The organism is Pseudomonas sp. IT-P218 (genome assembly GCF_949767605.1).
GTDB classification, from domain to species: Bacteria; Pseudomonadota; Gammaproteobacteria; order Pseudomonadales; family Pseudomonadaceae; genus Aquipseudomonas; species Aquipseudomonas putida_AE.
In genome coordinates this window covers 342316-398214 of record NZ_CATKQQ010000044.1, presented here as the reverse complement: position 1 = coordinate 398214, position 55899 = coordinate 342316, and the positions used below count along the sequence as shown (strand labels likewise).

At 59.7% G+C, this 55899-nt stretch carries 52 protein-coding genes and 2 tRNA genes (2 of these 54 cut by a window edge); 25 read left to right on the top strand and 29 right to left on the bottom strand.

Going from position 1 to position 55899, the window contains the following annotated elements:
* The 4 genes from ACM6I6_RS22190 to ACM6I6_RS22175 form a co-directional block, all read left to right on the top strand.
* Positions 1-473, top strand: the end of a protein-coding gene (locus tag ACM6I6_RS22190) for an OprD family porin (protein WP_274075114.1). The gene continues 814 nt to the left of window position 1, outside the view; the window shows 473 of its 1287 coding nt (coding positions 815-1287); its start codon lies off the left edge, out of view; the stop codon is at positions 471-473.
* Between the two features lie 323 nt (positions 474-796).
* A complete protein-coding gene (locus ACM6I6_RS22185; RefSeq protein ID WP_175376510.1) occupies positions 797-1015 on the top strand; it encodes a tautomerase family protein in 219 nt (72 codons plus the stop codon).
* A complete protein-coding gene (locus ACM6I6_RS22180) occupies positions 1012-1656 on the top strand; it encodes a DsbA family oxidoreductase (RefSeq protein ID WP_414920711.1) in 645 nt (214 codons plus the stop codon). The genes ACM6I6_RS22185 and ACM6I6_RS22180 overlap by 4 nt, the downstream gene beginning before the upstream one ends.
* A gap of 42 nt (positions 1657-1698) precedes the next feature.
* The gene (locus ACM6I6_RS22175) at positions 1699-2409 is read left to right on the top strand and encodes an SDR family oxidoreductase (protein WP_323606531.1); all 711 of its coding nucleotides are present in this window, start codon (positions 1699-1701) and stop codon (positions 2407-2409) included.
* A gap of 89 nt (positions 2410-2498) precedes the next feature.
* Here ACM6I6_RS22175 and ACM6I6_RS22170 read toward each other — a convergent pair whose 3' ends face one another.
* From ACM6I6_RS22170 to ACM6I6_RS22140, 7 genes are all read right to left on the bottom strand, one after another.
* On the bottom strand, positions 2499-3503 hold the full coding sequence (locus ACM6I6_RS22170; protein WP_414920710.1) for an Abi family protein: 1005 nt from the start codon (positions 3501-3503) through the stop codon (positions 2499-2501).
* A gap of 229 nt (positions 3504-3732) precedes the next feature.
* Positions 3733-3808: transfer RNA gene (locus ACM6I6_RS22165), tRNA-Thr, on the bottom strand.
* Positions 3809-4203: 395 nt separating this feature from the next.
* Positions 4204-5433, bottom strand: coding sequence for a methyltransferase (locus ACM6I6_RS22160; RefSeq protein WP_414920709.1), 1230 nt, complete (start codon positions 5431-5433; stop codon positions 4204-4206).
* A complete protein-coding gene (locus ACM6I6_RS22155; RefSeq protein ID WP_274075128.1) occupies positions 5414-6103 on the bottom strand; it encodes an ABC transporter permease in 690 nt (229 codons plus the stop codon). The genes ACM6I6_RS22160 and ACM6I6_RS22155 overlap by 20 nt, the downstream gene beginning before the upstream one ends.
* On the bottom strand, positions 6100-6795 hold the full coding sequence (locus ACM6I6_RS22150) for an ABC transporter permease (RefSeq protein ID WP_046815302.1): 696 nt from the start codon (positions 6793-6795) through the stop codon (positions 6100-6102). The genes ACM6I6_RS22155 and ACM6I6_RS22150 overlap by 4 nt, the downstream gene beginning before the upstream one ends.
* 72 nt (positions 6796-6867) lie before the next feature.
* Positions 6868-7614 carry an ABC transporter substrate-binding protein gene (locus ACM6I6_RS22145; protein ID WP_274075129.1) on the bottom strand — a complete coding sequence of 249 codons (747 nt, stop codon included), beginning with the start codon at positions 7612-7614 and terminating at the stop codon, positions 6868-6870.
* A gap of 13 nt (positions 7615-7627) precedes the next feature.
* Complete coding sequence (locus tag ACM6I6_RS22140; RefSeq protein WP_007972784.1) at positions 7628-8401, bottom strand: ABC transporter ATP-binding protein; 774 nt, start codon at positions 8399-8401, stop codon at positions 7628-7630.
* 563 nt (positions 8402-8964) lie between these two features.
* Here ACM6I6_RS22140 and gabP point away from each other — a divergent pair.
* Positions 8965-10356 (top strand): GABA permease, encoded by a 1392-nt coding sequence (gabP, locus tag ACM6I6_RS22135; protein ID WP_414920708.1) that lies wholly within the window; start codon positions 8965-8967, stop codon positions 10354-10356.
* A 77-nt stretch (positions 10357-10433) separates the two neighbouring features.
* Here gabP and vapC read toward each other — a convergent pair whose 3' ends face one another.
* From vapC to ACM6I6_RS22105, 6 genes are all read right to left on the bottom strand, one after another.
* The gene (gene vapC, locus ACM6I6_RS22130; RefSeq protein ID WP_274075131.1) at positions 10434-10841 is read right to left on the bottom strand and encodes a type II toxin-antitoxin system tRNA(fMet)-specific endonuclease VapC; all 408 of its coding nucleotides are present in this window, start codon (positions 10839-10841) and stop codon (positions 10434-10436) included.
* Positions 10841-11071 carry a type II toxin-antitoxin system VapB family antitoxin gene (gene vapB, locus ACM6I6_RS22125; RefSeq protein ID WP_274075132.1) on the bottom strand — a complete coding sequence of 77 codons (231 nt, stop codon included), beginning with the start codon at positions 11069-11071 and terminating at the stop codon, positions 10841-10843. The genes vapC and vapB overlap by 1 nt, the downstream gene beginning before the upstream one ends.
* A gap of 169 nt (positions 11072-11240) precedes the next feature.
* Complete coding sequence (locus tag ACM6I6_RS22120) at positions 11241-11693, bottom strand: hypothetical protein (protein WP_274075133.1); 453 nt, start codon at positions 11691-11693, stop codon at positions 11241-11243.
* Between the two features lie 6 nt (positions 11694-11699).
* Positions 11700-12116, bottom strand: coding sequence for a hypothetical protein (locus ACM6I6_RS22115; protein WP_274075134.1), 417 nt, complete (start codon positions 12114-12116; stop codon positions 11700-11702).
* 38 nt (positions 12117-12154) lie between these two features.
* Complete coding sequence (locus ACM6I6_RS22110) at positions 12155-13117, bottom strand: alpha/beta fold hydrolase (protein ID WP_414920707.1); 963 nt, start codon at positions 13115-13117, stop codon at positions 12155-12157.
* 62 nt (positions 13118-13179) lie between these two features.
* Positions 13180-14232 (bottom strand): PDDEXK nuclease domain-containing protein, encoded by a 1053-nt coding sequence (locus tag ACM6I6_RS22105; RefSeq protein WP_323606520.1) that lies wholly within the window; start codon positions 14230-14232, stop codon positions 13180-13182.
* Positions 14233-14471: 239 nt separating this feature from the next.
* Between ACM6I6_RS22105 and ACM6I6_RS22100 the strand changes: the two genes are divergently transcribed.
* Positions 14472-14921: a carboxypeptidase regulatory-like domain-containing protein gene (locus ACM6I6_RS22100; RefSeq protein ID WP_323606519.1), complete on the top strand. Its 450-nt coding sequence runs from the start codon at positions 14472-14474 to the stop codon at positions 14919-14921.
* 146 nt (positions 14922-15067) lie between these two features.
* Here ACM6I6_RS22100 and ACM6I6_RS22095 read toward each other — a convergent pair whose 3' ends face one another.
* Both ACM6I6_RS22095 and ACM6I6_RS22090 read right to left on the bottom strand, forming a co-directional pair.
* Complete coding sequence (locus ACM6I6_RS22095) at positions 15068-15538, bottom strand: hypothetical protein (protein ID WP_274075138.1); 471 nt, start codon at positions 15536-15538, stop codon at positions 15068-15070.
* A gap of 217 nt (positions 15539-15755) precedes the next feature.
* The gene (locus ACM6I6_RS22090; RefSeq protein ID WP_323606518.1) at positions 15756-16547 is read right to left on the bottom strand and encodes a TSUP family transporter; all 792 of its coding nucleotides are present in this window, start codon (positions 16545-16547) and stop codon (positions 15756-15758) included.
* Between the two features lie 422 nt (positions 16548-16969).
* Between ACM6I6_RS22090 and ACM6I6_RS22085 the strand changes: the two genes are divergently transcribed.
* From ACM6I6_RS22085 to ACM6I6_RS22070, 4 genes are all read left to right on the top strand, one after another.
* Positions 16970-18460 (top strand): aldehyde dehydrogenase, encoded by a 1491-nt coding sequence (locus tag ACM6I6_RS22085; RefSeq protein WP_323606517.1) that lies wholly within the window; start codon positions 16970-16972, stop codon positions 18458-18460.
* A gap of 268 nt (positions 18461-18728) precedes the next feature.
* The gene (locus ACM6I6_RS22080) at positions 18729-19526 is read left to right on the top strand and encodes a helix-turn-helix transcriptional regulator (RefSeq protein WP_274075141.1); all 798 of its coding nucleotides are present in this window, start codon (positions 18729-18731) and stop codon (positions 19524-19526) included.
* A gap of 48 nt (positions 19527-19574) precedes the next feature.
* Positions 19575-20957 (top strand): aspartate aminotransferase family protein, encoded by a 1383-nt coding sequence (locus tag ACM6I6_RS22075; RefSeq protein ID WP_414920706.1) that lies wholly within the window; start codon positions 19575-19577, stop codon positions 20955-20957.
* Positions 20958-21129: 172 nt separating this feature from the next.
* On the top strand, positions 21130-22509 hold the full coding sequence (locus ACM6I6_RS22070; RefSeq protein ID WP_414920705.1) for an APC family permease: 1380 nt from the start codon (positions 21130-21132) through the stop codon (positions 22507-22509).
* A gap of 162 nt (positions 22510-22671) precedes the next feature.
* On the opposite strand, the gene ACM6I6_RS22065 is transcribed toward ACM6I6_RS22070, so the two are convergent.
* The 4 genes from ACM6I6_RS22065 to ACM6I6_RS22050 form a co-directional block, all read right to left on the bottom strand.
* A tRNA-Phe gene (locus ACM6I6_RS22065) sits at positions 22672-22747 on the bottom strand.
* Positions 22748-22850: 103 nt separating this feature from the next.
* Positions 22851-23123, bottom strand: coding sequence for an oxidative damage protection protein (locus ACM6I6_RS22060; protein ID WP_008024947.1), 273 nt, complete (start codon positions 23121-23123; stop codon positions 22851-22853).
* A complete protein-coding gene (gene mutY, locus ACM6I6_RS22055) occupies positions 23120-24187 on the bottom strand; it encodes an A/G-specific adenine glycosylase (RefSeq protein WP_274075144.1) in 1068 nt (355 codons plus the stop codon). The genes ACM6I6_RS22060 and mutY overlap by 4 nt, the downstream gene beginning before the upstream one ends.
* On the bottom strand, positions 24184-26409 hold the full coding sequence (locus ACM6I6_RS22050) for an AsmA family protein (protein ID WP_323606515.1): 2226 nt from the start codon (positions 26407-26409) through the stop codon (positions 24184-24186). Before ACM6I6_RS22050 ends, mutY begins: the two co-directional genes overlap by 4 nt.
* Positions 26410-26812: 403 nt before the next feature.
* Between ACM6I6_RS22050 and ACM6I6_RS22045 the strand changes: the two genes are divergently transcribed.
* From ACM6I6_RS22045 to ACM6I6_RS22015, 7 genes are all read left to right on the top strand, one after another.
* Positions 26813-28477: an OFA family MFS transporter gene (locus ACM6I6_RS22045; protein ID WP_414920704.1), complete on the top strand. Its 1665-nt coding sequence runs from the start codon at positions 26813-26815 to the stop codon at positions 28475-28477.
* A gap of 269 nt (positions 28478-28746) precedes the next feature.
* Positions 28747-29340, top strand: a complete 594-nt coding sequence (gene hisB / locus ACM6I6_RS22040; protein ID WP_007939452.1) for an imidazoleglycerol-phosphate dehydratase HisB — start codon at positions 28747-28749, stop codon at positions 29338-29340.
* Positions 29340-29978: an imidazole glycerol phosphate synthase subunit HisH gene (gene hisH, locus ACM6I6_RS22035; protein WP_077186145.1), complete on the top strand. Its 639-nt coding sequence runs from the start codon at positions 29340-29342 to the stop codon at positions 29976-29978. The genes hisB and hisH overlap by 1 nt, the downstream gene beginning before the upstream one ends.
* Positions 29979-30236, top strand: coding sequence for a DUF2164 domain-containing protein (locus ACM6I6_RS22030; protein WP_095077943.1), 258 nt, complete (start codon positions 29979-29981; stop codon positions 30234-30236).
* 42 nt (positions 30237-30278) lie between these two features.
* A complete protein-coding gene (hisA, locus tag ACM6I6_RS22025; RefSeq protein ID WP_027617356.1) occupies positions 30279-31016 on the top strand; it encodes a 1-(5-phosphoribosyl)-5-[(5-phosphoribosylamino)methylideneamino]imidazole-4-carboxamide isomerase in 738 nt (245 codons plus the stop codon).
* A 9-nt stretch (positions 31017-31025) separates the two neighbouring features.
* Positions 31026-31796, top strand: coding sequence for an imidazole glycerol phosphate synthase subunit HisF (gene hisF / locus ACM6I6_RS22020; protein ID WP_007897430.1), 771 nt, complete (start codon positions 31026-31028; stop codon positions 31794-31796).
* A gap of 78 nt (positions 31797-31874) precedes the next feature.
* Positions 31875-32630: a substrate-binding periplasmic protein gene (locus ACM6I6_RS22015; RefSeq protein ID WP_274075149.1), complete on the top strand. Its 756-nt coding sequence runs from the start codon at positions 31875-31877 to the stop codon at positions 32628-32630.
* 51 nt (positions 32631-32681) lie between these two features.
* Here ACM6I6_RS22015 and ACM6I6_RS22010 read toward each other — a convergent pair whose 3' ends face one another.
* From ACM6I6_RS22010 to gpmI, 4 genes are all read right to left on the bottom strand, one after another.
* A complete protein-coding gene (locus ACM6I6_RS22010) occupies positions 32682-33449 on the bottom strand; it encodes a divergent polysaccharide deacetylase family protein (protein ID WP_323606513.1) in 768 nt (255 codons plus the stop codon).
* A 1-nt stretch (position 33450) separates the two neighbouring features.
* The gene (locus ACM6I6_RS22005) at positions 33451-34770 is read right to left on the bottom strand and encodes a S41 family peptidase (RefSeq protein ID WP_323606512.1); all 1320 of its coding nucleotides are present in this window, start codon (positions 34768-34770) and stop codon (positions 33451-33453) included.
* A gap of 34 nt (positions 34771-34804) precedes the next feature.
* Positions 34805-36100, bottom strand: a complete 1296-nt coding sequence (locus ACM6I6_RS22000) for a murein hydrolase activator EnvC (RefSeq protein WP_323606511.1) — start codon at positions 36098-36100, stop codon at positions 34805-34807.
* A gap of 231 nt (positions 36101-36331) precedes the next feature.
* Complete coding sequence (gene gpmI / locus ACM6I6_RS21995) at positions 36332-37861, bottom strand: 2,3-bisphosphoglycerate-independent phosphoglycerate mutase (protein WP_323626197.1); 1530 nt, start codon at positions 37859-37861, stop codon at positions 36332-36334.
* 153 nt (positions 37862-38014) lie between these two features.
* Here gpmI and ACM6I6_RS21990 point away from each other — a divergent pair, with 153 nt between their 5' ends.
* From ACM6I6_RS21990 to secB, 3 genes are read left to right on the top strand one after another with little or no spacing between them, the layout of a single operon-like run.
* Positions 38015-38428, top strand: coding sequence for a rhodanese-like domain-containing protein (locus ACM6I6_RS21990; protein ID WP_274075154.1), 414 nt, complete (start codon positions 38015-38017; stop codon positions 38426-38428).
* Between the two features lies 1 nt (position 38429).
* The gene (gene grxC, locus ACM6I6_RS21985; protein WP_008058538.1) at positions 38430-38684 is read left to right on the top strand and encodes a glutaredoxin 3; all 255 of its coding nucleotides are present in this window, start codon (positions 38430-38432) and stop codon (positions 38682-38684) included.
* A 43-nt stretch (positions 38685-38727) separates the two neighbouring features.
* The gene (gene secB, locus ACM6I6_RS21980; protein WP_274075155.1) at positions 38728-39213 is read left to right on the top strand and encodes a protein-export chaperone SecB; all 486 of its coding nucleotides are present in this window, start codon (positions 38728-38730) and stop codon (positions 39211-39213) included.
* 131 nt (positions 39214-39344) lie between these two features.
* Here the strand turns inward: secB and trmL are convergent, their stop codons facing one another.
* Entirely contained in the window at positions 39345-39800 is a 456-nt protein-coding gene (gene trmL, locus ACM6I6_RS21975) for a tRNA (uridine(34)/cytosine(34)/5-carboxymethylaminomethyluridine(34)-2'-O)-methyltransferase TrmL (protein WP_274075156.1), read from the bottom strand.
* Here trmL and ACM6I6_RS21970 point away from each other — a divergent pair.
* Entirely contained in the window at positions 39799-40239 is a 441-nt protein-coding gene (locus ACM6I6_RS21970) for a hypothetical protein (protein ID WP_406592344.1), read from the top strand. The genes trmL and ACM6I6_RS21970 overlap by 2 nt on opposite strands.
* Positions 40240-40778: 539 nt before the next feature.
* Here the strand turns inward: ACM6I6_RS21970 and ntrC are convergent.
* The 4 genes from ntrC to glnA form a co-directional block, all read right to left on the bottom strand.
* Entirely contained in the window at positions 40779-42215 is a 1437-nt protein-coding gene (ntrC, locus tag ACM6I6_RS21965) for a nitrogen regulation protein NR(I) (protein WP_274075158.1), read from the bottom strand.
* Positions 42212-43297 (bottom strand): nitrogen regulation protein NR(II), encoded by a 1086-nt coding sequence (gene glnL, locus ACM6I6_RS21960; RefSeq protein WP_274075159.1) that lies wholly within the window; start codon positions 43295-43297, stop codon positions 42212-42214. Before glnL ends, ntrC begins: the two co-directional genes overlap by 4 nt.
* Before the next feature lie 242 nt (positions 43298-43539).
* Complete coding sequence (locus tag ACM6I6_RS21955; protein WP_323606508.1) at positions 43540-44049, bottom strand: DUF4124 domain-containing protein; 510 nt, start codon at positions 44047-44049, stop codon at positions 43540-43542.
* Positions 44050-44270: 221 nt separating this feature from the next.
* Positions 44271-45677, bottom strand: a complete 1407-nt coding sequence (gene glnA, locus ACM6I6_RS21950; protein ID WP_274075161.1) for a glutamate--ammonia ligase — start codon at positions 45675-45677, stop codon at positions 44271-44273.
* 328 nt (positions 45678-46005) lie between these two features.
* Here glnA and thiI point away from each other — a divergent pair, with 328 nt between their 5' ends.
* Together thiI and typA are read left to right on the top strand one after the other, a co-directional pair.
* On the top strand, positions 46006-47460 hold the full coding sequence (gene thiI, locus ACM6I6_RS21945; protein WP_274075162.1) for a tRNA uracil 4-sulfurtransferase ThiI: 1455 nt from the start codon (positions 46006-46008) through the stop codon (positions 47458-47460).
* Between the two features lie 139 nt (positions 47461-47599).
* Positions 47600-49420, top strand: a complete 1821-nt coding sequence (typA, locus tag ACM6I6_RS21940; RefSeq protein WP_274075163.1) for a translational GTPase TypA — start codon at positions 47600-47602, stop codon at positions 49418-49420.
* A 195-nt stretch (positions 49421-49615) separates the two neighbouring features.
* Here typA and ACM6I6_RS21935 read toward each other — a convergent pair whose 3' ends face one another.
* Positions 49616-50053: a YkgJ family cysteine cluster protein gene (locus tag ACM6I6_RS21935; RefSeq protein WP_323606506.1), complete on the bottom strand. Its 438-nt coding sequence runs from the start codon at positions 50051-50053 to the stop codon at positions 49616-49618.
* A 257-nt stretch (positions 50054-50310) separates the two neighbouring features.
* Between ACM6I6_RS21935 and ACM6I6_RS21930 the strand changes: the two genes are divergently transcribed.
* Both ACM6I6_RS21930 and ACM6I6_RS21925 read left to right on the top strand, forming a co-directional pair.
* The gene (locus ACM6I6_RS21930; RefSeq protein WP_274075165.1) at positions 50311-52761 is read left to right on the top strand and encodes a glycogen/starch/alpha-glucan phosphorylase; all 2451 of its coding nucleotides are present in this window, start codon (positions 50311-50313) and stop codon (positions 52759-52761) included.
* 142 nt (positions 52762-52903) lie between these two features.
* Positions 52904-55899, top strand: partial view of a DUF2339 domain-containing protein gene (locus tag ACM6I6_RS21925; protein ID WP_414920703.1) — the 5' portion only. Its footprint extends 166 nt past the window's final position; the window shows 2996 of its 3162 coding nt (coding positions 1-2996); the start codon lies at positions 52904-52906; the stop codon falls past the right edge of the window.

Here is a 55899-nt window from a genome sequence, read left to right as displayed (position 1 = left end):
TGGCAGCCACCTTCGCCACCGGCCCGCACTCGTTCACCCTCGCTCACCAGCGCAGCACCGGCGACAGCAACCTGGGCTACGCCTACGGCGGCTACCAGAAAGATCAAAACCGCGTCGGCGACGGTGGCAACACCATCTACCTGGCCAACTCCTACTGGTCCGACTTCAACGCCGAAGACGAACGCAGCTGGCAACTGGGCTACGGCCTGGACTTCAGCACCTTCGGTGTGCCGGGCCTGAGCTACAACTTCGCCTATGTACGCGGTGACAACATCACCACCTCCACCAGCGAAGGCGGCACCGAGCGCGAGATCTTCAACCAGTTCAAATACGTCGTACAAAGCGGCCCGGCCAAAGACCTGAGCGTGAAGCTGCGCAGCTCGATCCTGCGCGTGTCGCAGAAGTCGAGCGAGTACAACGTCAGCGGTAACGAAGTGCGTGTGTTCGTGGACTACCCGATCAACATTTTCTGATGATGGGTTGCGGTATCGAGGCCTGATGCAAGGCTGAGAAAAAGAAGAAGCCCCGACTGGTTCGGGGTTTTTTTGTGAGTGCTTGTTGGCTCATGTCGTCAAAAGGCGATATCGGGAACACGTCTTGAGAACGTCGTCCGCGGCGACATGTTCCGAGACTGGATAAACACCGCATCTCGATACGCTGAAGTTTGACTTGGCTTATTACCTCACGTAACTAATGATGTTCCCGCCCCCACCTTTATCCCCTCCAGCTAACTCCATACATTGAGCTCCAACGCCTCTCCCATCATTCCGACGGGAAGGTCACTGGAGTTTCGATCATGCCTTTTGTAAGCGTACGCATCACCCGCGATGGCGTTACCACCGAGCAGAAAGCTCAGGTGATTGCCGAGATCACTGAAACACTGGAACGCGTCCTCAACAAACGCCCTGACCTGACCCACATCGTGATCGAGGAAGTCGACACCGATAACTGGGGCTATGCCGGTATCACCACCACCCAGTACCGCAAACAACTGGCGGAGGAGGGGAAGTCATGACGGCGTCGGTGACCATCGATTTCGTTTCCGACGTGGTGTGCCCATGGTGTGCTCTGGGGGCGACGGCGCTGGAGCAGGCGATCGAGAACGTGGCGGGTGAGGTGGCGGTCGAGCTGACCTACAAGCCTTTCGAGCTGAACCCGGACATGCCGGTTGAAGGCGAGAAAGCCGTCGAGCACTTGATGCGCAAATACGGGCGCACCGCCGAGGACGTCGCCTCTGGCAAGGCGATGCAGATCGCTCGCGGCGAGGCCATCGGCTTCAAGTTCGATCTGGAAAAGCGCACGCACTTCTACAACACCTTCGACGCTCACCGGTTGTTGTTCTGGGCGCTGGAAGAAGGCCGCCAGGTGGCGCTGAAGAAGATCCTGCTGCGCGCTTACTTCAGCGAAGGCCAGAACCCGAGTGATCAGCAGACGCTGGTGCGCCTGGCGGGTGAAGCCGGGTTGGACGAGGCCCGTGCACACAAGGTGCTGGCGTCAGGCGCCTTTGCCGAAGAGGTGCGTGAGCTTGAAGCGTTTTATCGGCAGCACGGCATCAATTCGGTCCCGGCCCTGGTGCTCAACGGTCGTCACCTGGTGTCCGGCTCGCAATCGGTCGAGTACTACGAACAGATGTTGAGACAAATGGCACAAGCCTGATTACCAAATTTTTAAATCATCATTTATCAGTAGAGGTTCATCATGAGCAATTCGAAAAAAGTCGTTGTCATCACTGGCGCATCCCAAGGTCTCGGCGACGGCATGGTCAAGGCCTTCCGCGAGCTCGGTTACCAGATCGTCGCCACCTCGCGCTCGATCAAGCCATCCACCGATCCGGACATCCTCACCGTGGCCGGTGACATCGGCGAGCCAGAAACTGCACAGCGCGTGATTCGTGAAGCGATCGCCCGTTTCGGCCGTGTCGATACCCTGGTCAACAACGCCGGGATCTTCATCGCCAAGCCGTTCACCGCGTACACCGCTGAAGATTACGCCAATGTTTTGTCGGTGAACGTCAACGGTTTCTTCTACATCACCCAACTGGCCATCGCCGAGATGGAAAAACAGGGCAGCGGCCACGTGGTCAACATCACCACCAGCCTGGTCGACCACGCCATCGACGGCGTGCCATCGGTACTGGCCTCGCTGACCAAAGGCGGCCTGAACGCGGCAACCCGTTCCCTGGCCATCGAATACGCCAAGCGCGGCATTCGGGTAAACGCGGTATCGCCTGGCATCATCAAGACCCCGATGCACGGCGAAGAAACCCACGCCGCATTGGGCGCACTGCACCCGGTCGGGCACATGGGCGAGATCGATGATATTGCGCAGGCAGTGGTGTATCTGGACGGCGCCAAGTTTGTTACTGGCGAGATCCTCCATGTAGATGGTGGGCAGAGCGCGGGTCACTGAGTCCTGGGTTTCCAGACGGCAGAAACAACAAAGCCCTCGTATTTCTACGAGGGCTTTGTTTTGTATGGTGCCGCAGACGAACGATGTGTTTAGTCTTGGCCCCTTACTCCAGGCCACCATTGCGGCTGACGTTTCCAATCATTAGGAAATCCCATTAGTCTCAAATAACCTGGTTCCTGCTGATCAATGATTTCGGCGAGGCGAAGTTTCCAATGGCTGTCTGGACTGATCAAATCGGTTAGATGGGCTAGCATCGTCAATACGATGTATAGCCGCTGCTTAGGCTGTGCTTGGTCGCCAGGTGCATTCGGAACGACCCATTCTTTTGGTAAGGATGGCCGAATCGAGAGCTCTCGGTTCCATAACCGTGAATGGTGGGCGCAACAGTTTCGGATGAAAGTCAGGGTATGGAGCCAGGAGGCCAATACTTCGAAGGGCAGACTGAATCTGCTAGCGATCGCTTTCTTGTCGGCGCTTTTGCCGATGGCATTGAAGAGGGTGGATACCGTTCCAAGGCTGAGCTCTTCCAGAACAGCCCAGGCGGGCGGGAATTCAGGACGGGTGTAAGTTGACCCGTAGAATCGGAAATAGTTATCGCGCATGCGATTTTCAATCCGTTTTTGCTGGACGTCGGCAGCCTGACGACTCTTCTTTATGCGATCAATTTCACGTCCAAGCTTGTTTCGCTCCTTGTTCAACTGATCTCGCAGGGGGCGCAATAGATCAGAATGCGAATATGACGAGGAGAAGACTGACGCGTCAGCTATCCAGTCAGGCCCATACTTAGGGCACATGTGATTGCTGATAGCCGCTCGTATGGCGACTTCGACACGTTCGATGGCATCCATGGTTATGCGTCGCAACGAACCATCGAAGCGGTAGATTTCGACCACTGCTCCCAGAGTGCTACCGGGCTTGAAGGTGTGTTCGGGATCCGACTCCTGGAAGGGGCGCATGTAGGGGCTCAGGCGAAACAGCGTGACCACTTCGAGAAAACGCACGGCCCGATCGTCGTTGGCGACACGCAGGCCTCGTTGTTTAAGCAGTTCCAATTGCTGTTCTACGCTGAGGGCCGGCTTGTCGAAGGGCCTCATGTAGTTTTCTCCGGGCAAAAAAAACCCGCGCGATTTGAGCTTGCTGACTGGGTCAACCTAGGCTTGGCGGGTGTGTTGGGGTGCATTATAGGTAGGTGTTCGACCCCGTCAACGTTGCGTTGACGTGAAATTGTAACGGGCAGGCGCACGGGCAACGTTTTGGTCAGTGGAGTTGCCAAACCCCAGAAACAACAAAGCCCTCGTATTTCTACGAGGGCTTTGTTTTGTATGGTGCCGGCACCAGGAATCGAACCCGGGACCTACTGATTACAAGTCAGTTGCTCTACCATCTGAGCTATACCGGCATGTCAGGGCGACGATTATAGCGATTGGGAAGGTTCTGTAAACCCCTGAATTCAGACTATTTTTGCGCGGTGCTTGATCGAGTGTTTCCAATGCTTGCCGAGCGTCATCACGGGGTGCAAAACGATGTGCCAGAGCCGCTGTTTCATGCGTGTGCTGTTGCCTATCCGTCGATGAGTTATGTCTTTTGTTCGAATGCTTATGCACAACGGGATTTGCGCTTCACCCGGTTAACAGTGTTTTTGTGGATCCGTTCTCATTAGCTCGCAAATGCCTGTTTTTCTGGTTTTTTATTCTTTGTATGAAATCTGAACAGTGCCGTATCAGGGCTGAAACAGCTGTAAAGATTGGATCCATGAATATTTCATCAACAGAGTTATCCACAGGCTGTGTGGCGTTAAGAACGTTCCGCCAGCAGAAGAATGTTGCGCGGTGTGAGCGAGGTTTCGCAGAAGGTGCCGAGGCGAACGGTGTAATCTTGCTCTTGTAGGAATAATGCCCGATCCAGCACCAGCCAAAGCTCCAGCGGGCGTCGGAAAAGCCCGCGCACAAGCTCTAGATTGCGGACCTGGGCCAGGCGCTGCCAACCGGCGGCTTCGAGTGCGGGCCAATCCTGGGCGCCGATTGTGGATAACTCCTTGTGATCGCCCAGGTGTTGGCAGTATTCGGCAAAGGGTTTTTCCAGCCAGGCGCTGGCCAGGGATGGGGTCGGCAGGTACTCGTCAACGCCTCGCAGCTGTCTTTGCAGCAAGTCGAAACCCAGGCGTCGGGCCATCGAGGTGTCGCGTTGGCGTCTTACGCGAGCGCCGGCGGTGACGGTTTCACTCATCGGCAGCCCCAGATCGTCGAGGGACAGCTGTAGGTCAGAGCGTTCGGCGGCTGAGGACATCGGTGAGTACCGGCCAAGGCTGGTCCGGTTGTAGCAACAAGGGGCGATGGCGAGTTGCTTGCAACCGGCTGCGCTGGCAAGCCGGATCAGTCGCACATGCAAATCGCCGCAGGCGTGCAGAGCGACGGGTGTGTGCTGATCTTCCAACAGCAACGCCGCATCGGCCGCCAGTACGTCCTGTTCGACATGCAACGCGTGCAGGCGATGCCGCAGGCTGAGCGCCTGGCCGCTGGTTACCAGCGCCGGATCGTATTCCAGGCAGGTCAGTTGCTGCCCAGTTTGCAGAAGGCGTCGACCCAGGTGTCCCTTGCCCGAGCACCAGTCCAGCCAGTGCGTGGCGGTATCGTCAAAGTGCAGTCGGCTGGCAAAGGCTTCGATTTGCTGCCACTTGCGCCCCGGCACATCCACATTCAGTCGATGAGCTGGCGCTTCGAGCGCATAAGCAGGCAATTCATCCACCACACACAGCGCCAGTGACATGGCCGCCAGCGAAGCAAAAGGCTGCGGCGCATCCACAAGGGCAGGGTGGTTGTGAGCGCCTTCCGCCTCGTCCAGCGACCGCCCGCGTAGCCAGGTGGCCAGTTCGGGGTAGGAGGTTTCCCATGGCAGCTGCAGATGAGTGAACGGCCGTGGTTTCCACAGCGCCTGATGCGCTGTCAGAAAAGTATCCAGCGCAGTGAAACGGGCGAGCAGTTCCTCGCCCGTCAGCACTTGGGGATCAACGCCCTTGGCAGGCATCGACGCGCAACCAGCGCTCCAGCAGCTTGAAGCCGCGTACCAGCACGTAGGCCATCAACAGATAGAACATGCCGGCGGCGAAGAAGATCTCCACCGGCAGGTAGGTCCGGGCGATGATGGTGCGGGCCATGCCCGTCAGTTCCAGCAGGGTCACGGTGCTGGCCAGGGCGCTGGCCTTGAGCATCAGGATCACTTCGTTGCTGTAGGCCGGCAGGCCGATGCGCGCGGCACGGGGCAGCATGATGAAGATCAGCGCCTTGGTTTTGGACATGCCCAGGGCGCGCGCCGCTTCGATCTCGCCCGGTGGAATCGCCTGGATGGCCCCGCGCAGGATCTCGGCGATGTAGGCCGCGGTGTGCAGGGTCATGGTCGCCGTGGCGCACCAGAACGGATCGCGCAAGTAAGGCCACATGGCGCTGGTACGGATCGCGTCGAACTGCGCCAGCCCGTAATAGACCAGGAACAGTTGCACCAGCAACGGCGTACCACGGAAAAAGAAGATGTAGCCGTAGGGAAACGCCCGCACCCACCACAGGCGCGAGGAACGCGCGATACCCAGGGGAATCGCCAGCAGCAGGCCGGCGATGACGGCAATGGCCACCAGTTCCAGGGTCAGGGTTGCGCCCTGGGCCAGTTTCGGCAGCCACTTGATGATGACTTCCCAGTTCATTGAGTGCTCCTCGCGAAGCCGCGAGCGGCGCGTTTTTCCAGGAAGTGCATGCCGGTCATGGCCAGGATGGTCAGGCTCAGGTACATGAACGCAGCAACCATATAGAAGGTGAACGGTTGCTTGGACACGGTCACGCCGATTTGCGCGTGACGCATGATTTCTTCCAGGCCGATCACCGAGACCAGCGCGGTGTCCTTCATCAGGATCATGAACAGGTTGCCCAGGCCCGGCAGGGCGATGCGCCACATCTGCGGCATGATCAATTTGGTGAAGATGCGAAATTTCGACAGGCCCAGGGCCACACCGGCTTCACGGTGGCCTTTGGGGATGGCAAGGATCGCGCCGCGAAACACTTCCGTGGCGTAGGCGCCAAAGCACAGGCCCAGTGCGATCACACCGGCAGCGAAGGCATTGAGCTCAAGGTCAGGGTTGCCGAAAAACTCGCCCAGGGCGCGCATCAGGTTGACCGTGCCGAAGTAGATCAACAGTACCCAGAGCAGTTCCGGGATGCCGCGAACCAGTGTCGAATAGGTGCCGCCAAGCCATTGCAACGGCTTGTACGGGGAAGTCTTGGCCAAGGCGCCGAGCAGACCGAGCACCAGCCCCAGGCACAGGGCCGAGAGTGCCAGTTTCACAGTCATCAGCGCGCCAGCGGCGAGCGCCGGGCCGAATCCGTAGAGGTCGATAATCATGGATTTCTTTTCAAATCGCGGCAGGCAATACCGTGAACCGGCGCCATCAGGCGCCGGTCAGGCAGGTCAGGATCAATAGATGCTGAACGGGAAGTACTTGTCGTTGATCTTCTTGTAGGTGCCGTCAGCAACGATTTCTTTCAGTGCGAGGTTCAGCTTCGCGCGGATCGGGTCGTTCTTGCGGACAGCAATACCGATCTTGTCGCTTTCTTCCACCGGGTCGCCTTTGAACTCGTAGGATTTGCCGGCGTCGCTCTTGAGCCACTCGTAGTTGACGTACTTGTCGGCCAGGATGCCGTCCAAACGACCGGAAGTCAGGTCCAGGTAAGCGTTTTCCTGGGTGTCGTAGAGTTTGACTTCAACGCCTTCCATGTTGTCTTCCAGCCAGGTACCCGCCAGCGTCGCGCGCTGTGCGCCGATCACTTTGCCTTTCAGCGAGTCCTTGTCGGTCTTGAAGTCGACGCTTTTAGGCGCGATGAATTGCAGTTTGTTGGAGTAGTACGGGTCGGTGAAGTCCACCGCTTGCTTGCGCTCGTCGGTGATCGACATCGAGGAGATCAGGAAGTCGAACTTCTTGGCGTTCAGGGCCGGGATGATGCCGTCCCAGTCGGAGGTCACGACGGTGCACTCGACTTTCATCTTGGCGCACAGGGCGTCGCCGATTTCCTTGTCGAAGCCGACGACGTTGCCGCTGGCATCTTTGTTGTTGAACGGCGGGTAGGCCGCTTCGATGCCCATCTTCAGGGTTTCAGCCATGGCACCGGCGCTGAACGCCAGGGTAACGGCGGCGGCCAGGAAGACCTTCTTGAAATTCTGCATGCGGTTAGCTCCGTTAGCGGTTGCTGGACATGAATTGTTTGCAGCGCGCCGAAAGCGGGTTTTCAAATACCTGCTGTGGCGATCCTTGCTCTTCTACCAGGCCCTGGTGGAGGAACACCACTTCGCTGGAGACCTGACGGGCAAAGCCCATCTCATGGGTGACCAGCAGCATGGTGCGGCCTTCTTCGGCCAGTGCGCGGATGACATTAAGTACTTCCTGGACCATTTCCGGGTCAAGCGCGGAGGTGGGCTCGTCGAACAGGATGACCTTGGGCTGCATGGCCAGGGTGCGGGCGATAGCCGCGCGCTGTTGCTGGCCGCCGGACAACTGCGCCGGGTAGGCGTGGCGCTTGTCGGCGATGCCGACCTTGGCCAGCAGGGCTTCGGCGACTTCGATGGCTTCGGCCTTGCTCTGGCCGAGCACGCGGCGCGGGGCCTCGATGATGTTGTCGAGCACGCTCATGTGCGGCCACAGGTTAAAGTTTTGAAACACAAAACCTATTTCGCTGCGCAGGCGGTTGATCTGCTTGCCGTCGGCAGCGACCAGTTCGCCGTTCTTCGCGGCCTTGAGCTTGAGTTCTTCGCCGGCCACCAGGATCTGGCCCTGGTGCGGGTTTTCCAGCAGGTTGATGCAGCGCAGGAACGTGGACTTGCCGGAGCCGGAGGAGCCGAGGATCGAGATCACGTCGCCGTCGCGGGCGGTCAGCGAGATGCCCTTGAGCACCTCCAGCGAGCCGTAGCGTTTGTGCAAGTTGCGGATTTCAAGCGCGGGCGTGGCCTCAGCCATGTGCGTTCCTCATTGTGTATTCGCTCCTGCTGTTGGTCGCCTTCCTGGCGAGGCGGCCAAGCTAGCATAGCGTTTCAAAGGCAGCCAACAGCGCTACGGGCAGTAAACGGGTGGCATGTGGCAGGTTGTCGCATCGGCGCAGCAGACTGTCGCCCCATCAACAACCGAACAGCCGTTTGAACCCTGCTTTCAGATAAAAGCGTGGTGGCTGTCGCGTAAAAAAGGGCGCGATGTTGCCAGCTTTGGCGGGGGGTTGGAAGCGCTAACCGGCCAAAGGTGGCGGATCTGCCCTTTTATTGTGCGTCGAGGGATTTTGGGGTGTGTTTCCGGTGCGCTGGTTCGTCCATAAAGTGAGTCGCAGGGTAACGTTCTGGCAAAGTGCCATTAATATCAATGGCTTGCGATGACTGTCCGGTCCGGGCGAAATTGCCGGGTTAGAAGGGTTTGAAACATTTTGGCGCAAATATTGCGTGCAGATTCCGGAACGCCCCGTTTGTTTCTTTTTACAAGAAGGAACACAAGCGGGATGCACGCATTCGCTTTTCCTTACAAAGGTAGTTTCAATGAGCAGTACCCAAAGCTCTAACGGCCTCGAACAGGGGCTCAAACCGCGGCATGTCACCATGCTGTCGATTGCCGGGGTTATCGGTGCCGGCCTGTTCGTTGGCTCGGGCCACGCCATCGCTGCAGCAGGCCCGGCCGTGCTCCTGGCTTACGCGGCCGCGGGCATGCTGGTGGTGTTGGTGATGCGCATGCTCGGTGAAATGGCTGTCGCCTCGCCGGACACGGGCTCCTTCTCGACATATGCCGATCGCGCGATCGGTCACTGGGCCGGCTTCACTATCGGCTGGCTGTACTGGTGGTTCTGGGTGCTCGTCATCCCGTTGGAAGCCAACGCCGCCGCCACCATCCTGCATGCCTGGTTCCCTGGCGTGGACATCTGGGCCTTCGCCCTGGTCATCACCATGCTGCTGACCGTGACCAACCTGTTCAGCGTGAAGAACTACGGCGAGTTCGAGTTCTGGTTCGCCCTGATCAAGGTCCTGGCGATCATCGGTTTCATTGTACTCGGCGTCATGGCGATCTTCGGTTTTCTGCCTGGCAGCCAGGTCAGCGGCGTTTCACACCTGTTCGATACCCAAGGCTTCCTGCCAAACGGCATGGGCGCGGTACTGGGTGCCATTTTGACCACCATGTTCTCCTTCATGGGTACCGAGATCGTGACCATCGCGGCCGCGGAATCGAAGAACCCAGGCAAGCAAATCTCCAAGGCCACCAACTCGGTGATCTGGCGGATCGGCTTGTTCTACCTCGTCTCGATCTTCATCGTCGTGGCCCTGGTGCCATGGAACGACCCGGTCCTGGCCAGCCTCGGCTCCTACCAGACCGTGCTTGAGCGCGTGGGCATTCCGAACGCCAAGATGATCGTTGACATCGTGGTTCTGGTCGCCGTGACCAGCTGCCTGAACTCGGCGCTCTACACCTCGTCGCGCATGCTGTTCTCCCTGGGCAAGCGTGGTGATGCACCGGCCATGTCCACCCGCACCAACAAGAGCGGCACGCCATACTGGGCAGTCATGCTGTCTACTGGCGCAGCGTTCCTGGCCACATTCGCCAACTACGTGGCTCCGGCTGCAGTGTTCGAATTCCTGCTGGCCAGCTCCGGCGCCATTGCGCTGCTGGTGTACCTGGTGATTGCGATCTCGCAACTGCGCATGCGCAAGCAGCGCATGGCTCGCGGTGAGAAAATCGTGTTCAGCATGTGGCTGTTCCCGGGCCTGACCTACGCGGTGATCGTGTTCATCGTCGCGGCCCTGACCATCATGCTGTTCCAGGAAGCTCACCGCGTGGAGATCCTCGCGACCGGCCTGCTGGCCGTTATGGTCGTCGCTGCCGGCTTGCTGGTAGCGCGTCGTCGCAAACTGGAGAAGCGTGGCGCGGTAGTGCTGAGCTGATTCGTACCGCGTAATGCAAAACGGCCGCTGTCAGTGATGACAAGCGGCCGTTTTTGTTTGTGTCGATTGCTTTGTGTTCATTTGGCATGAACCCAGTCTTCTACGCGTAATCCCGAAACGCGCTCAAACTCCCGCAAGTTGTTGGTGACCACGATAAACCCGCGCGAGCGTGCGTGCCCGGCAATCATCTGGTCGTACGGACCTATGGGTTTGCCGGCCTTTGCAAGTTCGGATCGAATCATTCCATTGTGTGCTGCTGCTTCCTTGTCGAAGGGAAGGACTTCAAGTCGGGCGGCGAATCCCTCGATGACCGCCAGGTTTCTTTCGGGGGCTGCCGATTTTTCCGCGCCGTAAATCAGCTCCATCAACGTGACCGCACTAATGCACAGTTGGCCGTGATGACGGTTGAACGCCTCCCGTACCATTTGTGGCTTGTTCTTGATGGTGAAGATGCAAATGTTGGTATCGAGCATGTACTTGATCATCAGAACGAATCACGCTCCTGATCGGCGGGTTGCTCGCGATCGGCCATGAAGTCTGCCGTAATGCTTTCGCCATCGAACCAACTGTCCCAGGTTTCACCAGCGGGCGTGATGATGCGGCTTCGACCGACGGCGACGACGTCGACTCGTTTCACGTCGTTCGGCATGGCTACAGCTTTCGGCAGGCGAACCGCCTGGCTTCGATTGCTCATGAAAAGAGTTGTCTGTTCCATCTGGGCCTCCTGCGCTTTTGCTGGCGCAATAAGTCCAAAGGATAGGTTTTGTTTTGGATATGTCAATGGGATATACGTTGTGGCTGGCGGAAGGAGTGCGCTCGATTCAGGACCAAAAACGGCCGCTGTCAGTGATGACAAGCGGCCGTTTTTGTTTGAGTCGTAACCTTTATTCGGCTTTTTCTTCCGGCGCTTCCAGCGACTCGCGGTAGACATCCAGTGCAGCGCTGAAATCGGTGATGAACTGTGGCTCGCTCAACCATGCCTGGGCGGTCTCGCGGTCCATGCCGTCGGCCCACATGCGGTAGTCGATCAGCATGTCGGCGGCCAGATGGGTGGCGGCCATGCCTTCGTCGTCGGCGTTTTCCATGTCCAGCAGTTCTGGATGGTCGATGATGATAAAGGCCAGGTTCGTCAGCAACACCGAGAGCATTTCGCTGCGGCTGACGGCTTCCGCGTCGCGCATTTTGCTGAACATCGCCAGGGTGTATTCCGGGATCGGCTCGGCGAGGTGGCCAAGGTCATCGTCCAGCGCGGCGGGTTTGCGGCCGTGGATGTTGATCTGCTTGGCTTTGGCTTTTGCGCGCTTGGCGCGTTTCTGTTGCTTGTTCAGGGAGGCCATGGGAACTCAGTTCGGTTTCTGTTGGGTTTGCGCAGCAATGGCGTCGGACGCCGCCACGTAGTCAGCCTGGAAGGCTGGGGATTCGATCCACGCCAAAGCGCCGGCTTCGTCGGTTTCGGTGGACCATTGGCGATATTCGATCAGCGCGGCGAGGATGAAGTCCATCGCGCCTTCTTCACCTTCCTGCTCGTACACCAGCTCCAGCAGCGGGTCTTCGAGGAAAGCCGTGCACATGGCCTGCTGGCTGAGCTTCTCGGCGTCGATCATTTTCTTGAACAGTTCGGTCAGGTCCACCGACTCGAAGTCGATGCGATCGTCGTTCGGGTCCAGCTCGACCGGCGCAGCAGCTCGCTGGGTGCGGTTCTGCTTGGCCTTGGCCTTGGCGCGGGAGGCGCGTTTATGTTGCTTGTTGGCGGAGGCCATGGGCGTCGTTCCGTAATTCGATTAAAAGGGCAGGTGACTCAGCGGAGAGGCACTGTCCGCCCGGGTGTGTCGGGGGCCAGCTCGCCGTTTTGCAGCCAGGACAGTGCAATGGGCCATAGTGTGGCTTGGTATGCGCTGCGAAAAAAGGCGAAATGACCAACTTCCTGCTCGCCGATGTCTTGGGGGGTAATGCGCAGGTGAGTGTTGGTGCTGGCGGTGAAGTAGCCGAGCAGGCGTTCGATGGCCGGGATTGTGCCGTAGGGATCGTCGCTGAGGCTGATCGCCAGGGTTTTCGCGGTGACGGCAGCGAAGTGTCTGACATGAATGTCCTGGCCGCTGGGACGCTTCTCGTAACGCGCGGTGGGCGTGCTCCAGTCGCGCACTACACCGGCTGGCGTGTCTTCCAGCCAGCCGAGGCGTTTGCCGGGAAAGTAGCCGCAGAGCATCGTCACCAGCGGCATCACCACATGCCACTTGCCAAACATCCGCCAGCGATGAGCGGGTTCATAGTCGCGCCAGTAAGCGAATTGCGCGCCGACCGTCACCAGGCGACGGATTAGCTGTCCGGACGCTCCCAGCCCCGCTGCACAGCCACCAAAGCTGTGACCGACCACATCGATCGGCTGACCTGGAAACTCACGCTGTGCGCGCTTGAGCATCGCCTCGAAGTCCAGGGCGCCCCAGTCGGACCAGGACGCCTTCAGTCCTTTCATCGATGCGGGCCGTGATTCGCCGATGCCGCGGTAGTCGTAGGTGATGACATCGAAGCCGTTGGCAAACAGGTAATCGGCGAAGCGCGAGTAGTGTCGGCAGCGCACCGATGTGGCGGCGTTGATGATGACGACTGCCCGGGAAGCGTCCGGCTCCGCATGCCGCCAGGTGAAGCCGCCAAGGACGAAACCGTCGGCGGCGGGTTGCTTGAACGGTTCGCCCGAAGCGCCAGTCGTTAGCGGCAGCTCGATTTGAGTGGGGGCGAGGGATGCCATGTCCTGCACATTCATTGGCGTCGGACCTTTGCGGGTAGCTGACAACAATAGTCTTCACGCCGCGTATGAACAATCCATCACGGTTCCTGATGAAGGCGCTCTTCAAGCACTGCCCGCTCTCGATCCAGTTCCGCGCGTAACTCTTCCTCGCTCGGCAGTACCAGTTGGTATTTGCTGGCAAATAATTGTTCGTTGCCCTCCAGCACTGAGTAGCGCACTACGGACTCATCCTTTTGCGCGCAGAGAATGATGCCGACAGTGGGGCCGTCTTCTTCTCCCCGCTTGAGGTCGTCGTACATGCGCACGTACATGTCCATCTGGCCTACATCCTGATGGGTCAGTTCACCACGCTTGATATCGAAGATGACGAAGCACTTGAGTAGGTAGTTGTAAAAAACCAGATCGATGTAGAAGTCCTTGCTCTCGGTGCTGATGCGCTGTTGCCGGGCGATGAAAGCAAAGCCCTTGCCCAGTTCGAGCAGGAAATCCTGCAACTGTTCGATCAGAGCCTGTTCGATCTCGCTTTCCTGAAGCCTGCCGGCACTGGGCAGGCCAAGGAATTCCAGCACAACCGGATCGCGGATGAAGTCCCGAGGGCTGGCCTTCATTTGCTGAATATTGGTGGTTGCTTCCTGAATGACGGGGCAGCGATCGCGGCTCGCCAAAAGACGTTCGTAGTACAGGGTATTGATCTGGCGCTCCAGCGCTCGGCTTGACCAGTTTTGGGTGGCAGACTCGTTCATGTACCAGAGGCGGGCGTTTTCGTTGTCGACTCTTAGCAGCCTGCGATAGTGGGTCCAGCTCAATTCGTGACGCAGTGCGTCACAAATTGGGAACGCTTGGTAGAACAGGCGCATATACCGAAGGTTGGAGGCGTCGAAGCCCTTGCCGAATTCCGCTGTAAGTACCTTGGCCAAGGTCGAAAGCAATTGTTTTCCATACCCCGCCCGCCGGGCTCCTTCCTGCTCGAATTCGACAATATGCCGACCGATTTGCCAGCAGCTTTGCACTTGAATGGTATCGACCGCGCGCAACACCTTCTTTCGTGCCTGGCGGATCAGCTCACCAAGATTGCCAAGCAGTGAGGTGATTTTTGGGTCTTGTGTGTCATCGGGGACGAGGGCGCTCATGGAGTCTTCCGCAATAAGCTGAACAGGCAGAAGAGAATGGCAAGAGAGCATGGGTCGATGCTGCAGGGCGCAGCTGAAAAGACCGAAGGACCGGACTGATAGGCGTGAAGGGTGACGGAGCGATTCACGTAGTACGTTTCGTAGTGGCTCCAAGTACAAATCGTTCTAGAACACGACGACGGCGCCGGAAATCAAAATTGAGTAACGATTGGGTTCCATGGAGCCCGGGAGTCGTCATCATGAAATCTGTGAAGTCACTGTTCCTGCCCTTTGTCGCCATCGGTGTGTTGATGTTTCCGATTGCACCGCACGCTGCCAGCCTCGAGCCGATCGACAATTCGGGCGTGCAGGTTCAACGGCAGGAACAAAACGGAATTACCTACCTGTCTGGTGGTATCGGTGAGGATGAGGCGAAAGCGATACAGCAAACCACCGGTTACAACCTGCATATGACGTTCTCTGTCGGCGTCGAGAACAAATATATTCCGGACGTCGATGTAGTCATTCATAACGCGCAGGGACAGAGCGTGTTGACCCTGACTCAAGCGGGTCCGCTGGTTTACGTCCAGCTGCCTCCTGGCAAGTACACGGTGGTTGCGACCCGTGCTGGTGAACAGCGGCGTGATACCACGGATGTTGGCACGGGAACCGCGCGCAATCTGGTATTTCACTGGAATGGTGATGTCTAGCCGAGTGTAGGCGTGAGGCGATTTCGTCAGCGTTCAAATCCGCAAACAGCAGCTTTCACTGCTGTTTGCGGAACATCGCGCGCTAGAGTTTTCGGTTTGCCGGCGTGCGATGGATGGTTTGCTGAACAAACACCTGGGGGATGGAGTTAGCGGATACTGCGGATGTTGCCTTTGTTGCCTTTTACGGTGACGGATACTTTCTTGAAGATGAAGTAGTTTTCTTCGTTCACTTCATAGCGAGGGGCGACGATCAGGTCGGCGCCGGAAGATTTGACCGCTTTGTAGGCCGCAGCAGATTTAACCGCGCTGACGGGATCCAGACCAAGGCCGCTCAAGGCGCCGCTCTGACCGCCATAGCTGACGCCGTCGGCAAATTGGGAATCGCCGCCGAATTTGAGGAAACCGAACAGAACGTTGACCGAAGACTGGCCGGAGATCGCGTCACCGACAGCGATGTCCGCTTTCAGGTCGGCTTTGACAGTGCTGTCGATTGGCGAGGACGGCTGGCTGTTGTTGTAGCTGACGCAGCCGCTGGCGGTGGCAATGATTGTCGATAGGGCGAGGAACTTCAAAAGCGTGTTCAATAGCTGCTTCCTTACGTTTAAACGTGAATGCATGCAGGCAGATTGGCTGCTGCAGTATTTTCACCGGGTAAGCGTGTGCCCTCTATGAGAGGGATCCTAGAGCGCTGTATGAAGAGTTGGCACAAATCTAGGGAAGGAGTGTCTTGTAGGCGTAGGAATTTTCGTTTGCGATGGATTTGGTTAAATCCCGGGCATAAAAAAACCTGAATCTCGCAATTCAGGGTTTCGTTCACTCAGTGACGGCTGGCGATCAGAGCGAGGCTACCAAGTGCGTGAAGGCAACGCGCAAGGGATTGGTTTCCACGCTCAGAAGCTTGATAGCCAGCGCACAGCAGACCACGATCAACATGGGCTTGATTAGCCGTGGGCCGACCCGAACAGCGGCGCGCGCACCCAATTGCGCGCCGATAAAGGCCGCCAGGGCCATGGCGATTGCGATCGGCCAGATGATCACCCCTTTGGTAATGAATACCGACAGCGAACCCAAGTTGCAGGAGGCATTGGCAAGTTTGGTAAAGCTCATGGCTCGCATCATGCCCAAGCCGCAGAGAAGAACGAACCCGACGATAAAGAACGAGCCCACGCCGGGACCAAATATGCCGTCGTAAAAGCCCAGTATCGGCGCCACGGTAAACGAAAAAAGCAGAATGCCAATTCTCTTGCGTCGATCTTCGTTGGCCAGCTTTGGAGATAGCGCAAAATAGATGGCCACCAGAATCAGCATGATCGGTACGCAAACTTCCAGATAGCGCTTATCGATAGAGCTGACGAGCAAGGCACCACTGGCACCGCCAACGAATCCGCAGATAACCAGGAAGCGGCCTTCTCTCCATTCGATCATTCCCTTGCGGGCAAAGGTAACTGTTGCCGATATGGTCGCCGAAGCCGCCTGGAATTTGTTGGTGGCTATTGCACTGATGGGATCGACACTGGCTAAAAGCAAGGCAGGCAAAGTAATCAGCCCGCCACCACCGGCAATTGCATCAAAAAAGCCGGCGCAAAAAGCAACGAGCGCCAACATGCCAATTACATCCCAGGACATTACATTCCCTCCTTGTAGTTATTGCCCATTAATCACATGACTGTTCGTTCAGGCAGCTCCGCTTCCGATTCTGCTCAGCTTCATGATCAGGGTATGTCGTCCATTTCCGTTAAATCGGACGGAGAGTTCAGACAGACTCGTGAGACTGGCAAAAATGGCCGATGACCGCACCTGACACTTCTCGGCCTCGCAAGCGTTAAGGCGCTTGCTGGCGTGGCGATAGGGAGGTGGGGGTTACTGACTTATGAGTTTCGTTCGGACGCTACGACGCGTGGCCTACTGCTCCACACCCCCCGGCACTACCGAGCTTTTTCTTGGGAACCGAGCATATTTTTACTATTTTTCCTCGCCGCCAGAGTCGAGCATGATCCAGCGAAACCAATAATAACTGACCGTTTCAGCGGTCGGCATGGGAGTAGCGTGTGCTCGATCTCAACTACTGGCAGCAGCGGGCTGCCCGCCAAACATTCATTTCAAATGCCTTGATCGCAGGGCAGCAGGTTGCGTGCGCTTCGGGTGCGACTTTCGAGGTGATCAACCCGGCGACCAACCAGCTGCTGGCCTGTGTTACCGCCTGCGGCGAGGACGAAGTGAACCTCGCCGTACGCTCGGCTCGCCGGGCGTTCGAAGAGGGGCCGTGGGCCCGTATGGCCCCGGTGGAACGCAAGAAGATCCTGATCCGGCTCTCCGAACTGCTGCTGGCCAACCGCGAGGAGCTGGCACTGCTCGACTCGCTGAGCATGGGCAAGCCGGTCATGGATGCCTACAACATCGATGTACCTGGCGCGGCCCATGTGTTCGCCTGGTACGGTGAAGCCCTGGACAAGCTCTACGACCAGGTTGCGCCGACCGCGCGCAATGCCCTCGCCACCATCACTCGCGAGGCCCTGGGGGTGGTTGCTGCCGTGGTGCCATGGAATTTCCCGCTGGACATGGCGGCCTGGAAGCTCGCCCCGGCATTGGCCGCCGGTAATAGCGTGGTCCTCAAACCCGCCGAGCAGTCGCCATTCTCTGCCTTGCGCCTGGGTCAGTTGGCGCTCGAGGCCGGCATACCGGAAGGGGTATTGAATGTTGTCCCGGGCCTGGGCGAAAGCGCCGGCAAGGCCCTGGGGCTGCATCCTGATGTGGACTGCCTGGTGTTCACCGGCTCGACCCAGGTCGGCAAGTACTTCATGCAGTACTCGGCGCAGTCCAACCTCAAGCAGGTCTGGCTGGAGTGCGGCGGCAAGAGCCCGAACCTGGTCTTCGAAGACTGCCAGGACCTGGATCTGGCCGCGGAAAAAGCCGCGTTCGGCATTTTCTTCAATCAGGGCGAAGTCTGCTCGGCCAACTCCCGGCTTTACGTGCAACGCTCTATCTACGATGAGTTCGTCGAGCGCCTGATCGCCAAGGCTCGGACCTGGATGCCCGGTGATCCGTTGGACCCTGAAAGCCGGGCCGGTGCGATCGTCGATAGCGAGCAAGCCACCCGCATCATGAAGGCGATCGAGCAGGCACGGGGTGAAGGCGCGAAGCTCCTGGCAGGCGGCGATCGCCTGACGATCAATGGGTCTTCGAACTTCATCCAGCCGACGATCTTCGCTGACGTGGGTAGAAACATGAGCCTGGCGCGTGATGAAGTGTTCGGTCCGGTGCTGGCCATCAGTGCCTTCGACTCCGAAGAAGAGGCGATTGAGTTGGCCAACGACAGCATCTACGGGCTGGCCGCTTCAGTCTGGAGCGATGACCTGAACCGCGCTCATCGGGTGGCCCGGGCATTGAAGGCCGGGACTGTTTCGGTCAACACCATGGATGCACTGGATGTCGCCATTCCTTTTGGTGGCGGCAAGCAGTCCGGTTTCGGGCGCGATCTTTCCCTCCATTCGTTCGACAAGTACACGCAACTCAAAACCACCTGGTTCCAGCTTCGTTGAGACCGACCACGTCGCAAGGCGTGGCAGGGAAAACCCATCTGCACGCACCCCTCGGGGTGGCGTGCTTTTCATGCTTGTGGGGCCGCTGGAGCGGTCATTCAGCACCCATTGGTCGACTCACCCTAACGGGTGATATCGGCAGTTTTGCGAGCGTGGGAACATCATTTCAACCCCGGCACCAGTCACCTCGTGTCGCTCCCAATCGTACTTTCGGCGAGTCTTTGAAGTGGAAAACGATCGGTTTTTTTCTGCGCAATGGTTCGAACAGATGGCCAAGGTGACCGAGAGTATCGGCCAACCGGGATTCGCCGCGACGCTGTTCGAAACCCTGGGCTGTATCTGGCCCATTCAGGCGACGACGCTGTACCTGTATCCCCATGGCGGTATGCCCAGCGCGCTGTTCGAACTGGACGGTCCCTGGCTGCCGCAAGGCAATGTGCGCCAGTACCTGTCCGGATTCTATCTGCTTGATCCGTTCTACGGTGCCTGTGTGGAAGGCGTCAGCTCCGGTTGCTACGACCTCGCTGACGTCGCTCCCGACCACTTCGAACTCAGCGAGTACTACCAGTCGTTCTATCGGCACTCGCACCTGCAGGATGAGTTGAACTACATCCTGCAGTCTGCTCCCGGGCTGAGCCTGGCTGTCTCACTGGCGTTCACGGAAAAGCTCGACGCGGCTACGACGCAGCAGTTCAAGTGCATTACGCCCTGGATCCTGACCTTGCTGGGCAAGCATTTTGTCGGCCTGGACACGCGCGGCGCTCGATTTGAAAACCAATTGGAGCAGCGCATCCACTCGGCACTGAACAACTTCGGTTCGTCGATCCTGACCGAGCGCGAATGCCGCATCGCCCAACTGATCCTGCGTGGCCATTCGACCCGCTCACTGGCCGAGCGCCTCGGGGTGTCGGAGGACACCATCAAGTCTCATCGCAAGAACGTCTACTGCAAGCTCGACATCGGCACGCAATCGGAGCTGTTTTCACTGTTTATCGATTCGTTGGCCGAAGCCCAGGGCGTGCTCAGCAAAGACCCTCTTGAAAGCTACATGAGCAAGACCCGCTGAGCGGACTTGCTACCCCTCGCGTGACTACCAACAAAAGAGAAAAAAGCCATGAATGCACCCTTCGAACCGAAACGGCAGACTGAGGATTACCAGAAGTCCGATGCCGCCCACCACATCCATGCGTTTGTGGATCAAAAGGCGCTCAATGCCGAAGGTCCTCGGGTGATGGTCCGCGGCGAGGGCCTGTATCTCTGGGACAACGACGACAAGCGTTACCTGGACGGCATGTCGGGCCTGTGGTGCACCCAGCTCGGTTATGGTCGCAAGGACCTGAGCGCCGCAGCGGCTGCGCAGATGAACCAGTTGTCGTACTACAACATGTTCTTCCACACCACCCACCCAGCGGTGATCGAGCTGTCCGAGCTGCTGTTCAGTCTCCTGCCGGGCCACTACAGCCACGTCATCTACACCAACTCCGGCTCCGAAGCGAACGAGGTGCTGATCCGTACCGTACGCCGTTACTGGCAGGTCGTCGGCAAGCCGCAGAAGAAGATCATGATCGGCCGCTGGAACGGTTATCACGGCTCGACCCTGGCGGCCACTGCGCTGGGCGGGATGAAGTTCATGCACGAGATGGGCGGCCTGATTCCGGATATCGCGCACATCGATGAGCCTTACTGGTACGCCCAGGGCGGCGAGCTGACCCCGACCGAGTTCGGTCGTCGCTGTGCCTTGCAGCTGGAAGAGAAGATTCTTGAGCTGGGCGCCGAAAATGTCGCGGGCTTTATCGCCGAGCCCTTCCAGGGCGCTGGCGGCATGATCTTCCCGCCCGAGAGCTACTGGCCGGAAATCCAGCGCATCTGCCGTCAATACGATGTGCTGCTGTGTGCCGATGAAGTGATCGGTGGCTTTGGTCGCACGGGCGAGTGGTTCGCCCACGAGCACTTCGGTTTCGAGCCGGACACCCTGTCGATCGCCAAGGGCCTGACCTCCGGCTACGTGCCGATGGGTGGCCTGGTGCTGGGCAAGCGCATTGCCGACGCGCTGGTGGAGCAGGGCGGTGTCTTCGCCCACGGCCTGACCTATTCCGGACACCCGGTCGCGGCCGCGGTGGCGCTTGCCAACCTCAAGGCACTGCGTGATGAAGGCATCGTTCGCCAGGTGAAGGAAGATACCGGGCCGTACTTGCAGCAGATTCTGCGCGAGGTGTTCGGCAACCACCCGATGGTCGGCGAGATCCAGGGCGCGGGCCTCGTCGCGGCCTTGCAGTTCGCCGAGGACAAGGCGACACGCAAGCGCTTCGCCAACGAAAACGACCTGGCCTGGCAATGTCGCACCTTTGGTTTTGAAGAGGGCGTGATCATTCGCTCGACGCTTGGCCGCATGATCATGGCGCCGGCACTCGTGGCAACGCGCACAGAGCTGGACGAGCTGGTGGAAAAGACCCGCATCGCGGTAGACCGCACCGCACGGATCGCGGGAAAGCTCTGAAGTCATCTGTGAGCGGGTTGGTGATCGACAGCGTTAAATCACCCTGCGTGCCTATCGATTGAACAAGAGGCTGCCCGACACTGGGCAGCCCACCCTTCAGCAGACCAATCACTCACGATATCCGTTCTTCGGATACCGCAGCGTCCTGCATTCAAATTTTCAGGAGTCAGCAATGAATACAATAACAAGCGTGGCCGATACTCCTTCCCATCATTCCCCGTCGGAATCGGTTTCGCCCGTCAGATTTCGACAATCCCTGGGTCTTACCGCCCTGGTCCTCTTCGGCTTGGCGTACATGGTCCCGCTGGCGGTGTTCACCACCTATGGCCTGGTGACCCAGATGACCAAGGGCCACTTGCCCACCGCCTACCTGCTGACCCTCGCCGCCATGCTGCTGACCGCCTACAGCTACGGACGCATGGTGCAGGCGCATCCGTATTCGGGGTCCGTGTACTCCTATACGCGCAAGGCGTTCGGCAGCTACTTTGGCTTCATGGCCGGCTGGACCTTGTTGCTGGACTACATCTTCCTGCCGTTGCTCAGTTATCTGCTGATCGGCATCTACATGTCCGAATACTTCCCCGCGGTTCCCGCTGCGGTGTGGGTGCTCGGCTCCATTGCCCTGGTGACCTTCCTCAACCTGATCGGCATCGAATCCATCACCCGGGTCAACCTGTTGCTCGTGGTTGTCCAGTTGGTCTTCATCGTGGTGTTCGTTGCGTTGTCGATCCACAACCTGGGGGATCAAACAGAGCCGGTTTCGCTGCTCGCACCCTTCCATCATGAAGGCTTCAGCGTTCCGTTGATCATGACCGGCGCAGCGGTCCTGTGCCTGTCCTTTCTCGGCTTCGACGCCGTGTCGACAATGGCCGAGGAGACACCCAACCCACGGCGCCTGATCCCCCTCGCGATCATGGTGGTGAGCCTGCTCGGTGGCCTGCTGTTTGTCCTGGTTTCGTATTTCGCGCAAATGGTCTATCCGCAATGGAACACCTTTGCCGACCCGGACTCGGCGTCGCTGGACGTCATGCGCCGCGTGGGTGGAGAACTGCTGGTGACCGCCTTTACCGCCACCTATGTGGCCGGCTGTTTTGCCTCGGCGATGGTCTCCCAGGCCAGCGTCTCCCGGGTGCTGTTCGCCATGGGCCGCGATGGCGCGCTGCCTCGGGTGTTCGGCAGGCTGGTCTCGAAGAAGCGCGTGCCGGCCACCGCGATCATGCTGGTCAGCCTGTTCTCCCTGATTGCCCTGTTCATCACCCTCGATACCGTGGCCAACATGATCAGCTTCGGCGCGCTCTTCGCGTTCTCGGCGGTGAACCTGGCGGTCATCAAGCATTATCTGGTCGACCAGAAGCTGCGCGGCACCCGCAACTGCCTGCTATACGGCGTAGTACCGGCCCTGGGGTTCCTCAGCACTATTTGGCTGTGGACCAGCCTGTCCAGCATGTCGTTCATGATTGGGCTGTGCTGGATGGGGTTGGGGCTGCTTTGTTTGCTGGGCGTAACGCGTGGGTTCCGGGTGAAGCTGCCGGAGTTGCAGATGGCGGAGTGATCGGAGCGCAGAGGCCGGACTGCGCCCGCCGTCCCTCGTGATCGCCGACCAGGCTTTCACGGGGGGCTTACAGGGGAGCAAACCATAGAAAGCAAAAAACCCGCACCAGGCGGGTTTTTTGTGTGCTTTCAGGTGTGCTTGGCATCACCTGAAAACGGAAGGTGGTGCCCAGAGACGGAATCGAACCGCCGACACGGGGATTTTCAATCCCCTGCTCTACCGACTGAGCTATCTGGGCAACGGGGCGCATTAAACTGGTTTTTCAGGGGGTCGTCAAGCAAGTTATCAAGAAATATTTAATTATTACCGTCGCTTACGATCCGGCCCCCGATTTCAAGGGCTTACTCCGCAGGCGGAACGTAGCCTTCGGCCTTGGCGTATTCCTCGCCGGAGAAGTACTTGTCCATCTCGCCCTGAAGATATTTGCGGTCTTCGGCGTTCATCATGTTCAGGCGCTTTTCGTTGATCAGCAGAGTCTGGTGTTTTTGCCAGTCGGCCCAGGCCTTGGCCGAGACGTGGTCAAAAATGTCCTGGCCTTTGGCACCCGGGAATGGAGCACGCTCCAGGGCGGGCAATTCTTCTTTGTACTTGCGGCACATGATGGTGCGGGTCATGACGACTCTCCTGCGTTCAATACGACGGCCGCGCGTTCGAGCAAGGTCTTGACCGGGGCGGCAAGGCCCAGGCGCGGCGGGGTGGCGAGGTTATACCAGAGCCAGTCGGCCTCGGCCACGTGATGGCCGGCCTCCTGGACCTGAACCAGCCAGGGTTCGATGGATAACTGGAAATGGCTGAAGGTGTGCACCAGGTTCGGCAGTGCCTGCTGGTTGCCCAGCGCCAGCGAGTGCTGCGTGGCGAGGTGTTGCAGGTCGTCGAGGTCATCGAGTTCCGGCAAGCTCCATAAACCGCCCCACAGGCCCGTGGAGGGGCGACGGTAAAGCAGGATCGCACCTTCGGCATTGGCGAGCATCGGCATCAGCGTGCGTTTCTGCGGGATGGCTTTGCGTGGTTTGGGAATCGGGTAGCGGGTTTCCAGGCCGAGCATGTGCGCTTCACAACCCTTTTCCAGCGGGCAGAGCAGGCAGCTCGGCTTGCTGCGAGTGCAGAGCGTGGCGCCCAGGTCCATCATCGCCTGGGTGTAGGCGTTGACCCGATCGTGCGGCGTAAAGCGCTCAGCGTTTGCCCAGAGCTGTTTGGCCACCTTGGGCTCGCCCGGGTAGCCCTCTTGTGCGGTAAAGCGCGCCAGCACCCGTTTGACGTTGCCGTCGAGGATGGGCGCGCGCAGGCCCATGCTGATGCTGGCGATCGCGCCGGCCGTGGACAGGCCGATGCCGGGCAGGTCGGTGAGTTTTTCAACATCACGTGGAAACTCACCGCCGTACTGCTCGACGACGATCTTCGCGGTCTTCTGCAGATTGCGTGCGCGGGTGTAGTACCCCAGGCCCGTCCACAGGTGCAGCACTTCGTCCTCGGGCGCCGCGGCCAAGGCCTCGACCGTCGGCAGCGACGCCATGAACCGGTCGAAGTAATTCAGCACGGTGCTGACCTGGGTTTGCTGCAACATGATTTCCGAGACCCACACCCGATACGGGGTGATGCCCTGTTGCCAGGGCAAGTCGTGACGGCCGTGGCGGTCGAACCATTCCAGTACCGCCGATGAAAACTGCTCGGCTCTCATCGCTTGAACAGCCCCTTGAGTGCGTCCTTGAGTTCCGGGCTGACCTTGTCGCCCAGTTTCTCGTCGATTTTTTCGCCAATGCGCTCGCCCGCCAGTTTGCTCGCGACCTGACCCATGCGTTCGTTGTCCAGGCGACAGGCCTTGGCGCCAAGCTCCAGCGGGCCGCGGCAACGCAGCGGCCACTGGATGCCGACAAACTTCTCGTTCACCTGGCAAGCCGGGTCCGGCATGTCGCTCTTGTCGCCTTCGACGATGATGCCCACGCGGTAATCCATGCCCAGGACGCGCAGGTCGACGTCGCCGTCGCCGTTGACGGTCATGCCCGGGATACGCACTTTCAGGTCCGGGTTGCTGGCGACGCCGTTACGGAAGGTCAGGTTGCCCTTGAGCTCCTGGAACGGTGTGTCCTTGCCCCGCGGCTCGCCGCTGAGGGACTTGCGGTTGAGTGTGGCGATGCCTTTGCACAACTGCTGTTCGAGGTTGGCATTGAGCAGCACGCCGTTGTTGATGACGAAACTGGCGTTGCCGTTGAGGGTCTCGATCAGCGCTTTCTGGCTGTTGCCGCTACCGGTGAGGGTGCTGTTGAGCGTTACCAGGCCCTTGACCGGTGGTTCCTTGCCCTGGCTTTCGAGGATTTTTTCCGCGGGCACCCGGCTGATTTGCGTCTGCATGTTCAACACAGGTGCCTGCTGGCGCACATCGAGGGTGCCTTTGGCATCGAAGTTGCCCTCGTACAGGTCACCGCGCAGGCTCGTCAGGGTCAACAGTCCGTCCTGGCCGTTGGCCTTGAGTACGGCGTTTTTGATCGGCAGCTTTTCCAGGGTCAACTGGCCGAAGGTCAGGTCGGCGTCTACATCCAGCTTGGCCAGGCGCTCCACCGGCAACAGGCGTTCGTTACTCCATGCTTCCTTGGTCGGGGATTGCGGCAGCGGTGTGCTGCCGGCCCCGGCCATGGCATCGGCTTCGGTGCTGGCGACTTCGGCCTGGCGCACTTGCTTGGCGCTGTTGGCCTCGGCCGATTTCGGCGGCAGGTAACGGTCGACGTTGAAGGTGTCGGCCTTGAGGGTTGCGCGCAGGGATTGCTTGGCAAAGTCCTCGACGGCGATGCGACCAGTGAAGGTGCTGTCGTCGACTTTCAGGTTGAGGTCATCCAGCGTGAGGCTGGAAGGCGTGCCGGCCAGGCGCGTGGCCACTTCGACCTTGCTCAGGCTGCCTTCAGCCATGGCCGGGAGTTTCTGGCCGATGCTGTCGACGAATTTCGCCAGGTCGAACTGGGCAATTGACAGCCCGCCGCTGACCTGTGGGGTCTTGTCCAGGTCATTGACCTTCAGCTCACCCAGCGCTCGCAGTTGGTTGGCGGAGACCTTGATCCCGGTCCATTCGGCGACGTTGGCGGCCTTGTCCAGCAGCAACTGACCCTGGGCGGCGAAGGTCATGGTCTTGCCTTGCAGCGGATCGCCGGCGACTTCGCCGGACAGCTTCATGTCTTCGAGCTTGTAGCGCTGTAGCGCACGCTCGAAACGCAGTTCGCCGGCGAGCTCGGTGCGCACCCGCAGAACCGGCTGGTTGGTGCCCAGGAATGCTGTGAGCTTGACCGGTATATTGGTGGAATCGTGCACCGGGCCGGTACTGAGCTGGATGCTTTCGGCGCTGAATTGCTTGCCGGTTTTCTCGTCGCTGTATTCAACGCGGGCGTTGTTGACGGTCAGGCTGTCGATGTCCAGGCGAATCGGCTGGGCCGGTTTTTCCACCTGGGCGGTGGTAGGCGATTCAGGTTCGCCGGTGGTCTCGGCAGGTGTGCCCGTGGTTGCAGGCTTGGGCACCTTGCCGATGTCTTCCCAGTTGCCGTGGCCATCCTTGTCGCGGTTCAGGCGCAGGTTCAAGCCTTCAACGCGCACGTCGCTCATCTGCACCTCACGGCGCAGCAACGGCAGCACGCGCACCGACAGGCCGAGCATCTGCAGGTCGGCGAACGGATCGGCGGGCTTGGCCAGGGTGGCGACCGCCGCATCGTGCAGCTCCAGGCCCAGCCACGGGAACAGGCTCCAGCCGATATCGCCATTGAGCGTCAGCTCGATGTGGGCCTTGTCGCGGGCTATCTGGCGTATCTCGTCTTTGTAGTCGTTGGGATCGAAGAGGTGGGTCAGGGCAAAGCCCAGCGCCACTACGATCAGCAACAGCCCGAGAAGTACCAGACCCAGGATTTTGCCGAACGCTTTCATGGGCGAGTCCTTGTAGTTAGTCGAATTCGAAATTTAGCCGGGGAGTATAGCGCTCCGCCGCGAGCGACCGGGCAGATCACATGACAGAGCGTCGAGCATCCAGGCAAAAAGTAATTTTTTCCTACAAATTCGGCGCAGTACCGAAGAAGTTGTTCAGCCGTTCGACAATGCCCGGAAGGGAGGTTCCTTCAGTGGCAGGAAAACAGACAACATAGAAATCATGATGTCAGTTTGGTTTTTCGCTCGCTGGCAAATGCTACTCTTCACCCGTTCGTCCGTCCCTGCGCGGCATGATGTCGCACAAAAAAACAGCTTTTCCCTGAAAAAACGGTCATGTCTGCGTGCATTGAGACTGAGGGAGAAGAGTGGCTGGCGAACCTGAATAATAATTGGGGGATACACAATGACCACGAGCATCACGGCGGACGGCCTTCAAGTCGGCCAGCCCGCGTTCCTGTCCAAGGAACGCATCATCGCCAGGCCCGGTTTCAACCGGTGGCTGGTGCCACCGGCCGCGCTGGCCATCCACCTGTGCATCGGCATGGCCTATGGCTTCTCGGTGTTCTGGTTGCCGCTGTCCAAGGCGCTGGGCATCACCGCGCCAGTGGCTTGTGCACCGGACATGGGCTTCATCGCCCAGGTCTTTTCTTCGCAATGCGACTGGCCGATTTCGATGCTCGGCTGGATCTACACCCTGTTCTTCATCTTCCTGGGCTGCTCGGCAGCCATCTGGGGTGGCTGGCTGGAACACGCCGGGCCGCGCAAGGCGGGTGTTGTCTCGGCCCTGTGCTGGTGCGGCGGTCTGCTGATTTCCGCGCTGGGGGTCTATACCCACCAGATCTGGCTGATGTGGATCGGCTCGGGGGTCATTGGCGGTATCGGCCTGGGCCTGGGTTACATCTCGCCGGTGTCGACCCTGATCAAGTGGTTCCCGGACAAACGCGGCATGGCGACCGGCATGGCGATCATGGGCTTCGGCGGGGGCGCGATGGTCGGTGCCCCCCTGGCGGCGGCGTTGATGAGCCATTTCGCTTCACCGACCAGTGTCGGCGTGTGGCAGAGCTTCCTGGTCATGGCCGCGATCTATTTCGTGTTCATGATCGGCGGTGCGCTGTCCTATCGTGTACCGCCTACCGGCTGGAAACCTGAAGGCTGGACGGCACCTGCGAAAAAAGCCTCGAACGCGATGATCACCCACCGTCATGTGCATGTGAATGTGGCGTGGAAAACGCCACAATTCCGCCTGGTATGGCTGGTGCTGTGCCTGAACGTATCGGCGGGCATCGGAATCCTCGGCATGGCTTCGCCTCTGTTGCAGGAGGTGTTTGCCGGCAAGTTGCTGGGTAACGGCCTGGCATTTGGCCAGCTGGATGCCTCGCAATTGGCCTCGATTGCGGCGATCGCCGCTGGTTTCACCGGTTTGCTGAGCCTGTTCAACATCGGTGGCCGGTTCTTCTGGGCATCGTTCTCGGATTACCTGGGCCGTAAAAACACCTATTTCGTGTTCTTTGCCCTGGGTTTCGGGCTGTATGCATTGATCCCGAACCTCGGTCATCTGGGCAACGTTGCGCTGTTCGTGGCGGCGTTCTGCATCATCCTGTCGATGTACGGCGGTGGTTTCGCGACTGTCCCGGCGTACCTCGCGGACCTGTTCGGTACGCAAATGGTCGGCGCGATCCATGGTCGTCTGCTGACGGCCTGGGCTGCTGCCGGCGTGCTGGGTCCGGTGCTGGTGAACTACCTGCGTGAGTATCAGCTGAGCATCGGCGTTGAACGGGCCGCGGCTTACGACATCACCCTGTACATCCTCGCGGGCCTGCTGGTGTTGGGCTTCCTGTGCAACCTGCTGGTTCGTCCGGTGGCCGACAAGTACTTCATGACCGACGCCGAACTGGCTGCCGAACAGGCGCTGGGTCACGACAAAGGGGCTGACAGCAGTACGTCGCTGGAGTGGAAAGCGGCGGCGGGTACCAAGCCTCTGGCGCTTGCTGCGTGGTTGGTGGTGGGCATTCCGTTGGCGTGGGGTGTTTGGGTGACGCTGCAGAAGACGGCGGTACTCTTCCACTAACACCCAACCATGTGGGAGCGGGCTTGCTCGCGCAAGCGGTGTGTCAGTCAACATTCATGTGTCTGAAAATCCGCTTTCGCGAGCAAGCCCGCTCCCACATTTGATCTCCACTGGACGCAAATACTGCGTTTCGACTGCTTGTACTGACATGTACACCATTGGCCGTAGTGGATTCACTCCGTCAGCGATATCACCTCCCGTGTTTCTGTTTCGCGCCCGCGCCCCTATAATGGTTGCCTTTTTCGCCCAATGATTTTGCGGAGCTGGTGATGGCCGAACGTATGGCGTCAGTCGAGCGCGACACTCTGGAAACCCAGATCAAAGCCTCGATCAACCTGGATGGCACCGGAAAGGCCCGATTTGATATCGGTGTCCCTTTTCTTGAGCACATGCTGGACCAGATCGCCCGTCACGGGCTGATCGACCTGGATATCGTCAGCAAAGGCGACCTGCATATCGATGACCACCACACCGTGGAAGACGTCGGTATCACCCTGGGCCAGGCATTCACCAAAGCCATCGGCGACAAGAAAGGCATCCGTCGCTACGGCCACGCCTACGTGCCGCTCGATGAAGCGCTGTCGCGCGTGGTGATCGACTTCTCCGGCCGCCCAGGCCTGCAGATGCATGTTCCGTACACCCGTGCCACCGTCGGCGGCTTCGACGTTGACCTGTTCCAGGAATTCTTCCAGGGCTTCGTCAACCACGCCAACGTCACCCTGCACATCGACAACCTGCGTGGCCACAACACCCACCACCAGATCGAAACCGTGTTCAAGGCTTTCGGCCGCGCGCTGCGCATGGCTGTGGAGCTCGATGACCGCATGGCCGGGCAAATGCCTTCGACCAAGGGCGTCCTGTAATGCAGACAGTCGCGGTTATCGATTACGGCATGGGCAACCTGCACTCGGTGGCCAAGGCCCTCGAGCACGTCGGTGCCGGCAAGGTCCTGATCACCAGCGATGCCAACGTGATTCGCGAAGCCGACCGGGTGGTTTTCCCCGGCGTTGGCGCGATTCGCGACTGCATGGCGGAGATCCGTCGCCTGGGTTTCGATTCGCTGGTGCGTGAAGTCAGCCAGGACCGTCCGTTCCTCGGCATCTGCGTGGGCATGCAAGCCTTGCTCGAGCGCAGTGAAGAGAACGACGGCGTCGACTGCATTGGCTTGTTCCCGGGCCAGGTGAAGTTCTTCGGCAAGGATCTGGTCGAGGATGGCGAGCACCTGAAAGTCCCGCACATGGGCTGGAACGAAGTGAAGCAGAAGGTCAGTCATCCGCTGTGGCATGACATTCCGGACCTGGCGCGTTTCTACTTCGTGCACAGCTACTACATCGCCGCCGGCAATGCCCGGCAGGTGGTCGGTGGCGGTCACTACGGGGTCGACTTTGCCGCAGCGCTGGCCGAAGGCTCGCGATTCGCCGTGCAGTTCCACCCGGAGAAAAGCCATACCCATGGCCTGCAGTTGCTGCAGAACTTCGCCGCGTGGGATGGTCGCTGGTAAATGGCCGTCAAGAAGAAGCCGCCGATCCTGACCCTCACTCCCGAGCAGGAGAGCGAGGCCAATCGCAAGATCAAGCGTTTCATGGAAGATCGCTTCGAGCTCGACCTCGGTTCGTTCGAGGCGGCCGAGATTCTTGAGCTGTTTACCCGTGAAATTGCTCCGCACTATTACAACAGGGCGATTTTCGATGTGCAGACGCACCTCAAAGAGAGGTTCGAAAGCATCGAAAGCGACCTGTGGGCGCTCGAGAAAAACTGATTTCCGAGCCAAGCTGAACATTCGAATTTGAAGGTTTGCCAGATGCTGATTATTCCCGCTATCGATCTCAAAGACGGTGCCTGTGTTCGTCTGCGCCAGGGCCGCATGGAAGATTCCACAGTGTTCTCCGATGACCCGGTGAGCATGGCTGCCAAGTGGGTGGAGGGCGGTTGCCGTCGTCTGCATCTGGTCGACCTGAACGGCGCGTTCGAAGGCCAGCCGGTCAACGGCGAAGTGGTCACGGCGATTGCCAAGCGCTACCCGAACCTGCCGATCCAGATCGGCGGCGGTATCCGCTCCCTGGAAACCATCGAGCACTACGTGAAAGCGGGCGTGAGCTACGTGATCATCGGCACCAAAGCCGTGAAGGATCCGGCCTTCGTTGCCGAAGCCTGCCGTGCGTTCCCGGGCAAAATCATCGTGGGTCTGGATGCCAAGGACGGTTTCGTCGCCACTGACGGCTGGGCCGAAATCAGCACCATCCAGGTGATCGATCTGGCCAAGCAGTTCGAAGCCGACGGCGTGTCCTCGATCGTTTATACCGACATCGCCAAAGACGGCATGATGCAGGGTTGCAACGTGCCGTTCACCGCCGCGCTGGCCGCTGCCACGAAGATTCCGGTGATCGCTTCCGGCGGCATCCACAACCTGGGTGACATCAAGACCCTGCTCGACGCCAAGGCGCCAGGCATCATCGGCGCGATCACCGGCCGCGCGATCTACGAAGGCACCCTCGACGTCGCTGAAGCGCAAGCTTTCTGCGATTCGTACAAAGGCTGAGGACTGACCATGGCGCTGGCCAAACGCATCATCCCTTGCCTGGACGTGGACAACGGCCGGGTCGTCAAAGGTGTGAAGTTCGAGAACATCCGCGATGCCGGTGACCCGGTGGAAATCGCCCGTCGCTATGACGAGCAGGGTGCCGACGAGATTACCTTTCTCGACATCACCGCCAGCGTTGACGGTCGAGACACCACGCTGCATACCGTCGAGCGCATGGCCAGCCAGGTGTTCATTCCGCTGACCGTGGGCGGTGGCGTGCGCACCGTGCAGGACATTCGCAACCTGCTGAATGCCGGTGCGGACAAGGTCTCGATCAACACCGCAGCCGTTTTCAACCCGGAATTCGTCGGCGAAGCGGCGCAGCATTTTGGTTCGCAATGCATCGTGGTCGCGATCGATGCGAAGAAGGTCTCGGGACCTGGCGAAACCCCGCGCTGGGAAATCTTCACCCATGGCGGTCGCAAGCCAACCGGCCTCGACGCCGTTGAGTGGGCGAAGAAGATGGAAGGCCTGGGGGCCGGTGAGATCCTGCTGACCAGCATGGACCAGGACGGTATGAAAAATGGCTTCGATCTGGGCGTCACCCGCGCCATCAGCGATGCGTTGGGCATTCCGGTGATCGCTTCCGGTGGTGTCGGCAACCTGCAGCACCTGGCCGACGGCATTCTCGAAGGCCACGCCAGCGCAGTATTGGCAGCGAGCATTTTCCACTTCGGTGAATACACCGTTCAGGAAGCCAAGGCATACATGGCACACCGCGGGATTGTGATGCGCTGAACAAACCGCTGCAGGCCAGTGGACATCATGGCGGGCTCAGGGCACTCTTGGGCACGCCATGGATTTCGGTAGCCAGACATGTTTAAAACCATTCTTCTTGTCCTCGCCAGCGCTTCCTTGTTGCTCCTAGGTAGTGCGCGCGCGGCAGACAGCTCCGCCACAGAGCTGGTGTTGCTGACGGAAAACTTCCCGCCCTACAACATGGCCAGGAACGGCAAGAACTTCGCTCAGGACGAGAACATCAATGGCATCGCCGTGGACATCGTTCGTGAGATTTTCAAGCGCGCCGATATCAGCTATAGCCTGACCCTGCGTTTTCCGTGGGAGCGGGTCTACAAGCTGGCACTGGAAAATCCCGGCTACGGTGCATTCGTGATGGCGCGTTTGCCGGACCGCGAGCGGCTCTTCAAGTGGGTCGGGCCGATCGGTCCGGATGACTGGATCATGCTGGCCAAGGCCGACAGCAAAATCTCCCTCGAAACGCTGGAAGACGCGCGCAAGTACAGGATTGGCGCGTACAAGGGCGACGCCATTGCCATGACGCTGGCCAAGCAAGGCTTGAAGCCGGTGGTGGTGCTGCGCGACCAGGACAACGCGAAGAAACTGGTCAACGGCCAGATCGACCTGTGGGCCACCGGTGATCCGGCTGGACGCTACCTGGCGCGTCTGGAAGGCGTGAGCGGGCTAAAGACAGTGCTGCGCTTCAACAGCGCCGAGCTCTATCTGGCGTTGAACAAGGATGTGCCGGACGATACGGTGGCCAAACTGCAGGCGGCGCTGGATCAGATGCGCAAGGAAGGCAAGGTGGACGAGATCATGGCGCAGTATCTGTAAGGTAGATCAAAAGATCGCCGCCTGTTGTAGCTGCGGCAGGCTGCGATCTTTTCAGCGGTAAACCCCATCCTTTCCATGCGCAGCCGTCGCGCGATTACCGCGCACGCTGATCATCTGCTTGATATCAATCCACTCGATCCCTTGAGCTTTCAGCTTCGGCAACTCGCGCTCCAGCACCGCCAGGGTCTGCGGATACGGATGCCCGATCATCACCGCTGATCCCTGCTTGTGAGCCAGGCTGATCGCTGTCTGCAACTGGGTGTAAATTGCCGCTTCAGTGCGCTCATCATCCAGGAACACATCACGCGAAACGCTCGCCAATCCGATCTTCTGCGCCTCGGCGGCGGCCACCGTCTGTGCGCTGGTGCGGCTATCCAGGAATAGCTTGTGTCGACGCTGCAAGTCAGCCATCAACCAGGCCATGGCCGGTCGTTGGGCGGTCATGCGGCTGCCCATATGGTTATTGATGCCGGCGGTGTAGGGCACCACCTCAAGGGCTGCGTTCAGGCGTTTCTCAAGCTCGTCGATGGGCAAGTCAGGACGCCAGGCGAACGGCCCGGTGGCCGGGTCCATGGGCATGTGCAGGATGACGATCTTGCCGGCGCGATGGGCTTCGCGGGCGAATTCGGTGGCGTGGGGAGTGTCAGGCATGATCGCCGCGGTCACAGGGCCCGGCAGGGCCAGTACCTGGCGATCCCGGGGCAGGCTCTGCCCCAGGTCATCGATGATCAGCGTGATATAGGCCTTTTGCGGGGCGGGCGCTGCGTGAGCAACACTCGCCAGGCAACACAACAGCCCCAAGGCTAACCGCAGTAGCATCTCAGCGGCCGGACGTGATGCTCAGCCCTTTGAGCAGGCTCAGGGCCTGGGCCAGTTGGTAATCGTCGTCCTGCGGCATCGGCTTGGCCTTGCCGCCGGAACTGCTCGGCTTGTCGGCGCCGCCGTTGCCATTGCCCAGGTGACCCTGCAGATCGGCTTCCTTGAAGTAGTCGCCGTCTTGCTCGTTGGTGATCTTGGCCCTGCGCACTTCGATGTCCGGGATGATGCCCTGGGCCTGGATCGAGCGGCCGTTTGGCGTGTAGTACAGCGCCGTGGTGATCTTCAGGGCGCGCTCGTTGTTCAGAGGCAGCACGGTTTGCACCGAGCCTTTGCCGAAACTCGGCGTACCCATGACCACCGCACGTTTCTGGTCCTGCAGGGCGCCGGCGACGATTTCCGAGGCCGAGGCGCTGCCGCCGTTGATCAGCGTGACCATCGGCACGGCTTCGCTTTCGTCCTTGCCGGTGGCGGAGAAGCGCAGTTCGGAGTTGGCGATGCGGCCCTTGGTGTAGACGATCAGGCCCTTGGTGATGAAGTGGTCGACCACTTCCACCGCCGCTTGCAGCACGCCGCCCGGGTTGTTGCGCAGGTCGAGGATGATGCCGTTGAGTTTCTTGCCGTTGTCTTTGCGCAGCTTGGCCAGGGCCTTGGACACTTCTTCGCCGGTCTTGACCTGGAACTGGGTGATGCGGATGTAGCCATAGCCCGACTCGAGCAACTGGCTCTTCACGCTCTTCACCTGAATGATGGCGCGGGCCAGGGTCACATCGAACGGGGTGCCGCCGTCGCGGACCAGGGTCAGGGTGATTTTCTGGCCGATCTTGCCGCGCATCTTGTCCACGGCTTCGGTCATGGTCTGGCCGCGAGTGGGCTGGCCGTTGATCTTGACGATGAAGTCGCCCGCCTGGATGCCAGCCTTGGAGGCCGGCGTGTCATCGATCGGCGACACCACCTTGATGAAGCCGTCCTCGGCGCCGACTTCGATGCCCAGGCCGCCAAACTCGCCGCTGGTGCTTTCCTGCAGTTCAGCGAAATCTTCAGGGCCCAGGTAGGCGGAGTGCGGGTCAAGGTTGCTGAGCATGCCCTTGATCGCGTTTTCCAGCAGGGTCTTGTCGTCTACCGGTTCGACATACGCGGCCTTGATCCGATCCATGACCTCGGCAAAGGTGCGCAACTCTTCCAGCGGCAATGGCGCCTTGGTGGTCGCGGCAGTGCCCGCAGGCGCGACTGCGGGGGCCGGCTGAGCGGCAAACGCCAGAGGCGCGCCGATCACCAGGGCGATCGCCAGGGCCAACGAGGTAAGGCGGGACAAATACAGCATGTCGAACGAACTCCTAATGTAGGTGACTCAGCGCCTATCCTTGCGCGCGGCACCATTGCGCCGGATCACTCGGGTGACCCTGCTGACGAATCGCAAAATACAACGCTGGTGTGTCCTGCCCGCCACTGTTACCGACAGTGGAGATGGATTCACCGGCTTTTACCACGTCACCCGCAGACTTGAGCAGTGTCTGGTTGTGACCATAAAGACTCAAAAAACCGTTACCGTGGTCGAGAATCACCAGCAGCCCGGCACCGCGCAACCAGTCGGCGAACACCACGCGACCGCCATGCACCGCGTGCACGGTGCTGCCGGCAGAAGCGCCGATCATCACGCCGTCCCACTTGGTCCGGGTATCGTCGCCACGGCTTTCACCGAAGCGTGCCAACAGTCGACCATCAACCGGCCACGGAAGTTTGCCGCGGGTAGACGCAAATGCACCGCCAAAAGTTTCGCCTGAGCTTGAAACCAATGCGCCGGGTGTTGATTTAACGGGTTTGCGTGGGGCGTCATCGCTGGCATCTGCCTGCGCCTGGGCCTCACGTAAACGCTTTTTTTCGGCTTCCTGCTGGGCAATCAGCGCTTTCTGTCGCGCCTCTTCTGCCTCACGAGCCTGGCGGGCCAGGGTTTCCTCAATGGTTTTAAGGACTTTAGACAGGTCTGCCTGATCCTGCTCACGGGCTGCCAGTTTCTGGTCGCGAGCCTTCACGTCTTCGTTGAGCTTGGCCAGGACTTGCTGGCGCTCCTGGCGAACCTTCTCGAGTTCGCCACGCTGGGTTTCGAGGCTGCTCTGCTGCACCAGCAATTGCGCTTGCTGCAGGCCGATGTCTTTTTCGACATTGGCCAGCTGGCGCAGGGTTTCGTTGAAATTCTTCAGCTGCTCCAGGCGGGCCTGGCTCAGGTAGTCGTAATAAGTGAGTGTGCGGGCGAACTTCTCGGGGTTCTGCTGGTTGAGCAGCAGTTTCAAGTACTCCTGGCGGCCGTTCTGATAAGCCGCGCGGGCCTGGATGGCGATCAGTCGCTGCTGTTCAGTGCGCGCGCTCTGGAGTTTTTTTTTCTCCGCATCGAGTCGCTGCAACTCGGATTCGCTTTTCTGCAGCTCTTTTTGCAGGGCTTCGACCTGCTTTTCGAGCTTGCCCATCTCGGTCTCGGTGCCCTTGAGGTCTTTCTGTACGCCGGACTTTTCTTGCTGCAGCTTGCCCAGCAGTTTTTTCAGCTCGGCAATGTCCTGACGCGTGGCGTCCAACTGTTGCTGGGTTTGCGCGCGCTCGTCGGCGAAGGCCGGTTGGAGCAGGCAAGTCAGGGCAAGGGCTATCAGGACGCGGAGCATAGAGGCGGGCGACACCAGGGAAAGGGACGTCCTAGTATGCCCGCCAAGCGCAGCAAAAAAAATGCCCATTTCTGACTGTGTGATGACTGGACCCAAAAACACCCTAAAACCAATGTGGGAGCGGGCTTGCTCGCGAATGCGATGGGTCAGGCGACGACGATGTCGACTGATACTGCGCATTCGCGAGCAAGCCCGCTCCCACAGGGTTTTATGGTGTTCGGGATATCCTGGTCAGACCAGAATCGAAGTCCCGGTCATTTCCGCCGGTTGTTCCAGGCCCAGCAGTTTCAGCATGGTCGGTGCCACGTCCGCCAGCACGCCGCCTTCGCGGACTTTCAGGTCGCGCTTTCCGACATAGATGAAGGGCACCGGCTCGGTGGTGTGCGCGGTATGGGCCTGGCCGGTGGCCTCGTCGGACATTTGCTCGACGTTGCCATGGTCGGCGGTGATCAGGGCTTCGCCGCCGACTTTATCCAGCGCTTCGACGATGCGGCCGACGCAAAGGTCCAGGCACTCGACCGCCTTGACCGCCGCTTCGAACACGCCGCTGTGGCCAACCATGTCGCCGTTGGCGTAGTTGACCACGATCACGTCGTAACGCTGGTTTTCGATGGCGTCGACGATGCGGTCGGTGACTTCCGGTGCGCTCATCTCCGGCTGCAGGTCGTAGGTGGCGACTTTCGGCGACGGGATCAGGATGCGCTCTTCGCCCGGGAAAGGTTCTTCACGACCGCCGGAGAAGAAGAAGGTCACGTGGGCGTATTTTTCGGTTTCGGCGATGCGCAGCTGGGTCTTGCCGTTTTTCGCCAGGTAGTCGCCCAGCACGTTTTCCAGGCTGCCGGCAGCGAAGGCCGAAGGTGCAGGAATGCTGGCGGCGTATTGGGTCAGCATGACGAAGCCGGCCAGTTTTGGCTGACGGGCACGCTCGAATTCCTTGAAATCGTCTTCGACGAACACGCGGGTCAGTTCTCGGGCGCGGTCGGCGCGGAAGTTCATGAACACCACGGCGTCGCCGTCTTCGACCTTCACCGGCTCACCGATAGAGGTGGCTTTGACGAACTCGTCGCTCTCGCCACGCGCGTACGCGGCCTGCAGGCCTTCCTGGGCGGTGGCGGCGTTGAATTCGCCATTGCCGTCGACGATCAGGTTGTAGGCCTGGGACACACGGTCCCAACGGTTGTCGCGATCCATGGCGAAATAACGGCCGATGAGGCTGGCGATCCGGCCTTTGCCCAGGGCCTGGAAGGTGGCGTCCAGCAGTTCGATCGACGATTGCGCGCTTTTCGGCGGGGTATCGCGGCCGTCGAGGAAGGCGTGCAGGTAGATTTTTTCAGCGCCGCGCTTGGCGGCCAGTTCGGCCATGGCAACCAGGTGATCCTGGTGGCTGTGCACGCCGCCATCGGACAGCAGGCCCATGAAGTGCACGGCTTTACCGGCGGCGACGGCTTTGTCCACGGCGGCGCAGATGGTCGGGTTCTCGAAGAACTCGCCGTCGCGGATCGATTTGGTCACGCGGGTGAAGTCCTGGTACACCACGCGGCCGGCGCCGAGGTTCATGTGGCCAACTTCGGAGTTGCCCATCTGGCCATCCGGCAGGCCAACGTCCATGCCGCTGCCGGAAATCAGGCCGTTGGGCACGGTGGCCCACAAACGATCCAGTACCGGCTTCTTCGCCGCAAAGATGGCGTTGGATTCAGGGCTCTCACTGTGACCGAAGCCGTCGAGAATAATCAGGACCAAAGGTTTAGGCGTGGTAGTCATGGAGTCCGCTCGTGGCTGAATTAAAAGAGGGCGATGGAAAAGGGAGTGGCAGTTTAAAGCGAAGTTCCGGCCACGTCACCGCCGGACGGGGTTTGGCCCACCATAGTGGCTGTGTATACTGGCCGACATTTTAACGCCCTGGAACCTCCTTCGATGGTTGCTCACCTGATTGAATTTGCCACTAACCACTACATCCTCGTCGGTATCTTCGTCGTACTGCTGGCGTTGCTGATCGCCTACCAGATGCAGGGCGGCGGCCGTAGCCTGAGCACTGGCGAACTGACTGGCCTTGTCAACAAGGATGCCGGCGTGGTGATCGACATTCGTCCGACCAAGGACTTCGCCGCCGGTCATATTGTAGGCGCGCTGAGCATTCCTCACGACAAACTGGCTGCACGCGTCGGCGAGCTGGAAAAACACAAGGCCAAGACCATCATCCTGGTCGACGCCATGGGCCAGACGGCCGGTACCCACGCTCGCGAGCTGGTGAAGGCAGGTTTCACCGCCGCCAAGCTGTCCGGTGGTGTGTCCAGCTGGAAAGCCGACAATCTGCCGCTGGTGAAGTGATATGAGCAACGTCGTCGTCTATTCCAGCGATTACTGCCCTTATTGCTCCCGAGCCAAGTACCTGCTCGAGAACAAAGGCGTGGCCTTCGAAGAGATCAAGGTCGATGGCAAGCCGCAGGTGCGCGCCGCGATGGCTCAGAAAGCCGGACGCACGTCCGTGCCGCAGATCTGGATCGGCAGCACCCACGTTGGCGGTTGTGATGATTTGTTTGCCCTGGAGCGCGCCGGCAAGCTCGACGCGCTGCTCAAGGCCTGAAATTCCATACCCTATAAAAGCCCAAGATCAGAAAGGATCTGAGATGACTGACCAACAGAACACTGCAGCCAGCGAAGAAGAAACCGCACCGCAATTCTCCTTGCAGCGCATCTACGTACGTGACTTGTCCTTCGAAGCCCCGAAAAGCCCGGCGATCTTCCGCCAGCAGTGGGAGCCGAGTGTCGGTCTGGATCTCAATACCCGTCAAAAGGCTCTGGAAGGCGACTTCCACGAGGTCGTGCTGACCCTGTCGGTCACCGTGAAGAACGGTGACGAAGTGGCATTCATCGCCGAAGTGCAACAGGCCGGTATCTTCCTGATCAAGAACCTCGACGACGCTTCGATGAGCCACACCCTGGGTGCATTCTGCCCGAACATCCTGTTCCCGTACGCTCGCGAAGCGCTGGACAGCCTGGTGACCCGTGGTTCGTTCCCGGCCCTGATGCTGGCTCCGGTGAACTTCGACGCGCTGTACGCGCAAGAACTGCAACGCATGCAGGCAGCGGGCGAGACGCCGACCGTTCAATAAGCGTTCCTGAAGTCGAAGCAAGTCCAATGTGGGAGCGGGCTTGCTCGCGAAAGCGGTCTATCAGTCGACATTGATGTTGAATCTGATGACCCCTTCGCGAGCAAGCCCGCTCCCACATTTGTTTCGGGGTGTTATTTGAAATCGTTTTGGCGCCAGGCCTCGTACACGGCCACCGCGACAGTGTTGGACAGGTTCAGGCTGCGGCAGCCTTCACGCATCGGCAGACGCAAGCGTTGTTCTGCGGGCAGGGCGTCGAGCACATCGGAGGGCAGGCCACGGCTTTCCGGGCCGAACAGGAACGCATCGCCCGGTTCGAAGCTGGCGTCGTGGAACGGTCGCGAGCCCTTGGTGGTGAAGGCAAACACCCGCGGATGACCGAGGCTTTCCAGGCAGCTGGCCAAGTCCGCGTGGCGTTGCAGGGTGGCATACTCGTGGTAATCGAGGCCGGCCCGGCGCAGGCGCTTGTCGTCCATCTCGAAGCCCAGCGGTTCGATCAAATGCAGGTGGCAGCCACTGTTGGCGCACAGCCTGATAACGTTGCCGGTGTTCGGCGGAATTTCTGGTTGGAAAAGGATGACGTGAAACATGCACGGCTCCGAAGGTAAAGATGAGCGGCATTCTACGCCGCAAGCCGACCCTCGTTCGAAACTATTCCCGCGTGTGATGGCTTCACTGGCAATCGTCGGGGTCATGGTGGGGCTGATGATCGGTCGCCTGACCACTCCCGACCCCAGTCAATTGCAGCAGGTCGAGGTGACCGGTGACGGGCTGGTGGTGTGGTTCAACAACGAACCCAAGACCCACGGTGAGATCGTCGATGGCAGCGTTGCGCTGCTGTTCGAGGCTGAGGGCACGGCGCAGAAGGGCCAGCTCAAGCTCCATGACAAGAACGTGAACTGGCGCGTGCGTAAAAGTGATGGGGGATTGTTGCTGACGCTGGTGGCGGCCCGGCCCCTGCAGGGGGAGTGGACCGGTAGCGAGGTCGATGACCGCTGGCGGTTGGAGATCCATCTCCGTGAGCAATAAAAGAGGGGAATCCCCGGCCTGCCTGTACCAAGGTCCCCAAAACGGGAGGGTTCGCGCATCGCGCCTGAACCCGGTGTAAAGAGGGAATCCCCGGCCTGCCTGTACCAAGGACCCCAAAACTGGGGGGGCTCGTCGCTTGTGCGGTGTGAGCCCGGTGTAAAGAGGGGAATCCCCGGCCTGCCTGTACCAAGGTCCCCGAAACTGGGTAGTGATCTGAATCACTGATGAGACTATTGCAGGGGGCGTGCCAGCTTTTAACAAGTTGAAACAGAAAGTTGCCCGCAAGCGTCGAAAGCCCCGCAATCCGGGGCTTTCGTGTTTTTTCGATAGGGGTTCGATTGCGAACGCAGGCGTGATTTCAGATCAGTTGCCGTGCGCGATTGCGGGTCACTGTGCATTCAGTCGGTGCGCGCGGATCTGAATGTGGGAGCGGGCTTGCTCGCGAAAGCGGTGTGTCAGTCCACATTGATGTTGAATCTGATGGCCCCTTCGCGAGCAAGCCCGCTCCCACATTGTTCGGTGTAAACCATCGGCCCTGCTTAACCCTCATCCCCCTCATCATCATCCCCACCATCAACCTTCATCCCCAGCTCCTTGATCTTGCGAGTCAGGGTGTTGCGCCCCCAGCCCAGCAGCACGGCGGCATCCCGGCGGCGGCCGGCGGTGTGCTTGAGGGCGGTTTCGATCATGATCCGCTCGAAGGTCGGCACCGCACTGTCCAGCAGGCTGGACTGACCGCGAGCCAGGGCCTGGTCGGCCCATTGGCGCAGCGCCTGTTCCCAGTTGGTCACCGGCGCCGAATCCTGCGGAAGGCTCAGCAGCTCCGGTGGCAGGTCGCCGATGTGCACTTCGCGACCCGAAGCCATCACGGTGATCCAGCGGCAGGTGTTCTCCAGCTGGCGAACGTTGCCCGGCCACGGCAGGTTCTTCAGGTATTCCTCGGTTTCGCTCTTCAGCAGTTTCGGCTCGACGGCCAGTTCCTGCGCGGCGCGGCTGAGGAAATGCTTGGCCAGGGTCGGGATGTCTTCGCGACGGTCCGACAGGCGCGGTATGTGGATGCGGATCACGTTGAGGCGGTGGAACAGGTCTTCACGGAATTTCCCGGCATGCACCAGGGTTTCCAGGTTCTGGTGCGTCGCGGCGATGATCCGCACATCGACTTTGACCGGGACGTGACCCCCGACACGGTAGAACTCGCCGTCGGCCAGTACGCGCAGCAAACGGGTCTGGGTGTCGGCCGGCATGTCGCCGATTTCATCAAGAAACAGCGTACCGCCATCGGCCTGCTCGAAACGCCCGCGACGCAGGTTGGCCGCGCCAGTGAAGGCGCCTTTCTCATGGCCGAACAGCTCGGATTCCATCAGGTCTTTTGGGATCGCCGCCATGTTCAGTGCAATGAACGGCGAAGCCGCGCGTGGACTGTGGCGGTGCAGGGCGTGGGCCACCAGTTCTTTACCGGTACCCGATTCGCCGTTGATCAGCACGGTGATGTTGGAATGGCTCAGGCGCCCGATGGCGCGAAACACTTCCTGCATCGCCGGCGCTTCGCCGATGATTTCCGGGGTGCGGGTCAATGCGACCGGGACTTCCAGGCCTTGCTGTTCCTGGGCGTGCTGGTTGGCGCGCTTGACCAGCGAGACCGCCTCGTCGACATCGAACGGCTTGGGCAGGTATTCGAATGCGCCGCCCTGATAGGACGCGACAGCGCTGTCCAGATCGGAGTGCGCGGTCATGATGATCACTGGCAGCCGTGGGTGTTGCTCGCGAATCCGCGCCAGGAGGTCCAGGCCGCTGGCACCGGGCATGCGGATGTCGGAGATGATCACGTCCGGCTGCTGGCGCGCCAGGCGGCTCATCACGCCATCGGCGCTGTCGAAGCTTTGCGTGGTCATGCCTTCCTGCTGCAAGGCTTTTTCCAGGACCCAACGGATAGAACGGTCGTCATCGACGATCCACACGGTTTCACTACGGCTCATGTCGATGTGGCTCCTTGTTCCAGTGGCAGAAAGATCGAGAACGTGGTGTGGCCGGGGTGGCTGTCACATTCGATCAAGCCCTGGTGCTGGCTGATGATGTTCTGGGTAATGGCCAGGCCGAGTCCGGTACCGTCCGGACGGCCGCTGACCATGGGGAAGAAGATGGTTTCCTGAAGATCCGCAGGAATGCCCGGACCGTTGTCGATGATTTCGATCTTGGTCACCAGGCGGTGGCGCACATGACCAATGGTGAACTGGCGCATGGCCCTGGTGCGCAGTGTGATGCGGCCCAGACGCAACTCGTTCTGGCTGCTGATGGCCTGCATCGCATTGCGCACGATATTCAGCACGGCCTGGATCATTTGTTCACGATCGATCAGGACGTCAGGAATGCTCGGGTCGTAGTCGCGCACCAGCGTGATGCAGCCCTGGCTTTCGGCCTCGACCAGATGGCAAACACGCTCCAGCACCTCGTGAATGTTGCACATGGCCAGCGATGGCAATTTGTTCGAGCCGAGCATGCGATCGACCAGGTTGCGCAGGCGATCGGCCTCTTCAATGATGACATTGGTGTAGTCGCGCAGGCTTTCTTCCGGCAGCTCGCGGGCCAGCAGCTGCGCCGCGCCGCGGATACCACCCAGCGGATTCTTGATTTCATGGGCCAGGCCGCGCACCAGCATCTTGCTGGTTTCCTGCTTCGACAGCTGGGCTTCTTCCTTGGTGATGCGCAGCAAGCGGTCGCGGGGATGGACTTCGAGCAGGAGCAGGGTATCGCCATTGCTCAGGATCGGCGTTACCGCGTAATCGACCGTCAGGGTCTGGCCGGTGAGGGCGGTGAGCATGGCTTCGCGCTTGGTGAACGGATGCGCCTGCTGCACCGCCTGGCGCAATGAATTGAGCGCCTCGGTGGATTCGGTGAACAGCTCGCTGATGAACTGCCCATGGCTGCGCTGGCCGCTGATGGCCAGGAGCATTTCCGCCGCGGGGTTCATGTACTCAAGGCGCAGTTCGGCGTTGAGCAGAATGGTGGCGGTGGTCAGGTTGTCGAGAAGCAAGCGATGCAGTGCGTCACTGATGGTCATTCAGGACCTCTTTTGGAGCAGGGCGCGCGCATGAATAAAGCGCTGATACGAGGAAAATGCAAAAACCAAACCAAGGCTCCGAAAAGAAGCGTTTAACCCCTGAAACGGGTGTTTAACGCTCGATTGCGTGGCGTTCTGCCAGCTTCAGCGGGTAATTTCGAACCAAAATGGGCTGCAATGTGCGCGGGGTGCAACCATTCGCACCAATATAGTGCGCAAGCCGGGACAAGGTAAGAAGTCCTTCAGCGCTTGTGCACCCGCTGCACGGTGAAGGTGACGGTAGGGCTTTGCTGCACGATGGTTTCGCCGCTGACGACCTGCACGGCGAGGCTGTGCAGGCCACGGTCGATGTTCACCAGTTGCAGGCTCGGTACGTTGCTGGGTTGGCCATAAGGCTGGTTATCCAGCAACAGCTGCAGTAGATGCGGGCCTTGCAGGCGCGGTTCGATCAGTACGTTGACGGTGAAGGTGCCGTTGTTGGCGCGCAGGGCTTCGGTGGTGGGCAGGCCCGTGAGTTCCAGTACGTTGTAGGCGATCCTGGGCTGATCTTGCGACTGGGTGGGGGTGGGAGGTGCTTGCGTGGGCTGGGGCTGAGCGCGATTGAGCGGTGGCAGTTCGACCGGCTGCGCGGTGACGCCATCGGGTGGTTGATTGCTATACGCCGTGTTGCCCTGGGCGTCGGTGTACTTGTAGATCTGCGCTGTGGCGGGCAGGGCGATCAGCAGCAGGATTAGGAGAAAGCCACGAGGCATGAAATCGACCGGAAGCGAAAGCGTTGGAGTGCAGCATAGGTCAGGGGGGTGGTTGTCCCAAGTGAATCAAGATCAAAAGATCGCAGCCTTCGGCAGCTCCTACTATGGGAATGGCGTGCACCCTGTAGGAGCTGCCGCAGGCTGCGATCTTTTGACTCATGAAAAAGGCCTCCCGAAGGAGGCCTCTTTTTTGTCACGCCGCGTGTCGCAGCGCTACCGGATCAGCAGCTGTAGTACAGCTCGTATTCCAGTGGGTGTACGAAGGTACGTACCTTGATTTCTTCTTCGCTTTTCAGGGCGATGTAAGCGTCGATGAAGTCGTCGCTGAAAACGCCGCCTTTGGTCAGGAACGCACGACCTTTGTCCAGCTCTTCCAGGGCTTCTTTCAGGCTGCCGCAAACTTGTGGGATCTCTTTCGCCTCTTCAGGCGGCAGGTCATACAGGTTTTTGTCAGCTGCATCGCCAGGGTGGATCTTGTTCTGGATGCCGTCCAGGCCGGCCATCAGCAGTGCGGCGAAGCACAGGTACGGGTTGGCAGCCGGATCCGGGAAGCGAGCTTCGATACGGCGGGCTTTCGGGCTCGACACGTAAGGAATACGGATCGAAGCGGAACGGTTGCGAGCCGAGTAGGCCAGCATTACCGGTGCTTCGAAGCCTGGAACCAGACGCTTGTAGGAGTTGGTAGCCGGGTTGGTGAAGCCGTTCAGGGCCTTACCGTGCTTGATGATGCCGCCAATGAAGTACAGGGCGGTATCGGACAGGCCGGCATAACCTTCGCCAGCGAAAGTGTTCTTGCCTTCTTTCCAGATGGACATGTGCACGTGCATGCCCGAGCCGTTGTCGCCGTACAGCGGCTTAGGCATGAAGGTAGCGGTGCGACCGTAGGCGTCGGCAACGTTGTGCACGACGTACTTCAGGGTTTGGGTTTCGTCGGCTTTCTTCACCAGGGTGTTGAATTTGACGCCGATTTCGTTCTGGCCGGCAGTTGCCACTTCGTGGTGGTGAACTTCGACGGTCAGGCCCATTTCTTCCAGTGCGTTGCACATGGAGGTACGGATTTCGTGGTCGTGGTCGAACGGTGGAACCGGGAAGTAGCCGCCTTTGACGCCTGGACGGTGGCCCTTGTTGCCGCCTTCGATGTCCTGGTCGGACATCCAGGAACCTTGTTCGGAGTAGATCTTGAACATGGAGCCGGAAATGTCGGACTTGAACTTCACCTGGTCGAAGATGAAGAACTCTGGCTCTGGACCGGCGAACACGGTGTCACCGATACCGGTGGATTTCAGGTGCTCTTCGGCGCGCTTGGCGATCGCGCGTGGGTCGCGGTCGTAGCCTTGCATGCTCGAAGGCTCGATGATGTCGCAGACCAGGATCAGGGTCGGCTCTTCGGTGAACGGGTCCAGGACAGCGGTGGAGTCGTCTGGCATCAGGATCATGTCGGAGGCTTCGATGCCTTTCCAGCCAGCGATGGACGAACCGTCGAACATCTTGCCGACTTCGAAGAAGTCATCATCCAGCGCGTCGCGAGCCGGCATGGTCACGTGGTGCTGAGTGCCTTTGGTGTCCGTGAAGCGCAGATCAATCCACTTGACGTCATGATCTTTAATGAGTTGAACCGACTTCGACATAGTGTCCTCCGGGTGGCTTAGGGCTGGTAGTGGATGCCCTTAATAGTTGGTGATGCCGGCGCGAATACTCTGCCAAGGCAACCTGCCTCACAAGGGAGCAAATTGCATGCCAGTGCCCCACCATGGGTTTTTTGCCCCAAATTCACGCCTGTCAGGCGGAAAAGCACATTAAAGCGTAATAATGCGCCCTACAATGTGGCGTTCATTTCAATAAATGACCTGTTTTGGTGCGCTAAAAACCTTCTGCACATTAACTGGTTAAACCTTGAGCAATTTCCGCTATAATCCGCGCCCCCCTTTTTCGGCAGGCCCTGCGCGCGCTGTTTCCATGAAATTAATCGTAAAAGTCTTTCCCGAGATCACCATCAAGAGCCGCCCGGTACGGATGCGTTTCATCCGTCAGTTGGCCAAGAACATCCGTGCCGTGCTCCGTGACCTGGACCCGGCTGTGGTGGTGAACGGTGTGTGGGACAATCTCGAGCTGGAAACCCGCGTCAGCGAGCCCAAGGCCCTGAAGGAGATGGGCGAGCGCCTGAGCTGCATGCCGGGCATCGCGCATTTCCTGCAGATCGACGAGTACCCGCTGGGTGACTTCGATGACATCGTCGAGAAGTGCAAGCAGCACTACGGCGATGCACTGGCTGGCAAGATTTTTTCGGTACGTTGCAAGCGCGCCGGCAAGCATCCATTCAGCTCGATCGATATCGAGAAATATGTCGGCAGCCAGTTACGCCGCCAGTGCGGTGCCGCCGGAATCGACCTGAAAAAGCCTGAAATCGAAGTTCGTATCGAAGTTCGCGACCAACGGTTGTTCGTGATCCACAGCCAGCACAATGGCATCGGCGGTTATCCGCTGGGTGCGCTGGAGCAGACGCTGGTGCTGATGTCCGGTGGTTTCGACTCCACCGTCGCGGCCTACCAGATCATGCGCCGCGGCCTGATGGCGCATTTCTGCTTCTTCAACCTGGGCGGCCGTGCCCACGAATTGGGCGTCATGGAAGTCGCGCATTTCATCTGGAAGAAGTACGGCAGCTCGCAACGCGTGTTATTTGTCAGTGTGCCGTTCGAGGAAGTGCTGGGAGAAATTCTCGGAAAAGTCGATAACAGTCATATGGGCGTAGTATTGAAGCGTATGATGTTGCGCGCTTCCTCGCAGATTGCCGACCGATTGCACATCGAGGCACTGGTCACCGGTGAGGCGATCTCCCAGGTATCGAGCCAGACGCTGCCGAACCTGTCCGTGATCGACTGCGTAACCGACAAGCTGGTCTTGCGTCCGCTGATCGCCAGTCACAAGCAGGACATCATCGACCTGGCCAACGAAATCGGCACCGCCGACTTCGCCAGGCACATGCCGGAATACTGCGGGGTCATCTCGGTGAACCCCAAGACCGCTGCCAAGCGCTATCGCGTGGAGCACGAAGAGAAAGAGTTCGACATGGCAGTCCTCGAGCGTGCACTCGAGAACGCCAAACTGGTACCGATCGATCGCGTGATCGACGAATTGGGCCAGGATCTGCAAATTGAAGAAGTCAGCGAAGCGCTGGCCGGTCAGATCGTCATCGATATCCGTCACCCGGATGCCGCTGAAGACGACCCGCTGGACCTCGCTGGCATCGAGGTACAAACGATGCCGTTTTATGCACTGAACGCTCGTTTCAAGGAACTGGACCCTACTCGCCAGTACCTGCTTTATTGCGACAAAGGCGTGATGAGTCGCCTGCATGCCCACCATTTGCTCAGTGAGGGGCATGCCAATGTGCGCGTTTATCGACCGAGCTAAGTGCCCGGGGCTGTTTGCCTGTGGCTTGCGTCACCGGCCCCCCGACGCCGCCGTCAAGCTGTAACGGCAAGGCCTGACTCTACTGTAAATCGCTGCCAAGACTTGTCAGCGCACCGAATCCTCTGATCGAGATACACAAGTGATCGAAAATCTACGCAACATCGCCATCATTGCTCACGTTGACCATGGTAAAACCACCCTGGTAGACAAACTCCTGCGTCAATCCGGCACCCTGGAGCGCAACGAGCTCAACGACGAGCGCGTGATGGACTCCAACGACCAGGAAAAAGAGCGCGGTATTACCATTCTGGCGAAAAACACCGCCATCAACTGGAACGGCTACCACATCAACATCGTGGACACCCCGGGCCACGCCGACTTCGGCGGCGAAGTTGAACGCGTAATGTCGATGGTCGACTCCGTTCTGCTGCTGGTTGACGCTCAAGACGGCCCTATGCCGCAAACCCGTTTCGTGACCAAGAAGGCTTTCGAAGCCGGCCTGCGTCCAATCGTGGTCATCAACAAGGTTGACCGTCCAGGCGCGCGTCCGGACTGGGTTCTGGACCAGATCTTCGACCTGTTCGACAACCTGGGTGCCACCGAAGAACAGCTGGACTTCCAAGTCGTCTACGCCTCGGCCCTGAACGGTATTGCCGGTCTGGACCACACCGCAATGGCTGAAGACATGACCCCGCTGTACCAAGCGGTCGTCGACCACGTTCCGCCGCCGAAAGTCGACCGTGACGGTCCGTTCCAGATGCAGATCTCCGCACTGGACTACAACAGCTTCCTGGGTGTTATCGGTGTTGGCCGTATCGCTCGTGGTCGCGTCAAGCCGAACACCCCGGTTGTCGCTATCAGCGCCGACGGCAAGAAGCGTAACGGTCGCATCCTGAAGCTGATGGGTCACCACGGTTTGCACCGTATCGACGTTGAAGAAGCGGCTGCCGGCGACATCGTGTGCATCAGCGGTATGGACGAGTTGTTCATCTCCGACACCCTGTGCCAGCTGGACACCCCAGAAGCGATGAAGCCTCTGACCGTTGACGAGCCAACCGTTTCCATGACCTTCCAGGTAAACGACTCGCCATTCTGCGGTAAAGAAGGCAAGTTCGTGACCTCCCGTAACATCAAGGATCGTCTGGACAAAGAGCTGCTGTACAACGTTGCCCTGAAAGTTGAAGAAGGCGACACCGCTGACAAGTTCAAGGTTTCCGGCCGTGGTGAGCTGCACCTCTCGGTACTGATCGAAACCATGCGTCGCGAAGGCTTCGAGCTGGCCCTGGGCCGTCCGGAAGTGATCATCCGTGAAGTCGACGGCGTGAAGCAGGAACCGTTCGAAAACGTGACCATCGACATCCCTGAAGAATCCCAGGGCAAGGTCATGGAAGAGATGGGTCTGCGTAAGGGTGACCTGAGCAACATGGTGCCGGATGGCAAAGGCCGTGTTCGCCTGGAATACAACATCCCTGCTCGTGGTCTGATCGGTTTCCGTAACCAGTTCCTGACCCTGACCAACGGTGCCGGCATCCTGACCTCGATCTTCGATCGCTACGACACCGTCAAGTCGGGCCACATGTCCGGCCGTCAGAACGGCGTTCTGGTTTCGGTTGAAACCGGCAAGGCACTGACCTACTCGCTGGAAACCCTGCAGGCTCGTGGCAAGCTGTTCGTAGAACACGGCCAGGAGATCTACAACGGTCAAATCGTTGGTCAGAACAGCCGCGACAACGACCTGGGTGTAAACCCAACCAAAGGCAAGAAGCTCGACAACATGCGTGCTTCGGGTAAAGACGAAACCATCGCTCTGGTTCCACCTGTTCGCTTCACCCTGGAACAGGCTCTGGAATACATCCAGGAAGACGAGCTGTGCGAAGTAACGCCTAAGTCCATCCGTCTTCGCAAGAAGATCCTGGACGAAAGCGAGCGTACCCGCGCTGCCAAGAAAGCCAAGGCATAAGATTTAGCCCAGGCTGAACGAAAACGCCCCCGGTCGAGAGATCGGGGGCGTTTTTATTTGTCTGCAATTTAGGGGGTGTTTGTGCTGGCCCCTTCGCTGGCAAGCCAGCTCCTACAGGGTTTCGTGTCGTGCGCTTTGTAGGAGCTGGCTTGCCAGCGAAGGCGGCCGATCAGCCACCGCCAAAATCAGAGATGATCAGAACCGCTCAATCGACCGTGAACTGGTTTCACGCACCACTTCTTTCGGCTTGTAAGCGCAATACCCCGGCCGCGGGCCGATTTTCGGGTGGTTACGGCAAGTATCCGGGCGCTTATCATAAATAGTGCACAGACGACTCTTACGATCCAGGTACAGGCAATCGTTGTTGCTCATGCGCTGGAGGGTGAAGATTCCTGACTTCTGATTGAAGCGCTCGACCAGACCTTCCTTTTGCAGGCGTTTGGCGATGTTCTTCGGTGGATCACCCAGCTCGAACTCATCGACCACGCCGATGCGGATCAGATCCTTGATCTTGACCTCGACGGGCAGGGTGCAGCAGCTGGACATGCACGAGCCGCACATCGGGGCAGAGTACTTGGCCCAGGTATCGAGTCGGTCGATCTCCGCGGCGGCGATCAGGTTGGGCTTCATCATCGGTTGTTACCAGCGTGTGCATCAGGGCGCGCGATCATACCGGGACTGGTGGATTTTTGAACAACCTTTCGCCAGTTTTTTTTCGCGAGCATCCAGTTGCACCGTTAATCCGGCACGGCCCCTGCATTGATTCAGGCACATGACAATGTATTGCCGGCTTGACGCGCATTAACAGGAAAAACTGCCGAACCAGAGTCTATACCGTCTGTCAGACCGTCTAGTCTCAGACAATTCCAAGCTCGCTCGAGGTCCTATCGATGACTCAAGAACCACTTGTTCGCGAAGCAGAGGTGGCCGCATTCCGCGACGCCGTCTTGACCAAACTCACCTACGCGGTGGGCAAAGACCCGGATCACGCCTTCGACCATGACTGGTTCGAAGCCATTGCCCTGGCAGCGCGTGATCACATGGTCGAGCACTGGATGGACCACACTCGGCAGATCTACCGCAAAGGACAGAAGCGGGTTTATTACCTCTCCCTGGAATTCCTCATCGGCCGGCTGCTCTACGACAGCCTGAGCAATCTCGGCCTGCTCGACGTCGCGCGCGAAGCCCTGACCGAACTCGGCGTCGACCTTGAACGCATTCGCTTGCTGGAGCCCGATGCGGCTTTGGGTAACGGTGGCCTCGGGCGACTGGCAGCGTGCTTCATGGAAAGCATGTCGACCCTGGGCATCGCCGGTCACGGTTACGGCATTCGTTACGAACACGGCTTGTTCCGTCAGGCCGTCGTCGACGGCTGGCAACAGGAGCAGACCGAACACTGGCTGGATTTCGGCAACCCCTGGGAGTTCGAGCGGCCGGAAGTGGTTTACACGATCGGCTTTGGCGGCGGTGTCGAGACCGTGACCGATGAAGCCGGCAAGTCCAAGCAGGTCTGGCACCCGGCGGAAACCGTGCGAGCCATTGCCTATGACACGCCGGTGGTCGGTTGGCGCGGGGCGAGCGTGAACACGTTGCGGCTGTGGCGCGCACGGGCCATGGAGGATTTGCACCTGGAACGCTTCAATGCCGGTGACCACCTGGGTGCGGTGGCCGAAGTGGCCCGGGCCGAAAGTATCTCGCGGGTACTCTACCCGGCGGACAGCACCGAGGCGGGGCAGGAACTGCGGTTGCGCCAGGAATACTTCTTCGTCGCCGCGTCCCTGCAGGATTTGCTGCGTCGCCATCGCAACATGCACACCTCGGTGCTGACCCTGGGCGATCACGCGGCGATCCAGCTCAACGACACCCACCCCTCGATCGCCGTGGCCGAGTTGATGCGCCAATTGGTCGATGTCTACGACGTGGCATGGGATGCGGCGTGGCAGGTCACGGTCGACACGCTGTCCTACACCAACCACACCTTGCTGCCCGAAGCGCTGGAAACCTGGCCGGTGGGTTTGATGGAGCGCATGCTGCCACGGCACATGCAGATCATTTATCTGATCAACGCCCAGCATATCGACTCGTTGCGGGCCAAGGGCATCCACGATTTCGACGTGCTGCGCGCGGTGAGTCTGATCGAGGAAGACAACGGCCGCCGCGTGCGCATGGGCAACCTGGCGTTCCTCGGCTCCCACAGTGTCAACGGCGTATCGGCCTTGCACACGCAACTGATGCGCAAGACGGTGTTCTCCGAGCTGCACAAGCTCTATCCGCAGCGGATCAACAACAAGACCAACGGCATCACGTTCCGCCGCTGGCTGTACCAGGCCAACCCGGAACTGACCTCGATGCTGGTCGATGCCCTCGGCCCGGACCTGCTGGACAATCCCGAGGAGCGCTTGCTCGAGCTGCAGCCGTTCGCCGACAAGCCGGCGTTCCGCAAGGCGTTTGCCGAACAGCGCTTGCACAGCAAAAAGGCCCTGGCCTACCTGATTCATGAACGCTTGGGGGTGGCGGTCAACCCGGCGGCGATGTTCGACGTGCAGGTCAAGCGGATCCACGAATACAAGCGCCAGCTGCTCAACCTGATGCACACCGTGGCGTTGTACCAGGCGATCCGTGCGGAACCGGAAATCGACTGGGTACCGCGGGTGAAGATCTTCGCCGGTAAAGCGGCGGCCAGTTATCACCAGGCCAAGCTGATCATCAAGCTGACCAACGACATCGCCCGGGTGGTGAACAACGACCCGACCGTACGCGGGTTGCTCAAGGTCGTGTTCCTGCCCAACTACAACGTCAGCCTGGCGGAGAGCATCATTCCGGCCGCTGACCTGTCCGAGCAGATATCTACCGCCGGCTTTGAGGCCTCGGGCACCAGCAACATGAAATTCGGCCTCAACGGTGCATTGACCATCGGCACGCTGGACGGTGCCAACGTGGAGATGTCCGAGCGTATCGGCGTCGAGAACATGTTCATCTTTGGTCTTAGCGCCCAGCAGGTTGAAGCGCGCAAGCAGAACCACGAATTCAGCGCGGTGCCGGACATTGCCGGGTCCCATCGACTCAACGATGTGCTGCAAGCCATTCGCGGCGGGGTGTTCTCGCCGGACGATCTGTCCCGTTACACCGGGTTGATCGATTCGCTGGTTGAGTATGACCGCTTCCTGGTCTGTGCCGATTTCGATTCCTACTGGAATGCGCAAATGCGCGTCGAAGCCCTTTGGCACGATTCCCAGGAATGGTGGCGCTCGGCGGTGTTGAACACCTCGCGCATGGGCTGGTTTTCGTCCGACCGGACGATTCGCGAGTACGCCACGGAAATCTGGAAGGCCTTGGAGTAACGCTGCCAGCGGTTCGATATACTGACGGCTGCAAAAGATCGCAGCCTTCGGCAGCTCCTACAGCTAGGGGTTGCCGGGGGCTGCGATCTTTTTTGGAGCTGGCTGCGCTAATCTTCCTGGATTGCGCTTAGGGATATCGACCATGCAATGGATGTTCATGCTTGTGGGCCTGGTGCTCGGCTGGATACTCGACGAGTCGTTCAGCGATGCGTTGCTGGGCGCGCTGCTCGGACTGGGTATCGGCCAGGCCGTTCACATCGGCAGGCTGGGATCGCAGGCCAACGAGCAACGCCGTCTATTTGAGCAGGCGCAACTTGCACTGCAGGCGGTCGAGCAACGCTTGGCCATGCTGGAATCCACTGGGGTCAAGGCGCCTGAATCCAGCGCAGCCGTTCCAGCTCCCGACATTGTTGTCGCTCAAGCCCCCGCCGAAACCCCGGAGCTGATCTGGGAGCTGCCGCCTGACCTTGAACCGGTCGCGACAGCGCAGCCCTTCGACGCCTGGAAATCAGCGCCCGCCAAGCCCTCTGAAACCAACCTCATCGAGCGCGCCGTCAACGCTACACGTGCGTGGCTGTTGGGCGGCAATACCGTGCTGCGGGTCGGTGTGCTGCTGTTGTTCCTCGGCCTGGCCTTCCTGCTGCGCTACGCCACCGAGGGAATCGTGGTACCGATTGAGTTGCGCTACGCCGGTGTCGCGGCTGCTGCATTGGGCTTGCTCGGCCTCGGCTGGTGGCTGCGAACGCGTAACAGCGCTTACGCCTTGATTTTGCAAGGCGCCGGCATCGCCGTGCTGTACCTGACAGTATTTGCCGCCATGCGCCTGCATCCGTTGCTCGACCCCTCGGCAGCGTTCGGCCTGTTGGTGGCGGTGACGGTGTTTTCGGCGATTCTCGCCATTACCCAGGATGCCCTGGGCCTGGCTGCCGCCGCGGCGCTGGGTGGATTCGCCGCGCCCCTGCTGGTGTCCACGGGTGCCGGTAGCCACGTCGCGCTGTTCAGCTATTTCGCCTTGCTCAACGCCGGCATCCTTGTCATCGCCTGGTTCAAGGCCTGGCGCTTGCTGAATGTCATCGGCTTCACCGGCACCTTCAGTATCGGGGTCGCCTGGGGCTTGCGCTCTTATACGCCAGAGTTGCTCTGGAGCACCGAGCCGTTCCTGATTCTGTTCTTCGTGATGTACCTGGCCATCGGCTTGTTGTTCACTCGGCGAAAACTGCTGCAAATGAGCGACGCGCCCGAGGATGACGGCCGTGAAGCGCTGTTGCTCTGGTCTGCGCGCAAGGGTGACTACGTTGACGGCACGCTGCTGTTCGGTCCGCCGTTGATGGGCTTTGGGCTGCAGTTCGCCCTGGTTCAGCATCTGGAATTCGCCGCCGCGTTCAGCGCCTTGGCCTTGGGCCTGATCTATATGGGCCTGGCACGACTGCTGATGCCTGGTCGAGCGTTGCTGCTGGGGGAAACCTGTCTGGCCCTGGGCGTGATTTTCACCAGCCTGGCGATTCCGTTGGGGCTCGATGCGCGCTGGACCACAGCCGCGTGGGCGGTGGAAGGCGCGGGTATCTGCTGGCTCGGCCTGCGTCAGCAACGGCCAGTGGCCCGGGCCTTTGCCTTGCTGCTGCAACTGGGTGCGGCGCTGGCATTTCTAAGCGAGTTGGGTCGCGCAGAAACCAGTCTGATCAGCGGCGTGCCTTTGGGCGCGTTGTTGCTCGGCGGCGCGCTGCTGTTCAGTTTCTACCAGTTGCGCAAAGCGTCGCCCGAGCAAACGCAGGCGTGGGAGCGCAAGGGCTTGCCGGTGCTCGCCTGTCTCGGCCTGACGTTCCTGTATCTGCTGGCGCCGCTGTTCTTCTTCAGCCATGGCACGACGATCAGTTGGGCATTGGCCGGATTGGTGACGTTGTGGGTCGGCCTGCGCCTGCCATCACGCACGTTCCTGTTCACCGCGGTTGCCGTACAGCTGCTGGCAGGTGGGTTATTCCTGTTTACCGGGCCACCCCTCAGTGATGAGCTGCGGCCGTTGGCCCATGGCGGATTCTGGGCGCCGCTGGTGTTGGGGCTGTCTGCGTTGGTCGGAGCCTGGCGATTACAGCTCGGTAACTCCACCAAGGCGCCAGACGGATTGAACGTGCAGCGTTTGTCCCGGGTCGGGCTAGCGTGGGGCGCGGGTTGGTGGGCGCTGGCGTGGCTCAGCGAAGTACTGCGCTTTGCACCCTTGACGCTGCAAGCGACATTACTGCTGGCTGTCGCGGCCACGAGTGTTGCGTTGTGGGCGGTGTTGGCATTGCGCTTGAAATGGCCGTCGCTCGGGCTGCTCTGCACCTTGCTGATGCCCGCTGCCGCGCTGGTGTTGCTGGCGGCCTGGCACTCGCGGTATCACCCGGCGGCCCATTTCGGTTGGCTGCTGTGGCCGACGGTGTTTGTGGTGCATTTCATTTCCCTGCGGCGCCTGGCGCCGATGCTGCCGGCGCTCGCGCTGGGTGCCGCGCATGTAGTCGGTTGCTGGTTGCTGATCGGTGTGCTGGCCCTGGAGCTGCGTTACGGCCTGCTGCAGTTGTCCGAGCAGTACAACGCCTGGCGCTGGTTGGGTTGGGCGATTCTGCCGGGCTTGTATCTGTTGTTGATGGCGTCCCCGCGTGCCTGGCCTTGGCCGGTATCGGCTTATCCGCACGAGTACCGTGTATATGCCGCCGCGCCGTTGGCACTGTTGATGCTCGGCTGGTTCTGGCTGGCTAACAGCGTCAGTGACGGCACCGCCGAGCCGCTGCCTTACGTGCCGCTGATCAACCCTCTGGAGTTGGGTTTGTTGTTCGCACTGTTCGGCGTTTACGTGTGGTCGCGTAGCGCCTTGACGCAACTGGCGATTCCCAAGGCCTACGCCGAATACGCCACGCAAGCGGTCACTGGCATGTCCCTGTTCGCATTTTTCACCGCACTGGTGATGCGCGCGGCGCACCATTGGGGCGGTGTGCCGTTCGAGCTCGACGCGTTGCTCAAGTCCATGTTGGTCCAGGCCGGCCTGTCCATCGTCTGGACCCTGATGGCGCTGGGTTTGATGATCGGCGGCCATTTGCGTCATCGCCGTGAGGTCTGGTTGATCGGTGCGGCACTGATCGGCGTGGTGGTGGCGAAACTGTTCTT

What these genes read in the sequence shown, in the direction of transcription:
- hisF (WP_007897430.1), top strand. Translation starts at nt 31,026, where the DNA reads ATGGCGCTGGCCAAACGCATCATCCCTTGCCTGGACGTGGACAACGGC.
- ACM6I6_RS22110 (WP_414920707.1), bottom strand. Translation starts at nt 13,117, where the DNA reads ATGAATGTGCAGGACATGGCATCCCTCGCCCCCACTCAAATCGAGCTG.
- hisH (WP_077186145.1), top strand. Translation starts at nt 29,340, where the DNA reads ATGCAGACAGTCGCGGTTATCGATTACGGCATGGGCAACCTGCACTCG.
- ACM6I6_RS22170 (WP_414920710.1), bottom strand. Translation starts at nt 3,503, where the DNA reads ATGAGGCCCTTCGACAAGCCGGCCCTCAGCGTAGAACAGCAATTGGAA.
- glnA (WP_274075161.1), bottom strand. Translation starts at nt 45,677, where the DNA reads ATGTCGAAGTCGGTTCAACTCATTAAAGATCATGACGTCAAGTGGATT.
- ACM6I6_RS22005 (WP_323606512.1), bottom strand. Translation starts at nt 34,770, where the DNA reads ATGCTGTATTTGTCCCGCCTTACCTCGTTGGCCCTGGCGATCGCCCTG.
- ACM6I6_RS22095 (WP_274075138.1), bottom strand. Translation starts at nt 15,538, where the DNA reads ATGCATTCACGTTTAAACGTAAGGAAGCAGCTATTGAACACGCTTTTG.
- thiI (WP_274075162.1), top strand. Translation starts at nt 46,006, where the DNA reads ATGAAATTAATCGTAAAAGTCTTTCCCGAGATCACCATCAAGAGCCGC.
- ACM6I6_RS22155 (WP_274075128.1), bottom strand. Translation starts at nt 6,103, where the DNA reads ATGAACTGGGAAGTCATCATCAAGTGGCTGCCGAAACTGGCCCAGGGC.
- ACM6I6_RS22180 (WP_414920711.1), top strand. Translation starts at nt 1,012, where the DNA reads ATGACGGCGTCGGTGACCATCGATTTCGTTTCCGACGTGGTGTGCCCA.
- ACM6I6_RS22000 (WP_323606511.1), bottom strand. Translation starts at nt 36,100, where the DNA reads ATGCTCCGCGTCCTGATAGCCCTTGCCCTGACTTGCCTGCTCCAACCG.
- ACM6I6_RS22070 (WP_414920705.1), top strand. Translation starts at nt 21,130, where the DNA reads ATGAATACAATAACAAGCGTGGCCGATACTCCTTCCCATCATTCCCCG.
- secB (WP_274075155.1), top strand. Translation starts at nt 38,728, where the DNA reads ATGACTGACCAACAGAACACTGCAGCCAGCGAAGAAGAAACCGCACCG.
- ACM6I6_RS22100 (WP_323606519.1), top strand. Translation starts at nt 14,472, where the DNA reads ATGAAATCTGTGAAGTCACTGTTCCTGCCCTTTGTCGCCATCGGTGTG.
- ACM6I6_RS22090 (WP_323606518.1), bottom strand. Translation starts at nt 16,547, where the DNA reads ATGTCCTGGGATGTAATTGGCATGTTGGCGCTCGTTGCTTTTTGCGCC.
- ACM6I6_RS22145 (WP_274075129.1), bottom strand. Translation starts at nt 7,614, where the DNA reads ATGCAGAATTTCAAGAAGGTCTTCCTGGCCGCCGCCGTTACCCTGGCG.
- vapC (WP_274075131.1), bottom strand. Translation starts at nt 10,841, where the DNA reads ATGATCAAGTACATGCTCGATACCAACATTTGCATCTTCACCATCAAG.
- ACM6I6_RS21955 (WP_323606508.1), bottom strand. Translation starts at nt 44,049, where the DNA reads ATGCCTCGTGGCTTTCTCCTAATCCTGCTGCTGATCGCCCTGCCCGCC.
- ACM6I6_RS22030 (WP_095077943.1), top strand. Translation starts at nt 29,979, where the DNA reads ATGGCCGTCAAGAAGAAGCCGCCGATCCTGACCCTCACTCCCGAGCAG.
- ACM6I6_RS22060 (WP_008024947.1), bottom strand. Translation starts at nt 23,123, where the DNA reads ATGACCCGCACCATCATGTGCCGCAAGTACAAAGAAGAATTGCCCGCC.
- ACM6I6_RS21930 (WP_274075165.1), top strand. Translation starts at nt 50,311, where the DNA reads ATGACTCAAGAACCACTTGTTCGCGAAGCAGAGGTGGCCGCATTCCGC.
- ACM6I6_RS22160 (WP_414920709.1), bottom strand. Translation starts at nt 5,433, where the DNA reads ATGCCTGCCAAGGGCGTTGATCCCCAAGTGCTGACGGGCGAGGAACTG.
- trmL (WP_274075156.1), bottom strand. Translation starts at nt 39,800, where the DNA reads ATGTTTCACGTCATCCTTTTCCAACCAGAAATTCCGCCGAACACCGGC.
- ACM6I6_RS22010 (WP_323606513.1), bottom strand. Translation starts at nt 33,449, where the DNA reads ATGCTACTGCGGTTAGCCTTGGGGCTGTTGTGTTGCCTGGCGAGTGTT.
- ACM6I6_RS21935 (WP_323606506.1), bottom strand. Translation starts at nt 50,053, where the DNA reads ATGATGAAGCCCAACCTGATCGCCGCCGCGGAGATCGACCGACTCGAT.
- ACM6I6_RS21990 (WP_274075154.1), top strand. Translation starts at nt 38,015, where the DNA reads ATGGTTGCTCACCTGATTGAATTTGCCACTAACCACTACATCCTCGTC.
- ACM6I6_RS22120 (WP_274075133.1), bottom strand. Translation starts at nt 11,693, where the DNA reads ATGGCCTCCCTGAACAAGCAACAGAAACGCGCCAAGCGCGCAAAAGCC.
- ACM6I6_RS22045 (WP_414920704.1), top strand. Translation starts at nt 26,813, where the DNA reads ATGACCACGAGCATCACGGCGGACGGCCTTCAAGTCGGCCAGCCCGCG.
- hisA (WP_027617356.1), top strand. Translation starts at nt 30,279, where the DNA reads ATGCTGATTATTCCCGCTATCGATCTCAAAGACGGTGCCTGTGTTCGT.
- ACM6I6_RS22050 (WP_323606515.1), bottom strand. Translation starts at nt 26,409, where the DNA reads ATGAAAGCGTTCGGCAAAATCCTGGGTCTGGTACTTCTCGGGCTGTTG.
- glnL (WP_274075159.1), bottom strand. Translation starts at nt 43,297, where the DNA reads ATGACCATCAGTGACGCACTGCATCGCTTGCTTCTCGACAACCTGACC.
- ACM6I6_RS22150 (WP_046815302.1), bottom strand. Translation starts at nt 6,795, where the DNA reads ATGATTATCGACCTCTACGGATTCGGCCCGGCGCTCGCCGCTGGCGCG.
- ACM6I6_RS21970 (WP_406592344.1), top strand. Translation starts at nt 39,799, where the DNA reads ATGCACGGCTCCGAAGGTAAAGATGAGCGGCATTCTACGCCGCAAGCC.
- ACM6I6_RS22080 (WP_274075141.1), top strand. Translation starts at nt 18,729, where the DNA reads ATGGCCAAGGTGACCGAGAGTATCGGCCAACCGGGATTCGCCGCGACG.
- mutY (WP_274075144.1), bottom strand. Translation starts at nt 24,187, where the DNA reads ATGAGAGCCGAGCAGTTTTCATCGGCGGTACTGGAATGGTTCGACCGC.
- ACM6I6_RS22185 (WP_175376510.1), top strand. Translation starts at nt 797, where the DNA reads ATGCCTTTTGTAAGCGTACGCATCACCCGCGATGGCGTTACCACCGAG.
- ACM6I6_RS22015 (WP_274075149.1), top strand. Translation starts at nt 31,875, where the DNA reads ATGTTTAAAACCATTCTTCTTGTCCTCGCCAGCGCTTCCTTGTTGCTC.
- ACM6I6_RS22115 (WP_274075134.1), bottom strand. Translation starts at nt 12,116, where the DNA reads ATGGCCTCCGCCAACAAGCAACATAAACGCGCCTCCCGCGCCAAGGCC.
- ntrC (WP_274075158.1), bottom strand. Translation starts at nt 42,215, where the DNA reads ATGAGCCGTAGTGAAACCGTGTGGATCGTCGATGACGACCGTTCTATC.
- gpmI (WP_323626197.1), bottom strand. Translation starts at nt 37,861, where the DNA reads ATGACTACCACGCCTAAACCTTTGGTCCTGATTATTCTCGACGGCTTC.
- ACM6I6_RS22075 (WP_414920706.1), top strand. Translation starts at nt 19,575, where the DNA reads ATGAATGCACCCTTCGAACCGAAACGGCAGACTGAGGATTACCAGAAG.
- grxC (WP_008058538.1), top strand. Translation starts at nt 38,430, where the DNA reads ATGAGCAACGTCGTCGTCTATTCCAGCGATTACTGCCCTTATTGCTCC.
- ACM6I6_RS22140 (WP_007972784.1), bottom strand. Translation starts at nt 8,401, where the DNA reads ATGGCTGAGGCCACGCCCGCGCTTGAAATCCGCAACTTGCACAAACGC.
- ACM6I6_RS22105 (WP_323606520.1), bottom strand. Translation starts at nt 14,232, where the DNA reads ATGAGCGCCCTCGTCCCCGATGACACACAAGACCCAAAAATCACCTCA.
- hisB (WP_007939452.1), top strand. Translation starts at nt 28,747, where the DNA reads ATGGCCGAACGTATGGCGTCAGTCGAGCGCGACACTCTGGAAACCCAG.
- vapB (WP_274075132.1), bottom strand. Translation starts at nt 11,071, where the DNA reads ATGGAACAGACAACTCTTTTCATGAGCAATCGAAGCCAGGCGGTTCGC.
- ACM6I6_RS22175 (WP_323606531.1), top strand. Translation starts at nt 1,699, where the DNA reads ATGAGCAATTCGAAAAAAGTCGTTGTCATCACTGGCGCATCCCAAGGT.
- gabP (WP_414920708.1), top strand. Translation starts at nt 8,965, where the DNA reads ATGAGCAGTACCCAAAGCTCTAACGGCCTCGAACAGGGGCTCAAACCG.